The sequence below is a fragment of the Methylosinus sp. LW4 genome, assembly GCF_000379125.1.
In the GTDB taxonomy this organism is placed as follows: domain Bacteria; phylum Pseudomonadota; class Alphaproteobacteria; order Rhizobiales; family Beijerinckiaceae; genus Methylosinus.
This window is the reverse complement of the sequence record NZ_KB900626.1, coordinates 1,870,667-1,926,968: the sequence shown is the minus strand read 5'-3', so window position 1 is coordinate 1,926,968 and position 56,302 is coordinate 1,870,667. Positions and strand designations below refer to the sequence as shown.

General features: G+C 64.0%; 49 protein-coding genes and 1 tRNA gene (2 of these 50 cut by a window edge). 28 read left to right on the top strand and 22 right to left on the bottom strand.

Going from position 1 to position 56,302, the window contains the following annotated elements:
• Positions 1-1,282, bottom strand: partial view of an RsmB/NOP family class I SAM-dependent RNA methyltransferase gene (locus tag METLW4_RS0109795; protein WP_018266024.1) — the 5' portion only. Its footprint begins 11 nt before the window's first position; 1,282 of the gene's 1,293 nt are visible here — the first part of the coding sequence; the start codon lies at positions 1,280-1,282; its stop codon lies beyond the left edge, outside the window.
• Positions 1,283-1,486: 204 nt separating this feature from the next.
• Here METLW4_RS0109795 and METLW4_RS28285 point away from each other — a divergent pair, with 204 nt between their 5' ends.
• On the top strand, positions 1,487-1,630 hold the full coding sequence (locus METLW4_RS28285) for a hypothetical protein (RefSeq protein WP_018266023.1): 144 nt from the start codon (positions 1,487-1,489) through the stop codon (positions 1,628-1,630).
• A gap of 24 nt (positions 1,631-1,654) precedes the next feature.
• On the opposite strand, the gene METLW4_RS0109785 is transcribed toward METLW4_RS28285, so the two are convergent.
• The 4 genes from METLW4_RS0109785 to METLW4_RS0109770 form a co-directional block, all read right to left on the bottom strand.
• Entirely contained in the window at positions 1,655-2,071 is a 417-nt protein-coding gene (locus METLW4_RS0109785; RefSeq protein ID WP_018266022.1) for an MAPEG family protein, read from the bottom strand.
• 6 nt (positions 2,072-2,077) lie between these two features.
• Positions 2,078-3,073, bottom strand: coding sequence for a class II fructose-bisphosphatase (gene glpX, locus METLW4_RS0109780; protein WP_018266021.1), 996 nt, complete (start codon positions 3,071-3,073; stop codon positions 2,078-2,080).
• Positions 3,074-3,094: 21 nt separating this feature from the next.
• Positions 3,095-4,414, bottom strand: a complete 1,320-nt coding sequence (locus tag METLW4_RS0109775) for a homoserine dehydrogenase (RefSeq protein ID WP_018266020.1) — start codon at positions 4,412-4,414, stop codon at positions 3,095-3,097.
• A 122-nt stretch (positions 4,415-4,536) separates the two neighbouring features.
• On the bottom strand, positions 4,537-4,806 hold the full coding sequence (locus METLW4_RS0109770; protein WP_018266019.1) for a hypothetical protein: 270 nt from the start codon (positions 4,804-4,806) through the stop codon (positions 4,537-4,539).
• A gap of 540 nt (positions 4,807-5,346) precedes the next feature.
• Between METLW4_RS0109770 and cysS the strand changes: the two genes are divergently transcribed.
• From cysS to cimA, 4 genes are all read left to right on the top strand, one after another.
• Positions 5,347-6,711 carry a cysteine--tRNA ligase gene (cysS, locus tag METLW4_RS0109765; protein WP_026191398.1) on the top strand — a complete coding sequence of 455 codons (1,365 nt, stop codon included), beginning with the start codon at positions 5,347-5,349 and terminating at the stop codon, positions 6,709-6,711.
• Between the two features lie 516 nt (positions 6,712-7,227).
• Entirely contained in the window at positions 7,228-7,362 is a 135-nt protein-coding gene (locus tag METLW4_RS28760; protein WP_018266016.1) for a hypothetical protein, read from the top strand.
• Positions 7,363-7,364: 2 nt separating this feature from the next.
• A complete protein-coding gene (locus METLW4_RS0109750) occupies positions 7,365-7,868 on the top strand; it encodes a GNAT family N-acetyltransferase (protein WP_018266015.1) in 504 nt (167 codons plus the stop codon).
• The gene (gene cimA / locus METLW4_RS0109745) at positions 7,865-9,460 is read left to right on the top strand and encodes a citramalate synthase (protein WP_018266014.1); all 1,596 of its coding nucleotides are present in this window, start codon (positions 7,865-7,867) and stop codon (positions 9,458-9,460) included. The genes METLW4_RS0109750 and cimA overlap by 4 nt, the downstream gene beginning before the upstream one ends.
• A 10-nt stretch (positions 9,461-9,470) precedes the next feature.
• Here cimA and METLW4_RS0109740 read toward each other — a convergent pair whose 3' ends face one another.
• Positions 9,471-10,076, bottom strand: coding sequence for an LOG family protein (locus METLW4_RS0109740; RefSeq protein WP_018266013.1), 606 nt, complete (start codon positions 10,074-10,076; stop codon positions 9,471-9,473).
• A 149-nt stretch (positions 10,077-10,225) separates the two neighbouring features.
• Here METLW4_RS0109740 and METLW4_RS0109735 point away from each other — a divergent pair, with 149 nt between their 5' ends.
• The 7 genes from METLW4_RS0109735 to METLW4_RS0109705 all read left to right on the top strand — a co-directional run bounded on the left by METLW4_RS0109735 (position 10,226) and on the right by METLW4_RS0109705 (position 19,907).
• The gene (locus METLW4_RS0109735; protein ID WP_018266012.1) at positions 10,226-12,136 is read left to right on the top strand and encodes an ABCB family ABC transporter ATP-binding protein/permease; all 1,911 of its coding nucleotides are present in this window, start codon (positions 10,226-10,228) and stop codon (positions 12,134-12,136) included.
• Positions 12,137-12,198: 62 nt separating this feature from the next.
• The gene (uvrB, locus tag METLW4_RS0109730) at positions 12,199-14,718 is read left to right on the top strand and encodes an excinuclease ABC subunit UvrB (protein ID WP_026191396.1); all 2,520 of its coding nucleotides are present in this window, start codon (positions 12,199-12,201) and stop codon (positions 14,716-14,718) included.
• Between the two features lie 285 nt (positions 14,719-15,003).
• Entirely contained in the window at positions 15,004-16,095 is a 1,092-nt protein-coding gene (locus METLW4_RS0109725) for an ATP-dependent DNA helicase (RefSeq protein WP_018266010.1), read from the top strand.
• A gap of 149 nt (positions 16,096-16,244) precedes the next feature.
• A complete protein-coding gene (locus tag METLW4_RS0109720; protein WP_018266009.1) occupies positions 16,245-16,697 on the top strand; it encodes a MarR family winged helix-turn-helix transcriptional regulator in 453 nt (150 codons plus the stop codon).
• A 75-nt stretch (positions 16,698-16,772) separates the two neighbouring features.
• Positions 16,773-18,080 (top strand): SCP2 sterol-binding domain-containing protein, encoded by a 1,308-nt coding sequence (locus METLW4_RS0109715; RefSeq protein WP_018266008.1) that lies wholly within the window; start codon positions 16,773-16,775, stop codon positions 18,078-18,080.
• 136 nt (positions 18,081-18,216) lie between these two features.
• A complete protein-coding gene (locus tag METLW4_RS0109710) occupies positions 18,217-18,822 on the top strand; it encodes a TetR/AcrR family transcriptional regulator (protein ID WP_018266007.1) in 606 nt (201 codons plus the stop codon).
• Positions 18,823-19,046: 224 nt separating this feature from the next.
• Complete coding sequence (locus METLW4_RS0109705; protein ID WP_018266006.1) at positions 19,047-19,907, top strand: TauD/TfdA dioxygenase family protein; 861 nt, start codon at positions 19,047-19,049, stop codon at positions 19,905-19,907.
• Between the two features lie 132 nt (positions 19,908-20,039).
• Here the strand turns inward: METLW4_RS0109705 and METLW4_RS0109700 are convergent, their stop codons facing one another.
• The 4 genes from METLW4_RS0109700 to METLW4_RS0109685 form a co-directional block, all read right to left on the bottom strand.
• Positions 20,040-22,403, bottom strand: coding sequence for a TonB-dependent receptor (locus METLW4_RS0109700; RefSeq protein ID WP_018266005.1), 2,364 nt, complete (start codon positions 22,401-22,403; stop codon positions 20,040-20,042).
• A gap of 277 nt (positions 22,404-22,680) precedes the next feature.
• Entirely contained in the window at positions 22,681-23,619 is a 939-nt protein-coding gene (locus tag METLW4_RS0109695; protein ID WP_018266004.1) for an alpha/beta hydrolase, read from the bottom strand.
• Positions 23,616-24,503, bottom strand: coding sequence for an alpha/beta fold hydrolase (locus METLW4_RS0109690; RefSeq protein WP_018266003.1), 888 nt, complete (start codon positions 24,501-24,503; stop codon positions 23,616-23,618). The genes METLW4_RS0109695 and METLW4_RS0109690 overlap by 4 nt, the downstream gene beginning before the upstream one ends.
• Before the next feature lie 21 nt (positions 24,504-24,524).
• Entirely contained in the window at positions 24,525-25,580 is a 1,056-nt protein-coding gene (locus METLW4_RS0109685) for a sugar phosphate isomerase/epimerase family protein (protein WP_018266002.1), read from the bottom strand.
• Between the two features lie 95 nt (positions 25,581-25,675).
• Here METLW4_RS0109685 and METLW4_RS0109680 point away from each other — a divergent pair, with 95 nt between their 5' ends.
• Entirely contained in the window at positions 25,676-26,284 is a 609-nt protein-coding gene (locus METLW4_RS0109680) for a TetR/AcrR family transcriptional regulator (RefSeq protein ID WP_018266001.1), read from the top strand.
• Positions 26,285-26,509: 225 nt separating this feature from the next.
• Here METLW4_RS0109680 and METLW4_RS24535 read toward each other — a convergent pair whose 3' ends face one another.
• Both METLW4_RS24535 and METLW4_RS0109670 read right to left on the bottom strand, forming a co-directional pair.
• Positions 26,510-27,445: an ABC transporter substrate-binding protein gene (locus METLW4_RS24535; protein ID WP_018266000.1), complete on the bottom strand. Its 936-nt coding sequence runs from the start codon at positions 27,443-27,445 to the stop codon at positions 26,510-26,512.
• A gap of 122 nt (positions 27,446-27,567) precedes the next feature.
• A complete protein-coding gene (locus tag METLW4_RS0109670; RefSeq protein ID WP_083919253.1) occupies positions 27,568-29,721 on the bottom strand; it encodes a TonB-dependent receptor in 2,154 nt (717 codons plus the stop codon).
• A 235-nt stretch (positions 29,722-29,956) separates the two neighbouring features.
• Between METLW4_RS0109670 and METLW4_RS0109655 the strand changes: the two genes are divergently transcribed.
• Positions 29,957-30,937, top strand: a complete 981-nt coding sequence (locus METLW4_RS0109655) for an LLM class flavin-dependent oxidoreductase (RefSeq protein ID WP_018265996.1) — start codon at positions 29,957-29,959, stop codon at positions 30,935-30,937.
• Positions 30,938-31,724: 787 nt separating this feature from the next.
• Here the strand turns inward: METLW4_RS0109655 and METLW4_RS0109650 are convergent.
• A tRNA-Ile gene (locus METLW4_RS0109650) sits at positions 31,725-31,800 on the bottom strand.
• 183 nt (positions 31,801-31,983) lie between these two features.
• Here METLW4_RS0109650 and METLW4_RS0109645 point away from each other — a divergent pair.
• The gene (locus METLW4_RS0109645; protein ID WP_018265995.1) at positions 31,984-32,730 is read left to right on the top strand and encodes a peptidase; all 747 of its coding nucleotides are present in this window, start codon (positions 31,984-31,986) and stop codon (positions 32,728-32,730) included.
• On the top strand, positions 32,727-33,707 hold the full coding sequence (locus tag METLW4_RS0109640; protein ID WP_018265994.1) for an L-threonylcarbamoyladenylate synthase: 981 nt from the start codon (positions 32,727-32,729) through the stop codon (positions 33,705-33,707). Before METLW4_RS0109645 ends, METLW4_RS0109640 begins: the two co-directional genes overlap by 4 nt.
• A gap of 17 nt (positions 33,708-33,724) precedes the next feature.
• Here the strand turns inward: METLW4_RS0109640 and METLW4_RS0109635 are convergent, their stop codons facing one another.
• Complete coding sequence (locus METLW4_RS0109635) at positions 33,725-34,762, bottom strand: hypothetical protein (RefSeq protein ID WP_157235014.1); 1,038 nt, start codon at positions 34,760-34,762, stop codon at positions 33,725-33,727.
• 267 nt (positions 34,763-35,029) lie between these two features.
• Here METLW4_RS0109635 and pgi point away from each other — a divergent pair, with 267 nt between their 5' ends.
• The gene (gene pgi / locus METLW4_RS0109630; protein ID WP_026191394.1) at positions 35,030-36,670 is read left to right on the top strand and encodes a glucose-6-phosphate isomerase; all 1,641 of its coding nucleotides are present in this window, start codon (positions 35,030-35,032) and stop codon (positions 36,668-36,670) included.
• Between the two features lie 103 nt (positions 36,671-36,773).
• Positions 36,774-37,730: a hypothetical protein gene (locus METLW4_RS0109625; protein ID WP_018265991.1), complete on the top strand. Its 957-nt coding sequence runs from the start codon at positions 36,774-36,776 to the stop codon at positions 37,728-37,730.
• A 46-nt stretch (positions 37,731-37,776) separates the two neighbouring features.
• On the opposite strand, the gene METLW4_RS0109620 is transcribed toward METLW4_RS0109625, so the two are convergent.
• The 3 genes from METLW4_RS0109620 to METLW4_RS26435 form a co-directional block, all read right to left on the bottom strand.
• Positions 37,777-38,793 (bottom strand): Mu transposase C-terminal domain-containing protein, encoded by a 1,017-nt coding sequence (locus METLW4_RS0109620; RefSeq protein WP_026191393.1) that lies wholly within the window; start codon positions 38,791-38,793, stop codon positions 37,777-37,779.
• A 22-nt stretch (positions 38,794-38,815) separates the two neighbouring features.
• Positions 38,816-39,334: a hypothetical protein gene (locus METLW4_RS0109615; RefSeq protein WP_026191392.1), complete on the bottom strand. Its 519-nt coding sequence runs from the start codon at positions 39,332-39,334 to the stop codon at positions 38,816-38,818.
• A gap of 435 nt (positions 39,335-39,769) precedes the next feature.
• Positions 39,770-41,092, bottom strand: a complete 1,323-nt coding sequence (locus tag METLW4_RS26435; protein ID WP_157235012.1) for a hypothetical protein — start codon at positions 41,090-41,092, stop codon at positions 39,770-39,772.
• 819 nt (positions 41,093-41,911) lie between these two features.
• On the opposite strand from METLW4_RS26435, the gene amoC reads away from it, so the two are divergent.
• The 4 genes from amoC (at position 41,912) to METLW4_RS0109580 (ending at position 45,833) form a co-directional block, all read left to right on the top strand.
• Complete coding sequence (gene amoC / locus METLW4_RS0109595; RefSeq protein WP_018265988.1) at positions 41,912-42,688, top strand: bacterial ammonia monooxygenase, subunit AmoC; 777 nt, start codon at positions 41,912-41,914, stop codon at positions 42,686-42,688.
• A gap of 141 nt (positions 42,689-42,829) precedes the next feature.
• On the top strand, positions 42,830-43,600 hold the full coding sequence (gene amoA / locus METLW4_RS0109590; protein WP_018265987.1) for a bacterial ammonia monooxygenase, subunit AmoA: 771 nt from the start codon (positions 42,830-42,832) through the stop codon (positions 43,598-43,600).
• A gap of 131 nt (positions 43,601-43,731) precedes the next feature.
• Complete coding sequence (gene amoB / locus METLW4_RS0109585; protein WP_018265986.1) at positions 43,732-45,018, top strand: bacterial ammonia monooxygenase, subunit AmoB; 1,287 nt, start codon at positions 43,732-43,734, stop codon at positions 45,016-45,018.
• Between the two features lie 338 nt (positions 45,019-45,356).
• The gene (locus tag METLW4_RS0109580; protein ID WP_018265985.1) at positions 45,357-45,833 is read left to right on the top strand and encodes a hypothetical protein; all 477 of its coding nucleotides are present in this window, start codon (positions 45,357-45,359) and stop codon (positions 45,831-45,833) included.
• An 878-nt stretch (positions 45,834-46,711) separates the two neighbouring features.
• Here the strand turns inward: METLW4_RS0109580 and METLW4_RS0109575 are convergent.
• The 3 genes from METLW4_RS0109575 to METLW4_RS24525 all read right to left on the bottom strand — a co-directional run bounded on the left by METLW4_RS0109575 (position 46,712) and on the right by METLW4_RS24525 (position 48,959).
• Positions 46,712-47,311, bottom strand: a complete 600-nt coding sequence (locus METLW4_RS0109575; RefSeq protein WP_018265984.1) for a hypothetical protein — start codon at positions 47,309-47,311, stop codon at positions 46,712-46,714.
• A gap of 281 nt (positions 47,312-47,592) precedes the next feature.
• On the bottom strand, positions 47,593-48,057 hold the full coding sequence (locus METLW4_RS0109570; protein WP_371212323.1) for a toll/interleukin-1 receptor domain-containing protein: 465 nt from the start codon (positions 48,055-48,057) through the stop codon (positions 47,593-47,595).
• A gap of 389 nt (positions 48,058-48,446) precedes the next feature.
• Positions 48,447-48,959, bottom strand: a complete 513-nt coding sequence (locus METLW4_RS24525; RefSeq protein WP_157235008.1) for a hypothetical protein — start codon at positions 48,957-48,959, stop codon at positions 48,447-48,449.
• 324 nt (positions 48,960-49,283) lie between these two features.
• On the opposite strand from METLW4_RS24525, the gene aroA reads away from it, so the two are divergent.
• From aroA to METLW4_RS0109540, 4 genes are all read left to right on the top strand, one after another.
• Entirely contained in the window at positions 49,284-50,666 is a 1,383-nt protein-coding gene (gene aroA / locus METLW4_RS0109555; protein WP_051079627.1) for a 3-phosphoshikimate 1-carboxyvinyltransferase, read from the top strand.
• Positions 50,659-51,315 carry a (d)CMP kinase gene (gene cmk / locus METLW4_RS0109550; RefSeq protein WP_018265979.1) on the top strand — a complete coding sequence of 219 codons (657 nt, stop codon included), beginning with the start codon at positions 50,659-50,661 and terminating at the stop codon, positions 51,313-51,315. The genes aroA and cmk overlap by 8 nt, the downstream gene beginning before the upstream one ends.
• Positions 51,316-51,329: 14 nt before the next feature.
• Positions 51,330-52,145: a tRNA glutamyl-Q(34) synthetase GluQRS gene (gene gluQRS, locus METLW4_RS0109545; protein ID WP_018265978.1), complete on the top strand. Its 816-nt coding sequence runs from the start codon at positions 51,330-51,332 to the stop codon at positions 52,143-52,145.
• A gap of 110 nt (positions 52,146-52,255) precedes the next feature.
• Positions 52,256-52,588 carry a hypothetical protein gene (locus METLW4_RS0109540; RefSeq protein WP_018265977.1) on the top strand — a complete coding sequence of 111 codons (333 nt, stop codon included), beginning with the start codon at positions 52,256-52,258 and terminating at the stop codon, positions 52,586-52,588.
• 3 nt (positions 52,589-52,591) lie between these two features.
• Here METLW4_RS0109540 and METLW4_RS0109535 read toward each other — a convergent pair whose 3' ends face one another.
• On the bottom strand, positions 52,592-53,623 hold the full coding sequence (locus METLW4_RS0109535; protein WP_018265976.1) for an AI-2E family transporter: 1,032 nt from the start codon (positions 53,621-53,623) through the stop codon (positions 52,592-52,594).
• Between the two features lie 151 nt (positions 53,624-53,774).
• On the opposite strand from METLW4_RS0109535, the gene METLW4_RS24520 reads away from it, so the two are divergent.
• A complete protein-coding gene (locus tag METLW4_RS24520; RefSeq protein WP_043331798.1) occupies positions 53,775-54,020 on the top strand; it encodes a hypothetical protein in 246 nt (81 codons plus the stop codon).
• Positions 54,021-54,063: 43 nt separating this feature from the next.
• Positions 54,064-54,618 carry a hypothetical protein gene (locus METLW4_RS0109525; protein ID WP_018265974.1) on the top strand — a complete coding sequence of 185 codons (555 nt, stop codon included), beginning with the start codon at positions 54,064-54,066 and terminating at the stop codon, positions 54,616-54,618.
• A gap of 12 nt (positions 54,619-54,630) precedes the next feature.
• On the opposite strand, the gene METLW4_RS0109520 is transcribed toward METLW4_RS0109525, so the two are convergent.
• Positions 54,631-56,302, bottom strand: partial view of a M23 family metallopeptidase gene (locus METLW4_RS0109520; protein WP_018265973.1) — the 3' portion only. The gene runs 362 nt beyond the window's last position; only the last 1,672 of its 2,034 coding nucleotides appear in the window; the start codon falls outside the window, past its right edge — the gene reads right to left on this strand; it ends in the stop codon at positions 54,631-54,633.

The window sequence follows — 56,302 nt, the reverse complement described above, 5'->3', positions numbered from 1 at the left end:
TCAGCACGCACACATAAAACCCATCCGTCCCCGCCGTGCGCGGCGTCAGCCGGAATCCGGCCCCATGCGGCGAGGCGAAGCGCGCCAGTTCCGGCAGCCCGGCCTTGGCCGCCGTCTCCTCGGCCGGAACGGCGGAAAAATCCGCATGTCCCTCGAGAAAGCGCGCGATCTGCGCCTCATTTTCGTCGATCAGCAGCGAGCAGGTCACATAGGCCACGCGCCCGCCCGGCTTCACGAAGCGCGGGGCCTTGTCCAGCAGCTCCCGCTGCTCGGCGATGCGCTGTTCCAGCGCGCCGGGGGCGAGGCGCCATTTGGCGTCGGGGTGGCGGCGCCAGGTTCCGGTTCCGGTGCAGGGCGCGTCGATCAGCACGAGGCCGCAGCGCGCCTCGAGATCGGAGAGCACATCGGCTTTTCCGCGCGGGGCGCGCACCTGCACATTGCGCGCGCCGGCCCGCTCGAGCCGCGGATAAATGGGGGTGAGGCGGCGGCCGTCGTCGTCGAAAGCGTAGATCTGCCCTCGATTGTGCATCTGCCCGGCCAGCGCCAGCGTCTTGCCGCCGCCGCCGGCGCAGAGGTCCAGAATCTGCTCGCCGGGCTCGGCGGCGCAGAGCAGAGCGGCGAGCTGCGAGCCCTCGTCCTGCAGCTCGACCAGGCCTTTGACATAGGCGGGCTCGGCCGTCAGCGCCGGGCCGCGCCCTTTGGCCGGCGGCGCGATGCGCAGGCCGAGCGGCGACAGCGACGTCGGCTCCGGCGCAAGATGCGCGAGACGGCGCAGGCCGTCCTCGCGCGCGGCCTTCAAAATATTGACGCGCAGATCGACCGGCGCGCGTTCGGCAAGCGCGCGGCCCTCATCGGCGGCGGCTTCGCCGAAAGCGGCGTCGAAGCGCTCGGCGAGCCATTCGGGATAATCGCCGCGGACATGCGCCGGCGCGTCCTCGAGCGTCGCCGTGGCGAGGCGCTCGCGCTCCTCATCCGTGAGCGGGGCGGGGGCGTGGCCCTCGCCGGAGAACAGCGCCGCGATCTCCTCGACGGTCTGCCCGCCCGATTCGCGCAGCGCGCCGATGACGACGGAGCGGGGCGCGTCGGAGCCCATCAGGAAAGCGGCCGAGGCGCGTTTGCGCAGCGCGTCGAACACGAGGCTCGATATGGAGGCGCGGTCCTTGGAGCCGGCGAATCGATGCGAAAGCCCCCAATCCTTGATCGCATCGGCGGCCGGACGGCGGCGCTCGGCGAGCTCGGCGAGGATTTCAATGGCGGCGGAGACTTGTGCGGCGGGGGTCATGTCGGCTCTGCTTTACGGCCTCGCGGGCCGGCAGGCCAGCGCCGGCGCGCCTCGGGAGGCGAGATTGCCATGGAAAAGCGAAAAGTCTCAGAAAATCGCTATGGTAGCGCTCACGGCCACAATCTGGCCTCAATAGCCTAGCTGAAGTCATGTTGCGCCGCGAAAGCCACGGCGTTTTCCACACATACCGTCGGAAGCTAAAAGATGCGCTCTCTTCGTCCGTTCGCCGCCATTCTGCTCGCTCTCTCCCTCGCCGCCTGCGCGGCTCAGTCGCAGCCCGATCTGACCCCGCCGCCGAAGAAGCCGCTCGACGCCAAGACCCAGCTCGAGACCGGCCGCAAATACTGAGCTTCGCTTCGCCGTCGCGGATCGTCAGGAAAAGGCGATCCGCGCGGCGAAGATCGCCCACATCAGGGCGAGCAGCGCGAAGCCCGCCGCGAAGGCGAAGAAACGCCGCTGCACATGATTGCTGGCGACGTGAATAGAGGCGTGCGCGTAGCGCGTCGCGACAAAGGCCCATTCCAGCGCGACGAATAAAAAATCCGCCTTCTCCGTGACCAACGTCAGCGCGACCAGCGCATAGAACAGCACCGGCAGCTCGAACTGGTTGGCGTAGGAATTGGCGAGCTGGGCGATCGGGGCCGGCCAGCTCCGATTGAGCGCAATATCGGCCGGCTTCACCACTTTGCTCCGCAGCGCGCGAATGCGCGACCGCGCGAGAGCGACGAGCAGCCCCAGAGCGAGAGCGACGAGCGCGAAGACGGGAAGCAGAACGGCTTTCGTGGACAATATCGTTCAATCCAATTCGAATTTCCCGCTCACGCGATGCTGGGCGCTGATGCGGCGCACCGTGCCGGTGGAGGAGCGATAGACGAGAGTCTCCGTCTCGATGGCGTCCTTGCCGAAGACGACGCCGAACAGCAGCGGCCCGTCGGTGACGCCGGTCGCGCAGACCACCACATCGCCGGAGGCCAGCTCCTCGAGCTCATATTTCTTGCGCGGATCGCGCACGCCCATCTCGGCCGCGCGCGCCGCCTTGGCCGGGCTGTCGAGCACGAGGCGGCCCTGCATTTGGCCGCCGACGCAGCGCAGCACGCCGGCCGCCAGCACGCCCTCCGGCGCGCCGCCGGCGCCGAGATACATGTCGACGCCGGTCTCCGCCGGCTGCGCGGTGAAGATGATGCCCGCCACATCGCCGTCGCTGATGAGCCGCACCCGCGCGCCCGCCGCGCGGCAGCGCGCGATCAGCTCGGCGTGGCGGGGCCGGTCCAATATGCAGATGGTGACGTCCTGCGCCGCGACGCCCTTGGCCGCGGCCAGAGCGGCGATATTGGCGCCGGGCTCATTGTCGAGATCGACGACGCCCGGCGGATAGCCGGGGCCGATGGCGATCTTGTCCATATAGACATCCGGCGCATAGAGCAGCGAGCCGGCCGCGGCGATCGCGACGATTGAGATCGCGCCCGCCATATCCTTGGCGCAGAGCGTCGAGCCCTCGAGCGGCGCGACGGCGAGATCGACCCGAGGGCCGCCGCCGGCGCCGACGTCCTCGCCGATGAACAGCATGGGCGCGGAATCGCGCTCGCCCTCGCCGATGACGATGCGGCCGCGAATCGCCAGCCGATCCAGCTCGCTGCGCATGGCGTCGACGGCGGCCTGATCGGCCGCCATCTCATCGCCGCGCCCGCGCCAGCGGGCCGCCGCCACCGCCGCTCTTTCGGTGACGCGGACGAGCTCGAGGGTAAGATTGCGGTCGATCGGCTTTTCTGCCGCCGATGCGGGGCGCGCCATGCGTTTTTCTCCGGCGATGCGCTATTCGCGCTCGATGCGGATGACCTGCGCCGGCTCGGCGATGACGCCGTCGGCGTAGATGGCGTCGAGCGCCTCGCGCACCAGGCGCTCGGTCGTCGCATGGGTGATGAGAATCACCCCGACTTGGGCGCCGACCTGGGCCGCGCCGCTGCGCCGCGCCGCGCGCGCGCCATGCTGCATGATGCTCTCGAGCGAGATTTTGCGCTCCGCCATTGCGGTGGCGATGGCGGCGAAGGCGCCGGGCACGTCCGGCACGGCGAGACGGATGTAATAGCCGCCCTCATGCAGCGCCGCCGGAGCGCGCTCGAGCTTGCGCAGCGCCGCGCTCGGCAGGCCGAAGGGCGCGGAGCGCACGCCTTTTGCGATATCGGCGATATCGGCGACGACGGCGGAGGCGGTGGCGTCGCCGCCGGCGCCGGGGCCGACCAAGGTCAGCTCATGCACGGCGTCGGCGTCTATGGTGACGGCGTTGGTGACGCCCATCACCTGCGCGATGGCGGTGGTCTTGCGCACCATTGTGGGGTGCACGCGCTGCTCTATGCCCTGCGCCGTGCGCTGGGCGACGCCGAGCAGCTTGATGCGGAAGCCGAGCTCGCCGGCCGCGTCTATGTCGGCGAGGGTGACGCGCTCTATGCCCTCTATCTCCACCGCCTCGGGCGCGATCTTCGCGCCGAAGGCGAGCGAGGCGAGAATCGACAGCTTATGCGCCGTGTCGAAGCCGCCAATGTCGAAGGTCGGGTCCGCCTCGGCATAGCCCAAGCGCTGCGCCTCCTTCAGGCACTCCTCGAAGGAGAGGCGCTCCGCCTCCATGCGCGAGAGGATGTAATTGCAGGTGCCGTTGAGAATGCCATAGACGCGCTCGATCGAATTGCCTGCGAGACCTTCGCGCAGCGTCTTGACGATGGGAATGCCGCCGGCCACGGAGGCCTCGAAGGCGAGCGCGACATGGCGGCTTTCGGCCAGCTCCGCCAGCGCCGAGCCATGAGCGGAGAGCAGCGCCTTATTAGCGGTGACGACGGATTTGCCTTTGGCGAGCGCGGTCTCGACGCTGACGCGCGCCGGTCCTTCGGACCCGCCGATCAGCTCGACGAAGAGATCGACGTCATCCGCGGCGGCGAGGGCGATGGGATCGTCATAGAAGGTCGCGCCGGAGAGATCGACGCCGCGGTCCTTGCCCTTGTCGCGGGCGGAAACCGCCGTGACGACGATCTCGCGCCCCGTGCGCGCCGCCAGCGCTTGCGCCTGCCTTTGCAGCAGCCGCACGACCGATGCGCCCACCGTGCCCAAGCCCGCGACGCCGACGCGCAAGATTTCCGCCATTTGACCCTGTTCCGAGAAAAAAGCCCGCGCCGCGGCGTAGGGCCGCGGCGCGGGCTGTTGTGACTTATTCCGGCGAAGGGATCAAGGAAAGCCTTAGCCGCGAGGCGGCGTGGCTGCGCGGTTCAGCAGCCGCATTTGGCCTCGCAGGCCTTCTTGTCGACCTTGGCTTTGTCGATATTGCCATTATAGGCCTGCGTCGCCTTGATCCAGGCTTCGTCGCAGCTCTCCATGCAGCGCGCCTGCTTGTCGTCGCCGCGATTGTCGCAGCTCACCTTTTCGATCGGGCGCGGCGAGAAGCCGAGATCGCCGAGCTGGCGCGGCGTCGCCTGCGCGAGGCCGGCGCCGGCCGCGGCGGTGATGAGGGCGAGGGTGAAGACGAAGCGGATTTTCATTGTCGTTTCCTCCAATTGCGGGCCTCTCGATACGTCGCTCGCGCCGATCGCGAGGGCGTCCGGGCCTTCTTCGGTCGTTTCAGCGCGCCGCCTTCGACCTGCGGGGCAGTCGAAGGCGGCGCGCGCCACATCCCGCTTTTCTCCGTGGATCGGTCGCCTCGAGAGGGAATAACGGGCGGCCGCCGGCGTTGAGCCGTCGGGATGCGAACGGGCGCGATCGCCGACGCGGGGCGCGTCCGCAATTGCATCGTTCTACGATGTATTTCATATCGTGGAACGATGTATCTGGCAAGCCCGCGCTCGCGGCCGTGCGCAGAGCGGGCGAGGGGGCGGGCCGGGGGGAGCGGAGGCGAAGGACGGGCCGAGTCTGCGACTTGACGGACGGCCGCGGAGCGCGCATGTTAGAACCATGTCGAGCACGCTCCACTCCTGCATCCTTTGTCGGATCATTATCAGCTAGCCCAATCGCTGGCCGGAGCCGTCACGTCTCTCTTCATGACACGCAATGACGCCCCGGGCCGGCAGGCCGAGGGGAAATTCATGTCGTCCGACGCTCCCGTTCTGAAGCTCTACAATACGCTGACGCGCGCCAAGGAGGAGTTCCGTCCTCTCGATCCGGCGAATGTGCGCATGTATGTCTGCGGCCCCACCGTCTATGACTACGCCCATATCGGCAATGCGCGGCCGATCATCGTCTTCGACGTGCTGTTTCGCCTGCTGCGCCATCTCTATGGCGCCGATCATGTCACTTACGTCCGCAACATCACCGACGTCGACGACAAGATCAACGCGCGCGCCGCCGAACGCGGAATCACCATCCGCGAGCTGACCGAGGGCACCAATAAAATCTTCCAAGAGGATGTGAAGGCGCTCGGCTGCCTGGAGCCGAGCGTGCAGCCGCGCGCGACCGAGCATATCGCCGAGATGATCGCCCTCATAGAGAAGATGATCGCCGCCGGCCACGCCTATGCGGCGGACGGCCATGTGCTGTTCGACGTGCCGTCCATGCCGGAGTATGGCCGCTTGTCGCGCCGCCCGCTCGACGAGATGATCGCCGGGGCCCGCGTCGATGTCGCGCCCTATAAGCGCGGCGACATGGATTTCGTGCTGTGGAAGCCCTCCAAGGAGAGCGAGCCCGGCTGGGACTCGCCCTGGGGCCGCGGTCGGCCCGGCTGGCATCTCGAATGCTCGGCCATGTCGTGGAAGCATTTGGGCGAGGTTTTCGACATTCACGGCGGCGGCATCGATCTCGTCTTCCCGCATCACGAGAACGAGATCGCCCAGACGCGCTGCGCCTTCGGCCATGAGGCGATGGCGAATTACTGGATGCACAATGGATTCCTGCAGGTCGAGGGCGAGAAAATGTCCAAGAGCCTGGGGAATTTCGTGACGATAAACGAGCTTCTGCACACGGAGAATTTCGGCGGGCGGAAATGGCCGGGCGAGGTGCTGCGCCTCGCCATGCTGCGCACGCATTATCGCCAGCCGATCGATTTCACCGTGAAGGCGCTCGAGGAGGCTGAGGCGAGCCTGCGCAAATGGAGCGCGCAGATCGGCGAGGTCTCCGCTGGGCCCACGGCAGCAGGCGAGGTTTTGAATGCGCTCGCCGACGATCTCAACACGCCGCTGGCTCTGGCGTCTCTGCACGAGCTGGACGCCGCCGCGCTCGATGGGGCGTTGAAGCTCTTCGGCATAGATATTCGCGCCTATCGGCAATGGGTCGAAGGCGAGACGAAACAGGCGGTGGATGCGGAGCAGGTTTCCGCATTGATTTCGAGTCGTCTCGCCGCTCGCGCAGCGAAAAACTGGTCCGAGTCAGACCGCATACGCGACAAGCTCGCGGCCATGGGCGTTGCGCTGAAGGACAATAAGGACGGCACGACGACATGGGAGGTGAAGCGATGAGGCTTCACTGCGCCCGAACATTATCCAACGATCTCAGCGCGCGACTCCTTCTCCCGCTTTGGGGGAGAAGGTGGCCCGACGAAGTCGGGTCGGATGAGGGCTCGCTGCAGCGACTTGAATCGTTGGATATCGTCGCGGACCCTCATCCGACCTCGCTTTGCGAGGCCACCTTCTCCCATAAATGGGAGAAGGATGCGCGCGCGACGATTGCGCGTTTCGATCGGAGTGAGACCTCCATGACGACGGCTCACGAATCCCGATCGATTTCCAACAATCAAGACGCGCGACTCCTTCTCCCGCTCTGGGGGAGAAGGTGGCCCGGCCATAGGGCGTCCAAGAGGACGCCCGTCGCAAGCGACGGGCTTTTGGCCGGGTCGGATGAGGGCTCGCTGCGGCGGCGGGAATCGTTGGATATGTTCGCGGACTCTCATCCGACCTCGCTTTGCGAGGCCACCTTCTCTCACGAGTGGGAGAAGGAATCTCGCGCTGAGATTTCGCCTTTTGGAGACCACGCCCATGCTTAAGAACGACTGGCGCAGATTTCTGCCCTTTCCGGGGCATTGGGCGTCTTATCTCGTGTTCAAGCTCATCATCCTCGCGCTCGCAGCCGTCGCCGCATGGCATGTGCTCGTGGCTTTCGAGCTGATCTAGCCATGGCGCGCTCCGCTTCCGCTCCCGGGCTTCGTCCCTTTCTGCCGACCGATGCGCCGCGCCTCGCGCAATTGTTTCGCGCGAGCATAGAGACGCTCGCCGCCGAAGATTACGGCGAGGACCAGCTCGCCGCCTGGGCCGCCGCCGCCGATGACGAAGAGGCTTTCGCCAAGAAGCTCGCCGGCGCGCTGACCATTGTCGCCTCGCTCGACGGCGAGATCGCCGGCTTCGCCGCGCTGCGCGACAATAGTCTCTTCGACATGCTCTACGTGCATCCGCGCGCGGCGCGGCGCGGCGTCGGCTCGGCGCTCGCCGACGCCATGGAAAAGCTCGCCGCCGCGCGTGGAACGCGCGAGATCAGCGTCGACGCTTCCGATGCTGCGCGCGATTTCTTCGCCGCGCGCGGCTATGTCGCCTATCAGCGCAACATGCGCGAGCTGCGCGGCGAATGGCTCGGCAACACCACGATGAAGAAGCAACTCGAGAGCAAGGCTGCAACGCAATGACACGGGAGAGGCTGACGCTCTTCGACACGACGCTGCGCGATGGCGCGCAGACGACCGGCGTCGATTTCTCGCTCGCCGACAAGCGCCAGATCGCCGCAATGCTCGACGAGCTCGGCCTCGATTACATCGAGGGCGGCTATCCCGGCGCCAATCCGCTGGACACCGAGTTTTTCGCGAAACGCCCGCCCTTGAAGGCGCATTTCGCCGCTTTCGGCATGACGCGCCGGCAGGGTCGCTCGGCGTCCAACGATCCCGGCGTCGCCGCTCTGCTGGACGCCGATTGCGATTGCGTGACCTTCGTCGCCAAGGCCTGGGACTATCAGGTGCGCGTCGCGTTGCGCTCCACGCTCGAGGATAATCTCGACGGCATTCGTCAATCTGTCGCCGCCGCCGTCGCGCGCGGCAAGGAAGTGCTCGTCGATTGCGAGCATTTCTTCGACGGCTATAAGGACAATCGCGATTATGCGCTGGCCTGCGCCAATGCCGCGCATGAGGCCGGCGCGAGATGGATCGTGCTCTGCGACACGAATGGCGGCTCGCAGCCTAATGAGGTGGAGCGCATCGTGGCGGAGGTCGCGCGCGTCATTCCAGGCGCCAAGCTCGGCATACATGCGCATGATGATACGGGGCAGGCGGTCGCCGTCTCGCTGGCCGCGGTGCGCGGCGGCGCGCGGCAGATTCAAGGCGCGCTCAATGGGCTCGGCGAGCGCTGCGGCAACGCCAATCTGACGACGATCATCGGAAATCTTCTGCTGAAGAGTGAATTCTCGGATCGTTTCGAGATCGGCGTGACGCGCGAGAGCCTGACGCATTTGACGCGCACCAGCCATGCGCTCGACGAATTGCTCAATCGCGCGCCCAATCGCCACGCGCCTTACGTCGGCGCCAGCGCCTTCGCCACCAAGGCCGGCATTCACGCCTCCGCCGTGCTGACCGATCCGCGCACTTACGAGCATGTGCCGCCGGAGAGTGTCGGCAATCAGCGCCGCGTGCTAGTGTCGGATCAGGCCGGCAGATCCAATATCGTCGCCGAGCTGGAGCGATTGGGAATTTCGCTCGCGAAGGACGACCCGCGGCTCACGCGCCTGCTGGAGGAGGTGAAGGAGAAGGAGGCGCAAGGCTACGCGTATGAGGGCGCCGACGCATCCTTCTATCTGCTCGCCAAGCGCGTGCTCGGCGAGGTTCCGCATTATTTCGACATTGAGCGCTATAGCGTCGCCGTCGATCGCCGCTTCGGCGCCAATATCGGCGCGGAGGAGGCGGGCGCCGAGGCGATCGTCAAGCTGCGCATAGACGGGCGCTCGACCATTTCCGCGGCCGAGGGCAATGGTCCGATCAATGCGCTCGATGTGGCGTTGCGCAAGGATCTCGGCAAATATCAATCCTTCATCGAGGATGTGAAGCTCGTCGATTATCGCGTGCGCGTGTTTCAGGGCGGCACCGATGCGGTGACGCGCGTGCTGGTCGAATGCGCGGACGCCAAGGGGGAGATATGGTCCACCGTCGGCGTCTCGCCCAATGTCGTCGACGCGTCTTTCGAGGCGCTGGTCGACGCCATCGTCTATAAGCTGGTCAGATCGGGCGCGGTCTAGTCGCGCGCCTTCAAAAATGCTTCTCTATGGCCGCCTCGTCGCCTTCGCTCTTGGCGACGCGCGTCGCGCGCAGCATGGGGATCACATCCTCTATGCGCTCGGCGACGAGATAGCGCACCTCATATCCCGGGCGGATGAAGCCGGCGTTGTGCATATGCGCGAAGAGCGAGAGCAGCGGCTTCCAAAAGCCGCCGATGTCGGCGATGACGAGCGGCTTGCTGTGGCGGCCGAGCTGTATCCAGGTCAATTGCTCGGTCAGCTCCTCGAGCGTGCCTATGCCGCCCGGCAGCGCCACGAAAGCGTCGGACTTCTCGAACATCAGACGCTTGCGCGTATGCATGTCCGGCACGACCTCCAGCTCGGTGACGGAGGAGAGCGCGATCTCGCGCTCGTCGAGAAAGCTCGGAATAATTCCAGTGACCTTGCCGCCCTGCGCCAGAGTGGCGCGCGCGACGGCGCCCATCAGGCCGCAGGAGCCGCCGCCGAAGACGAGATCCATGCCTTCGCGCGCCAGCGCCGCGCCCAGCGCTTCCGCAGCATGGACGTAGATAGGATCATCGCCGGTGGAGGAGCCGCAATAGACGCAGACACGTTCGATTTTTCGAATGTCGTTCATTTTTGCTTGATGGCTCGCCGACGCCGCGGCGTCAAGGCCGGCACCGATCGGCAGCGTGACCGTTGCATTCGTGCGTTCGCGCTCCAAACCTCTTATATGAATGCCGGATGTCATAGCGGCGCCTCCACGGGAAGGACTGGAAAAGGGTGATGCGACAGGTCGATGGAGAAGAAGAGCAGGTTTCGGCGCAAGTTTCATTACATGGGGCGGCCGAGACGCTGGAACAACCGCTTCAGCGCGATTCCCTCGTCGCGACCATTCGCAACCTCTGGCCCTATATATGGCCGAAAGGCCGCCGCGACCTCGAGCGACGCGTGCTGATCGCGCTCGCTCTGCTGCTCGTCGGAAAATTGGTGAACATGGCGGTTCCTTTCGCCTTCAAATGGGCGGCGGACGGCCTCGCCGGCGATGCGGCGGTCCCGACGCTGCTCGGCGGCGCCGTCGGCTTCACCATTCTCTATGGCGTGCTGCGGGCGCTCTATGCGCTGCTGACGCAGGCGCGCGACGCGCTTTTCGCGGCCGTCGCCATGCATGCGGTGCGGCGCCTCGCAAATCACGTCTTCGTGCATATGCATCAATTGTCGTTGCGCTTTCACATCGGCCGCAAGACCGGCGGCTTGACGCGCGTGCTGGAGCGCGGTCGCGACGGCATAGAGACGCTGACGCGGCTCGTGATGTCGACGGCGGTTCCGACAATCGTCGAGTTCGCGCTCGTCGTCGGTGTGCTCAGCGTGCAATTCGATTGGGATTATGCGTTGGTCGCCATGGCGACGATCGCGGCTTTTCTCGGCTACACGCTCGTCGCCACCAATTGGCGCATCGCCATTCGCCGTTCGATGAACGAGAGCGACGTCGACGCCAATGTGAAGGCGATCGACAGCCTGCTGAACTATGAGACGGTGAAATATTTCGTCGCCGAACGGCGCGAGGCGGAGCGCTATGACAAATCCATGGCGATCTATGAGAACGCCAGCATACGCTCTTATATTTCGCTCGCTCTGCTCAACGCCGGACAGGCGGTGATCTACACGATCGGCCTCGCCGTCATGATGGTCCTCTGCGTGCAGGGCGTGCGCAGCGGGCGCAACAGCGTCGGCGATTTCGTGCTGGTCAACGCCATGATGATCCAGCTCTATCAGCCGCTCAATTTCATGGGCACGCTCTATCGCGAGACGCGGCAGGCGATCGTCGACATAGAAAAAATGTTCGCCATTCTGTCGCAGCAGCCGGAGATCGCCGATCGTCCCGGCGCGCAGGACCTCGAGGTGAGGGAAGGGCGCATCGTCTTCGACGATGTCGTCTTCGCCTATGACAGCAAGCGGCCGATCCTGCAGGGCGTGAGCTTCACTGCGGAGCCCGGCGCGACCATCGCCATCGTCGGCCCCTCGGGCGCGGGAAAATCGACGATCTCGCGGCTGATGTTCCGCTTCTACGAGCCGCAGGCGGGACGCATCACCATCGATGGGCAGGATATTTCCGCCGTCACCCAACGCTCGCTGCGCGAGGCCATCGGCATGGTGCCGCAGGATACGGTGCTGTTCAACGACAGCATCGCCTACAACATACGCTATGGCCGCTGGGACGCGAGCATGGAGGAGGTGCGCGAGGCGGCGCGTCTCGCGCAGATCGACAGCTTCATCCGCTCGCTTCCCGACGGCTATGAGGCGCAGGTCGGCGAGCGCGGGCTGAAGCTCTCGGGCGGCGAGAAGCAGCGCGTCGCCATTGCGCGCACGATTTTGAAAGGCCCGCCGCTGCTCATTCTCGACGAGGCGACCTCGGCGCTCGACAGCTTCACGGAGCATGAGATTCAAGAGGCGCTGGCGCGCGTCTCGCGCGGCCGCACGACGCTGGTCATTGCGCATCGCCTTTCCACCGTCGTTGATGCGGATGAAATTCTGTTCCTCGATCGCGGCCGCATCGTCGAGCGCGGCGCGCATCGGCAATTGCTGGAGAAGAACGGCGCCTATGCCGCTATGTGGCGTCGCCAGCGGCAGGCCGATGAGGAGGGCGCGCGGCGTGGCGGAGCGCAAGAAAGGGTGGGGGCCGAGGAGCCGGCGTGAGACCGGCGCGGCGGATCGCTTTTCGCTTCCAAAAGCGCGATTCCGGGGCCATATTCGCGGCCATGGCCTCTCCTCCGAAAAAGCCCAAAAACCCCGCGAAGCCGACGCGCGCCAAGGCCGCCAAGCCCGAGGTGTCGCCGATCGCGCCGCATTTGCAGGCGCTGCTCAATCCGGGCCTCGCCGAGCGGCAGGCTGGCTTCGAGGAGGCGCCGCAGGCGGCCTATGACGCCGGCGCGGTCGATGGCGAGCTTGTCGACAGGCTCGATCTCGGCGGGGCGGGCGGCGTTTCGGCGACGATGGAGAGCCTCGAGCAACTGCTGAAGCTCGGCGATCCCAATCTGCGCGAGAAGAAGCCTTGGACGCCGCATCGGCCGGAGCGGCCGCAGAAGAGCGAAGGCGGCGTCAAATTCGATCTCGTCTCCGATTACGAGCCGCGCGGCGATCAGCCCCAGGCGATCGAGGAGCTGGTCGCCGGCATAGAGGCGAATGAGCGCGATCAGGTGCTGCTCGGCGTCACCGGCTCCGGCAAGACCTACACGATGGCGCAGGTGATCGCGTGCACGCAGCGGCCGGCGCTGGTGCTGGCGCCCAATAAGACGCTCGCCGCTCAGCTCTATGGCGAGTTCAAGAGCTTTTTCCCCAATAACGCCGTCGAATATTTCGTGTCCTATTACGATTATTATCAGCCCGAAGCCTATGTGCCGCGCACCGACACCTACATCGAGAAAGAATCCTCGGTGAACGAGCAGATCGACCGCATGCGCCATGCCGCCACGCGCTCGCTGCTCGAACGCGACGACGTCATCATCGTCGCTTCGGTCTCCTGCATCTATGGCATAGGCTCTGTCGAGACCTATACGGCGATGACATTCGGCGTCAGCCTGGGCGAGAAATTGGAGCAGCGCCAGCTCGTCACTGATCTCGTCGCTCTGCAATATCGCCGCATCGGCTCCGATTTCACGCGCGGCACGTTTCGCGTGCGCGGCGATACGGTCGATATTTTCCCAGCCCACTATGAAGATCGCGGCTGGCGTATCTCCTTTTTCGGCGATGAGGTGGAGTCGATCTGCGAGTTCGATCCGCTGACGGGGAAGAAGACGCAAGACCTGGAATTCGTGAAGGTCTACGCCAATTCGCATTATGTGACGCCGCGCCCGACGCTGCTGCAATCGATCAAGGCGATCAAGGACGAATTGCGCGGACGGCTCGGCGAGCTGAACAATGCTGGTCGTCTCGTCGAGGCACAGCGATTGGAGCAGCGCACGCGCTTCGATCTCGAGATGATGGAGGCGACCGGCTCTTGCGCCGGCATCGAGAATTACTCGCGCTATCTCACCGGCCGCAAGCCCGGCGAGCCGCCGCCGACTCTGTTCGAATATCTGCCCGATAACGCCATCGTCTTCGCCGACGAGAGCCATGTGAGCATTCCGCAGATCGGCGCCATGTACAAGGGCGATTTTCGCCGCAAGGCGACGCTCGCCGAATATGGCTTTCGCCTGCCATCCTGCATGGACAATCGTCCTTTGCGTTTCGAGGAATGGGACGCGATGCGTCCGCAATCGGTCGCTGTCTCGGCGACGCCGGGCGATTGGGAGCTGGAGCGCACGGGCGGCGTCTTCGTCGAGCAGGTCATTCGCCCGACCGGCCTCATCGATCCGCCGGTGGAGATACGCCCGGCGCGTTCGCAGGTCGATGATCTTCTCGGCGAGGTGAAGGCGGTGAGCGACGCCGGCTATCGCTCGCTCGTCACCGTGCTGACCAAGCGCATGGCGGAGGACTTGACCGAATATCTGCACGAGAATGGCGTGCGCGTGCGCTACATGCATTCGGACATAGACACGATCGAGCGCATCGAGATCATTCGCGATCTGCGCCTCGGCGCCTTTGACGTGCTCGTCGGCATCAATCTGCTGCGCGAGGGATTGGACATTCCCGAATGCGGCTTCGTCGCCATTCTCGACGCCGATAAGGAAGGATTCCTGCGCTCGGAGACGTCGCTGGTGCAGACGATCGGCCGCGCCGCGCGCAATGTCGACGGACGCGTGATCCTCTATGCGGATACGATCACCGGCTCGATGAAGCGCGCCATGGACGAGACCGACCGCCGCCGCGCCAAGCAGCAGGCCTATAACGCCGAGCACGGCATCACGCCCGCGAGCATAAAGCGCGACATCGCCGATATTCTCGGCTCGCTCGCCGAGCAGGATCATGTGACCGTGGACGCCGGCCTCTCGGAACTGGCGCCGGGGCACAATATGCAGGCGACGCTCGCCGATCTCGAGAAGCGCATGAAGGCGGCCGCCGCCGATCTCGCCTTCGAGGAGGCCGCGCGGTTGCGCGACGAGATTTCGCGCCTGCAACGCGCCGAGCTTCTCGCCGAGGCCAATCCGCTGATGCGCCCGCGCGGGCGGGGAGGGGAGGCGCCCGCGATCTCCGGCACGCGCGCCCGCAAGCCGACCGACGCCGATATGGGGCCGCATAATTTCGGCGGCGGCGAAGCGCGGCCGCTGTCGCGCCCCGCGCCGCGATCGATGGCGGGCAAGGCGGGGACGAAAGTGGTGAAGGGGAAGCTGAACAAATAGCGCGCGGGCCTCGACGCGCGACTCCTTCTCCCACTTGTGGGAGAAGGTGGCCTCGCGAAGCGAGGTCGGATGAGGGGCCGTGAATATATTCCGTGATTCCGGCCGCCGCAGTGAGCCCTCATCCGACCTCGCTGACGCGAGGGCCACCTTCTCCCGCAGGCGGGAGAAGGAAGCGCCCATTCTGCATGAGGACGGCTTACGACAACGGCTGTTCACGACACTTGCGGCGGCTCGCGGCTTTCGTCATCCTGTCGGCCCGATCATCCACGAATCGTCAAGAACCCCATGCCCGTCTGGACCAATGAACAGGAGCGCGCGCTCTCGGCCGTCGCCGCATGGCTGAAGGACGGCCGCGCGCAGCTGTTTCGTCTGTTCGGCTATGCCGGCACGGGCAAATCGACGCTGGCGCAATATATCGCCGAGAGCGTCGACGGCGATGTCGTTTTCGGCGCCTTCACCGGCAAGGCGGCGTTGGTGATGCGCTCCAAGGGCTGCAAGGATGCGCGCACGATTCACAGCCTCATCTATCGCGCCACCGATACGGAGACGGAGGAGCCCGCCTTCGAGCTGAACGAGGACAGCGACGCGGCGAAAGCCAAGCTCATCATCATCGACGAATGCTCCATGGTCGATGAGGAACTCGGCCGCGATCTTCTCTCCTTCGGCAAGAAAGTGCTGGTGCTGGGCGATCCGGCGCAATTGCCGCCGGTGAAGGGCGGCGGCTATTTCACCGAGGCCGAGCCCGATGTGATGCTGACGGAAGTGCATCGCCAAGCGGCGGACAATCCGATCGTGCGTCTCTCCATGATTATTCGCGAGGGCGGACGGCTCGATTATGGCGTCTATGGCGAGACGCAAGTGGTGCGGCGCGACGCGCTCGACCCTGCGCTCGTCACCAACGCCGATCAGGTGCTCGTCGGGCTCAATCGCACGCGCCGCGCCTATAATAATCGCCTGCGGCAATTGCGCGGCTTCACTGGCTCGCTGCCGCAATCGGGCGAGAAGCTGGTCTGCCTGCGCAATAATCGCAAGAAGGGCCTGCTCAATGGCGCGCTGTTCAAGGTGAAGAGCGCCGGCGCTCTGCGGCGCGGCAAGGTGCGCCTGCTCGTCGAGCCCGAGGAGATGGCGGGAAAGTTCCAGCGCGTCGGCGTGCTGCCGCAATTCTTCGAAGGCGGCGACGCCGAGATTCCTTACGCGCAGCGCAAGGATACGGATGAGTTCGATTTCGGCTATTGCCTCACCGTGCACAAATCGCAGGGCTCGCAATGGGACGATGTCGCGCTCTTCGACGAATCCTTCGCCTTTCGTGAGCATCGCGCGCGCTGGCTCTACACGGGCGTGACGCGCGCCGCGCGGCGTCTCACCGTCATCGCCTGAGCTTCATGCTCCGCCTTCTGGAGCTCGCCCTCGTGCTTCGAGACGGTCGCTGCGCGACCTCCTCAGCATGAGGGCGAGGGTAATTGCCCTTCACCAGATTGCCTCGTCGTGCTTGACGTCGGCACGATAGGGGCATATGCACCTATCTTATGAACGAGCCCGATCCGGCCGAAGTCAGCGCTTGCGCGCAAAGCTGCGCCGTCGCCAATGTGCGGCGCGCGGCGCGCGCGGTCGGCAAGCTCTATGCGGAGAGTCTTTCCGGGCTCGATCTCGAGCCGACGCAATATTCTCTGCTCGTCGCCTGCTCGATGGCGGAAGGCTGGACGGTCAGCAAGCTCGCCGAGGCTTTCGTGCTGGATCGCAGTGCGCTCGCGCGCAATCTGGCGGTGATGGAAAAGCGTGGGCTGCTGCGCGTGAAGGCGGGCGAGGATCGCCGCACGCGCGAGGTGACGCTGACCAAGCAGGGCCGCGCCACTTTGGCCATAGCGCTGCCGCTGTGGCGCGCGGCGCAGACCAAGGCGGAAGCAAAATTCGGCGCCGAGAGATTGGCGCATCTCGTCGCGGAACTGCGCGCGCTCGCCGCCGCCGTTCAGGAAGAGTGATGTTCCGGGTGGAGCGAGAGCGAGCGTGAAGGCTCGCGGTCCAGTTTTCGCGCAAGCAAAAAGGGGCATATGCACATGTCTGTCGAAGCTCACGAAACGCAATCGTCGCCGGCGATCGCCCCGGCTTTCGAGGCGCGACGCTTGCGCGAGATGGCGCTCTCCGCCGGCGCCGACGATGTCGGCTTCGTCTCCATCGACGATCCGGCGATCGCTTTCGAGCGCGCTGGAATTCTCGCCGCTTTTCCCTTTGCGCGCACGCTCGTCTCTTTCGTGATGAGGATGAATCGCGAAAATGTCCGCAGCCCCGCGCGCTCGTCCGCCAATGTCGAGTTTCACCGCGTCGGCGACGAGACCGATGCGGTGTCGCATCGGCTGACGCGAATGCTCGAGGATTTGGGACATCGAGCCGCCTATCCCGCCATGGCCTTTCCGATGGAGGCGGCGCGCTGGCCCAATAAAATGTGGGTGATCTCGCATAAGCCCGTCGCGGTCGCCGCCGGCCTCGGCAAGATGGGCGTGCATCGCAATGTCATTCATCCGAAATTCGGCAATTTTATTCTGCTCGGGACGATGGTCGTCGATGTCGCGCTCGATTCCTATTCGCGCCCGCTCGATTACAATCCCTGCCTCTCCTGCAAGCTCTGCGTCGCCGCCTGTCCGACGGGCGCGATAGCGCCGGACGGAGGCTTCGATTTCGCCGCCTGCTACACGCATAATTATCGCGAGTTCATGGGCGGATTCATGGATTGGGCGGAGACGATCGCCGATGCGAAAAGCGCCGCCTCCTATCGCGGCAAGGTCTCGGATGCGGAAACCGTCTCCATGTGGCAGAGCCTCGCCTATGGGCCGAATTACAAAGCCGCCTATTGTCTCGCCGTCTGTCCGGCGGGCGAGGATGTGATCGGCGCCTATCGCGACGATCGTAAGGGCTTTGTGGAAGCCATCGTCGATCCGCTGAAGAAGAAGGAGGAGACGATCTATGTGACGCCGCATTCGGACGCCGAGGACTATGTGAAGCGCCGCTTTCCGCACAAGAGCGTGAAGCGCGTCGCCAATGGCTTGCGCGCCGCCTCCATTGCGAGCTTCGCGCGCGGCCTGTCGCTGCGGTTTCAGAGGAAGCGGGCGGCCGGCCTCTCGGCGGTCTATCACTTCGCCTTCAGCGGAGCCGAGCGCAAGGATCTCACCGTGCGCATCGCCAATGGCCGGCTCGAGGTGGAGGAGGGGCTGGTCGGAAAGGCGGATCTGTCGATCCGCGCCGATGCGCAGAGCTGGCTGCGCTTTCTGCGTAAGGAGCGGAGCCTGCTATGGGCGCTGGTCACGCTCCAGATCAGGCTGCGCGGCGATCCGCGGCTGCTCGCGGCCTTCGGCAAATGCTTTCCCTGACGTCGCGCTCTGTAGTCGAATGGAGTCCCTCCAATGTGGGCGCCAATGTCGGCGCTACGCTCCAATCCGATCGCGGAGCGCGCTATATGTGAGAGAGCGCCGGCTCTGTGGCGCGGCGCAGATCACGCGAGGGGACATGGACAACGCGTCGAGGTCGCAACGAACCCGCAAGGCGGTCATCCAGGCCGCGCTGGCGATCATCGCGCGCGAGGGGCCGGGGCGCTTGACGCTGGACGCGATCGCCCGCGAGAGCGGCGTCAGCAAAGGCGGGCTGATGCATCAGTTCCGCACCAAGGAGGCCGTGCTCAAGGCCCTGCTCGAGCATCAGATCGACTATTTCGCGGATTTTTCGCGCGCCTATATGGCCGAGCACGGCGCCGGTCAGGCTTCGCCGCATCTCGCCGCGCAAATCGCGACGCTGCGTCAAACGCTGGTCGAGCCGCAACCGGTCGCTTTCGCGATTTTCGGCGCCCTAGGGCAGGATCCGAGCCTGCTCTCGATCGCGCGCGAGAGCGATGCAGAATCGCTGGAGGCGATCAAGGCGGAGGCGAAAGATCAGGATTTGGCGCTGCTGCGCTGGGCGGCGGCGCGCGGCCTGGCGATGAGCGCGCTGCTGGGCCTTTGCCCGCTCGGCGAGGAGGAGCGCGACCGCCTGTTCGATCGTCTGCTCGATGAGGCCTCCTGGGCCGAGCGGACCGAGACGGCCGACGGCTCCCCGGCGCCATCCGCGTCGAGCGAATAGCAGATCGCTGATTCGACGCGGGAAAGCGCGCAGCATTGGGGTCTGCATATAAACAAACCATCTGGACGGTTTTTAAAATAGGCGCTAATTCTGACGCGGTGAGCCGGGGGCGAAACTCCCGGCGAGGTTCCGCCCATTCCAGCATCGCTTCCGCGCCCTATCTCGAGCCGGGCGAACTCGTCGATCCCGGTCAATTCGGCTGCTGTCGCTCGGAGAACATCCCCATGAGGTCGTCCTCGGCCGAAACGAAATTGCAGGCTCTCGACCTCACGCCGAATATTGGCGCACAGGTCGAGATCGACGCCGCGTCCTTGCTGAGCGGCCGTCACGCGACGGAAATTCGCGATCTTTTGGAGCGGCGCGGCGTTCTCGTCTTTCGCGGCCTCCATCTCGACGATGCGCAGCAGCGCGCCTTCACTCGAACCCTCGGCGAACTGTCGCCGCAGGGCGATGACGGCCTGTTTCGGATCACGCTCGACGAAGCGGCGAGCCCCGCCGCTGCGGAATATGTGAGAGGCTCGTTCCATTGGCGCATCGACGGCGCCACCGACGATGCGCCGCCCGCAGCCTCCATTCTCAATGCGAGACGGCTGTCGGCGAGGGGAGGGCAGACCGAATTCTGCAACATCTGCGTCGCTTGGGAAGAAATGCCGCACACGGTGAAGACATCGATCGGCGATCTCCATGTCGTCCACACTGTCGAGACGGCGCAATGGCTGATCGATCCCACGCCCTCCTATGAGGAATTGCGTCGATGGCGCAGCCATGCGCCCAAGGTCCATCCGCTGGTGTGGACCAAAAAATCGGGCCGCAAGTCGCTCATGCTCGGCAGCGCGGTCTCGCATGTGGACGGCGCCGACACGGATGAAGGCCGCATGCTGCTGCGCGACCTCATGGAATGGGCGACGCAGCCTCGCTACGTCTATCGCCACCAATGGGAGGTCGGCGATCTGCTGATCTTCGACAATACCGGCGTGATGCGCCGCGTGACCCCCTATGCGCCAGAGAGCGGACGATTGATTACACGCACGACGATCGCAGGAGACGAGCCGCAGCCGCGAAGACGCGAGAGCCGGCTTTTCTGACCCGGCCTCCGCGCTCGAGCCTTCGGCGCCCGACGGGCCTCCCGTCATTTTTTGTCCGTCGTCACGAGACGAGTCGGCTCGTTCATTAATCGAACAAAGGACGGGAGCGTCGCGCGACTCGTCTCGAAATTGTCAGTACAGCTTGACGCGCAACGTGCCCCCATATGTGCGTGGCCTGATGGGCAGTCCGACCGATGCGGGATTGCTGGCGTCGCCGGGCGACCAGGAATAGATCGGCCGCTCGTCGAAGACATTCTTCGCCCAGACCGAAAGGCTGTAGCGCTCGTCGTCGGTTCTGAGGCCGAGGCCCGCGTTCACAATGGCGAACGGAGGCTGCCAAAATTGAAACACCGAGTGCGGATCGGTGAGTTGCGTCTTGTCTTGCCAGGCGACATTGACGTAGCCGAAGCCGGTGACCGGGCGGTCCCACTCCGTCCCGAAATCACGGAATAGCGCTCCGAGCGGCTGGTCGTAATTCGCGCCGACGTTGAACGACCAGATCGGCAGGTTCTCCCAGCGCGTGTTGGAGCGCGACAGAGTGAGAGGCGCGGCGAGCGAGCCCGCGGTCGCCGGCCAGATCCAGTCGGCCGGCGGCGTGGCGTTGGCGTAGTCGATCCAGCGCGCTTCCGTATAGGCGCCGTTGAAGGAGAGCCACAGGCGCTCCAACGGGCTCCATCGGCCGACGAATTCGAAGCCGCGCAGCCGGAGATGACCGACATTGCCGAGATAGGATGTGCGGATCGGCTGCCCCGTGCTGTCCGCGTAAGAGGCGTCGGTGAGGCTCGTCTGGAAATTATAGATGTCGTTCCAGTAGAAATTGAAATTGGCGACGAGGCGATTGTCCAGCCAATTCGTGTTGAGGCCGATTTCATAATCCCAAGAGGTCTCGGGCTTGGTGATGAGCGGCTGCCAGCCTTTGAAATTCAGCGAGCCGTCGAGGATCGGCTGGGCGGCGTTGTTGATCGCGCCGGATTTCTCGCCGCGCGCGACGAGGGCATGGAAGAGAAGATTGTCGTTCAGCCTGTATTGCGGATTGAGGATCCCGGTGACCGAGTTGAATGTCTTCGTCTGGCCGCCGGTGTCGAAGAAGGGCTGGCCGCCGCCGGCGCGAATGGCGGCCTCCTGCTGGGCGAATGTAAATTGATTGGCGTAGAGCTGATCCCAGCTGAAGACGGAGCCTTCTTTGACTTCGTAGCTGTCGCGCAGGCCGAAGGCGAGCGCCCAGGCGTCGTCTATGTGATAGGTTGCTTGGCCATAGCCCGCCAGGCTGAAGGTGCGCGATTTGCTGTCGCGATTGTTCTGGAGGCCGCGTTGCAGAGCCGGCCGGCTATACCAAGCCGCCGCATCGGCGCCGAAGACGCTGGTGCTCCGGCTCCAAGCGTTCTCATAGAGCGAATAGAGACCCGTGACCCATTCGAGCGTCTTCTCGCGTGGCGAGGAGAGGCGAAGCTCCTGCGAGAACTGATCGACGTAAGGACTGAGGCCGCCGCCCGAAATTTCGAGTTCTTGATTGCCGATCGGATTGTGCGCGAGAATCCGTGAACGGCCGTAAGCCGTGATCGATGTCAGTGTGTTTTCGTCGATCGCCCAGTTCAGCTCGTTCGAAACCGTGTAATTGCGTCCGGTGAATGTGCCTGCGCTGGTGGCGTAGGGGCGGTAGGGATCATAGGTGAGGATCGGCTTTCCCAGCCTCGAGGCGACATTCTGAGCGAAAGTGCGGGCCGGCAACGTTCCGTTGGCGTAGACCAGAAAGGAATCGGCGAAGGGCCCTGTGGCGAAGGTGTTGGTGGTGCTGTATTCGTATTGAGCGTTATAATTGAAGATCAGACGATCCGTGACATTGTCGCCGACATAGAGCAGCTGTCCACGCGCTCCCCAGCGATTGTCGTTGAGATAGTCGGCGCCGGTCAGCTGATCTCTGATCCAACCATTGCCTTTGTCGACGAAGAGCGCCAGCCGATAGGCGAGCTTGTCGTCGACAATCGGGCCGGTGACGTTCAGCTTTTCGATGAAATGCGCGTAGTTGGCGAAAGAGCTTTCGAATGTCGCAGCGCGTTCGAAGGAGGGCAGCTGCGTCTGGATGACGACATTGCCTACGGTCGTATTTTTTCCGCCGGCGGTTCCCTGCGGGCCGAGCGCGAGCTCGAACGAGCGGAGATCGATGAAGTCGGTGCCCTGGAAGCCGACATATTTCCAGAAGACATTGTCGAGAATAAATCCCGTGTCGAATTCCGCGCCGACCGAATTGCCCGAGCTGCGGCTCAGGAGACCGATGGCGCTGCTGACTCCACGGATCGCCGGTCTTGTCGTGACCGGATTTCCTTCCTGGGGCCGATAGTTCGGAACGAACTGTGAAAAATCCGACAATCGCTCGAGATGCTCTTCTTCCGCCTTGGCGCCATTGACGACAGCGACGGAACGCGGAGCATTCGTCAGCTGTCTGGCCTCTTCTCGCGTCGGCTGATCGACGCGAGCGCCGACATGAACGTCTTCCACCTGAGCATCTTGGGCGAGCGTCGAAACAGGGGAAAGGACTGCGGCGGCGAGGGCGCAGAAAGCAACCGTCGAATAAATCTGTCGCGCTGAGGCGGACCATGAAACAGGCATTGTCGGCGCTCCCTTGCCTATATATATCGATGTAATCGATGGTATTAGTATATTGATAAAATGGACCTCCGCAAGGCTGCGCTCCTCGTCCGCACGACGCGAGACATTCATTTTAGAAACGACTGGGCGACGCTTGTCGAACGGTGGGCCGAGCGTTTGGGCTTTGTCACCTCGGCTCAAGTCCGAACGTGTTGCGGATTTCCCGACCGGCATGAACGAAAAGAGTGGAGGCGGCCGGCGCCACGCCGAGCATATGGATGCAGGCGTGGATCATTCCGTCGAGGCGAATGAGCGTAGCCGAAACGTCACTGTCTTCGAGCTTGCGCGCATAGGCTTCCCCCTCGCTGCGCAGCGGATCATATTCGCTGACCAGAATCGTCGCCGACGGCAAGCCGCGCAGCTCCGCCCGCAGCGGCGCGGCGTAGACGGGCGGCGCCGATAAGAGCTCGCCCAGATAATCGCTCCAGCACTGCTTCATGACGTCGCGAGTGAGATAATATCCCTCTGCGAATTTCCGATAAGACGGCGTGTCGTGATCGGTGTCGAGCGCCGGATAGACGAGAAGCTGATGCGCAATCGTCGGACCGCGTCGATCACGCGCGAGCAGAGCCGCTCCAGCGGCGAGATTTCCCCCGGCGCTGTCGCCTCCGATGGCAACTCGATTCTTGTCGATCCGCAATTCACCCGCATGAGCGACGACCCAGCAAAGGGCGCGATACACGTCTTCGAGCGGAGCAGGGTAGGGATGTTCCGGCGCGAGCCGATAGCCGACCGAGAAAACGACGCAGCCCGTGGCGTTGGCGAGGGCGCGGCAAGGGTTATCATAAGAGTCGAGGGAACAGAGGCGCCAGCCGCCGGCATGGGCGAAAACAATGGCTGGCGGCGTGTCGCACGTCGTCCCGAGCGGTCGATAGGCGCGAACGGGAATGGCGGCGTCGTATTCGCCTTCTTCTACCGCGAAATCGTCGATCCGCTCGATCTCTTCCAATGCGCCTTGCATAGATCGCAGCGCAAGATCGGTTTCCGCGCGAAGGCTTTCGAGAGAGGCGGGCGGCGTGACCGGCGCGCGCGCCAGAAGCGCAGCGATGTCGGCGTCGATCGTCATGGGACGCTCTCCTCGAGGAAGAAGGGAATGAGCTGAGCGTTGAATTCTCGTGGCGCCTCCTCCATGACGAAATGCCCGCAATCGCGGATGATCTCGCCACGTAAATCCGTCGCATGTGGACGAAGCGTCTCGATCGGCGCGTCCGCTGTCGCATGTTCGCAGCCGATCGCGAGAACCGGCGCCGTCAATGGTCGGCTCGCGCGCTCGCGATTTTGCCGAATTGTCTCGGGAATGGCGCGGTAATAGGCGAAGCCTGCGCGAAGGCCCCCCGGCGTCCCATAGGCCGCGGCATAGACATCCGCGGCGACGCGGTCGCGCCGATGAGACCATTTGTCGAAGATGAAGCCGAGATACTCTTTCTCGCGGCCCGAGGTGAGGAACTCGGGCAGGTCCAGAATCTGGTTGAACAGGAAATGCCAGAGGAAAATATTGTCGGACGGCGGGACGAAGATCGGCGGCGAAGGGGCGAGGCCCGGGATCACCGCCTCCGTCAACGCCATCCTCTCCACCGCCTCGGGATGGTCGGTCGCGAGCGCGTAGCCGATCCACATTCCGACGTCATGACCGGCGACGCGATAGCGATCGTGGCCGAGCTGGATCATGAGACGGTGCAGCAGGCGGGCGGCCGAGCCGGTGTCATAGCCGCGCTCTGGCCGGGACGAATAGCCCGAGCCGATCGGATCGACGGCGATGGCGCGAAAGCCGTTGCGAGCCAGCGCGGGCATGACATGGCGCCAAGCGTACCAGGTCTGCGGCCAGCCTGGAATGAGAAGCGCGGGCTTGCCCTCGCCCAGAACGACGCAATGGAGCCTCTCGCCGTCCAAGCGAATGTAATGATGCGCGAAGCCTTCGTCCCGCGTGTCGGGCGCCGACAAATTCGTCATGAAGAAAATCTCCGCCAGAGATCACGAAATGCCGAGCATCGCATTGGCCTGCGCCGAACTGAGCGGCGCGCCCGCGAAGTCGTCGAAGATTTTTTCTGTCACGCGTATCGTATGGTTGCGAATGAAGGCCGCGCCTTCGCGCGCGCCGTCCTGCTGGTCCTTCAGGCAACATTCCCATTCGAGCGTGGCCCAACCGGAAAAATCATATTGCGCGAGCTTTGCGAAGATCGAGCGGAAATCGACCTGCCCGTCGCCGAGGGACCGAAAACGTCCCGCTCGGTCGATCCAGGGGCGATAGCCGCCATAAGCGCCTTGGCGTCCGGTGGGCGCGAATTCGGCGTCCTTGACGTGGAACATGCCGATCCGCTCGTGATAGATGTCGATGAAGTCGAGATATTTGAGCTGCTGAAGGATGAAATGACTGGGGTCATAGAGAAGGCGGCAGCGGTGATGGAAGCCGACGCGCTCCAGCAGCATTTCGAATGTCACGCCATCGTGCAGATCCTCGGCGGGATGGAGCTCGAAGCAGAGATCGACGCCTTGCTCGTCGCATAGATCGAGGATGGGCCGCCAGCGGCGCGCCAGCTCGTCGAATGCGGTTTCGACCAATCCTTCCGGCCGTTGGGGGAAGGGAAAAAAATACGGCCAGAGGAACGAGCCGGAAAATGTGCCCATCGCACCGAGGCCGAGCCGGCGCGAGGCCTCTGCGGCGAGCTCGATCTGCTCGCGCGCCCATTGGCTGCGCGCGGCGGCGTTCCCATGAAGCTCCGGCGGCGCGAAAGCGTCGCACATCGCATCATAGGCCGGATGCACGGCGACGAGCTGCCCGAAAAGATGCGTCGTCAACTCGCTGACGACGAGCCCACGCGCGGCGAGAATTCCTGCGATCTCGTCGCAATAGGCTTGGCTCTCGGCGGCTTTCCGCACGTCGAACAGCCGCTGGTCCCAGGCCGGAATCTGGATCGCGGCGAAGCCCTGCGCACGCGCCCAATTGGCGAGCGAAGCCAAATTGTCGAACGGTTCGCGAGCGTCGCTGAACTGTGCGAGATGGATGCTCGGACCTTTGATCGTCTTCATCGCGCCACCATTCTTTGTCAACCAACAAAGAATGCTCCCTTGCGGATGGATGTCAAGCACATTATTGATCGATCGATCAATAATGGTGGGACCGCATGGCTGGCAGACCCCGCGAATTCGACAGGAAGGCGGCGCTCGAGACCGCGCGCGCTCTTTTTTGGGCGCGTGGCTATGAGGGCGTGTCTATGGCCGATCTCGTGTCCGCTCTCGGCATTGCGTCGGCGCGGATTTATGCTGCTTTCGGCTCGAAGGAGGCGTTGTTCCGCGAGGCGATCGAGCTCTACGAGGCGCAAGAAGGCGGTTTCGCCGACCGCGCCTTGCGCGGCGAGAAGGATATTCGCGCCATGCTGGAAGAAATGTTCCGGGCGGCTATCGCGCTCTACACTGTGGATCGGAGAGGCTGCATGGTCGTCTCAGCCGCGACGAATTGCGCGCCGGAGAATGCCGCCCTCGGCGCCTGGCTGTCGGAGCATCGCAGGGCCCGAACCCAGTCGATCATCGAGCGGCTGCGGCAGGCGAAGCGCGCCGGCGAACTCGCGGGCCATGTCGACGAGGTCGCGCTCGGCGACTGCTGCGCCGCCCTGCTGCACGGACTGTCGGTGCAAGCCCGGGACGGCGTAAGCGCACATCGGCTCTCCGCTATGGTGGACGCGTTTCTCGAGGCGTTCGATTTGAAGACCGCTAGACCCCGCTGGAGCAAGTGAATGTGAGCCGTGACGCGGCGTCGATCCTCCGAGGGCGCTTTGGCGACCGTGTGACGATCGAGGATGTCGCACCGTTGGAGGATACGAGAGTTTCGTCGCCGCTCGTCGACGTGGCTCCTTCTGATATCTCGGCGACGGCGGCTCTCCATGCATGGCGTAATGGATCATCGTTCTCGAGGACAATCCTCGCCTCCACGGAACCGGCGCATTTCTGCTCGCGCCGACTTAGGGGACGGGAGGGGCCGCGCGTAGCATGCGTTCAGCGTCGTCGCGGCCGAGATCGTAATGATAGAACTTCGCATGAAAGATCTGGGTTTCCTGCACGAGATCTATGTCGTCGAACAGCTCCGGGTGAAGAGTCTTGGCCGCCCATAGCGTCTGCAATGCTTCCTCGGCGCTGCGCGTGCACCAAGGATATACGCCGCGAGGATTGACGACGACCCGTCCGTTCTTGACCGCGTCGATCGAGCGCCAACGCGGATCGGCCAGAATTTGGTCGCGGACGGCGGGGAGAAAAGCGATGATCACCTCGGGATTCCATTGGAGGATATCCTCCAGCTGAACGGTCTTTCCGATCCCGGAGACGCCGGCCTGTCCCGCCACATTTATCCCGCCTGCGGTCTCGATCCAGGATGAGACGATGGAGCGGCTGCCTTCTGTGACCAGTGGAGCCGTCGCGGCATAGTAGACGCGACGAATGCGCTGAGGAGGCAGCGCTCCTGTTCGTTCACGCACGCGTACGACATTGGATTCATAGTAGCTCCGAAATTCTCGGGCTATTCGCAGCTCTCGCTCGCCGAGGACGCGGCCGACCAGCTCGAGCGCTTCCTCGAGCTGCGCTGGATCGTCTCGCTCGAGCATCACGATCGGAACGCCCGACTGTTCGACCTCTCGCCTGGCGCTCACTCCGTTCAACAGAAGAGCGACCTGCAGCGCCGCGGCGACAAGGGCTTCCTTGTCGACCTGATTGCCCGAATAGATGACCGGCAGCTCGCGAACAGCTGGATAGATTTTTGCGAACCAAGCATTGTCGATGAGCTGAGCCGAGCTGCCAACGAGCTTGTCCATGCTTCCGAGCATGAGAAACCACGCATCCAGCGCCCCTCCCGTGCCGAGGGCTCGTGAAATCACGCGCGGCAGCGCGACCTCGCGCCTCTCCATATCGGTGATGATCCGAGTCGAAGACGATGGCGTTTCGGCGACCGTCTCGACATTCGAGAACAGGGCGAGGACACAGCATGCGATAATTCCTCGGCGGATCACATGACGCTCCGTTGGTCGATTCAGAATGTCAGCTGCGCGGAACCAAAAATCGTGCGCGGGGAACCCAGCGTGAGCGTGCTCGGAGTGATGGACCAATAATGCTCGTCCGAGATATTGGCGACATTGACGCGGAGCGCGAGAGCGTGATCGAAAACCCGCGTCTCGTAACGGAGGCCGAGGTCGCCTGTCACCACGGAAGGAAGCACGAGCGTATTCGCAGCGTCCGCGAAGATTTTTCCGTTATAGGAGAATCCTCCCGTGAGAAATAGCCCGGAAGCGAAAGGCAAGGCGTATTCTGCATAGAGGCGAGCCAGCTTCTGCGGCGTCGCCGCTGGAACTTTTCCCACGACGCTCGCCGTGTCGGCGTTCGTTACCTTTGCGTGCATCAAAGTAAAACCGCCGGTCACGGTCAGCTCCGGCAGAACTTTCCCCATGGCGACGAACTCGACGCCATCATGGGTCTCGCGTCCATCCTCGCTGTAGACGTTCGTGGTCGTATTGGTGAAAGCGTTGGCTTTGTCGATGCGGAACAGCGCCACATTGACGTCGAACATTCCCCAGCTCGTCTTTGCTCCGATCTCGATCTGTTGCGCGAGATACGGCGCCAATGTCTGATTGGCGTTTGCGGTCGTGCTCGGCGCCGTCGGTCCTTTCTGCAGGGCTTCGATGTAGGAGACATAGGTCGTGACGTTCGACCACGGCTTATAGGTCAGAGCCGCGCTGGGAGTGGCGGCGCTTTTCTGATAGGCGGGCGCCTCGGTGACCTTGCCGTTGGTCGGATAGGTCGAATAGCTCCAGTTGCGGTCGTCGATCGACGCGAAAGTCACGCCGGCGAGGAGGGACCATTGATCCGTGAGGCTCACCGTATCGACGAATGACGCCGTCAGCAGATTTGTGCGCTCGAAAGTCTTGTCGGCTGGTCCGATCGGAGCGCCGGGCTTATCCACCGGATAGGCAGTCGGCAGATAAATATTGCCGACGCCGGAGTAGCTGACCGTTTGTGTCGAATAAGGATAGGCGTATCGGTACCTGACATCCTCGTCGGTCATGCCGAGCGTCGCATTGTGCTTCCATCCGAAGGTTTCGATCTCCGCGTCGAGATAGAGATAGCCCTCGATCGCCTCTTTATTCATCCGGTAGTAATTCCGGGACATCGTGTAATTTCCGAGGTTGGTGGTGATCTGATCCCGCGGGCGATTGCGGAACATGTCCACGTCCGAGTAAGCGAACGCTCCTCTAACGTTGAACGTCTCATCGATCTTGCTCGTGAGCCGGAGCGCCGCCCGATCGACCATGTCGTAGCTGCGGGCATAGGCGGGCATGAAATTTTTCGACGGATCCGGCGCCTTCGGAAGCGTCTTGAGCGCGGATCCGATCGTGAACAGATTGTCGCCGCCGCGAATGTCGAAATAGTAATGACTGTAATCGAACATCAGCTTTGTCGATTCGGCGGCGCGCCAGTCGAGCGCGGCGCTGGCGAGCGATCGCTCGTGAGACTGAGACGAGATCGTCGTCTCGCCGGAGCCGACATGCGCGAGATTGACGCGGTAGGCGAACGCCCCATCCGTGTCGAGCGGGCCGCTCAGATCGACATGAGCATAGCCCTGCGCGGCGCCGAAATCGCCCGCGACGACGCTGTAATACGGCGTTGTCGTCGGCCTTTTCATAATGTAGTTCACGACGCCGGCAGGGTTGGCGAAGCCGAAGAGAAAGCTCGCCGGGCCGTTCAAGACCTCGATCCTCTCCTTGTCCTCGATCGGCGACGACGCATAGAGATGCAGCCCGTCGACATACGACTCGTTCGTGTCGGTCGTGAAGCCGCGAATCGTGAAGGACGAGCCGCCGCCGACCATATTGGTCGCGGCCCCTTCATAGACAGTGGGATTGTATTTGAGCGCGTCTTGGGCGGAAGCTGCTTGCAGATTGCTCATCAAAGCGCGCGACGCGACATTGACGGAATAGGGCGTATCCTGAAGCGAACGATCTCCCAAGAGCAGAGTAGATGCGGCGCCGGATCGGTATCCGGCGGCTTCACTGCCGTCGCGCTGGGGCTTTTGGACGACGATGTCGATTTCCGGCAGCACGGTCTGCGCACGAGCGCTCCCTTGCAGGACAAGGAAAACGGCGACAGATGTTTCTCCGAGACGCGCACGTTTCAGGGCTGCTTTCAGCATCAGATTCTCTCCGACTGATTTTTGATATGTATTTCACATATATAATCAATTTCGCCTATCAAACTTTCGGCGCCGCGCCTGTTTTTTCATCAAATGCGGCATATCATCAGAGTTTTCTGCAATTCGCGCAGCGCGCCCGTGATCGCGCCGGAACGCGTGTGATCTTGTGCTATGTGGTGGAAATATATAATAGCAAGAGCGTCCCACGGCCCCGATCGTCAGAGATACGCGTCGCATGAAATTCGGAGTCTTTTGCCCGTTCCACACCCATCTTCGCGGCTACAAGGAATGCTTCGATCGCCAAGCCGCATTGGTGCGACGAGCGGAAGACCTCGGGTTCGACGAGGCTTGGGTCGCCGAGCACCATTTCAATCCGAACGGAGCCAGCTCATCCATCCTGGTTCTGCTCGGCCATCTCGCGACGATCACATCGCGCATACGTCTCGGATCCGCGGCTCTCTTGCTTGCCTACCGCAATCCGATCCAAGCGGCCGAAGACATCGCTACGGTCGACATCATCTCCAATGGGCGATTGAATCTCGGTGTCGCGCGCGGCGGATCGGCGACCTTGCCGAACAAACATTTCCATGTGCCTCGCGAGCAGAGTCGCGACATGCTGATCGAGGGGCTGACTCTCGTCGAGCGGCTTCTTTACGAAGACCACGTGACATTCGCTGGCGATCATTTTGCGGTTGACGATGTCTCTCTCGTTCCCAAGCCGCTCCAGCGCCGTATCCCGACCTTCCTCGCGACGACCGCGCCTGACGCTATCCGCTATGCGGCGAGCAGAGGATTGGGAACAATGGCGGCTCCGCCTTACTCGATGGAGCGGGTTCGCCAGACGATCGACCACTATCGAGCTGCGGCGCCCGGCGCTGATCCTGGGATGACTTTATCCCGATTTTTTTTCGCCGCGCCATCGAGAGAAGAAGCGTTGAACGAGACGCTGCCGCAAATAAGAAGTTTCGTCGATCGTAAAAGAGCCTTGGCTCTCGCCGATGTCCCGGTCTCTCCGTCGGAATTGAATATCGAATCCGTGATAGAGCGTTCTCTCATCGGAAGTTATGAAGACGTTATCGAAAAGCTGAACTACCTCGAAGAAAATATGCAGATACGCGCCGTTCTGCTGCGACCGATGACGATCGAGCACGATCGATCAATCCGGGCGCTCGATCGTTTTGTTAGATATATTCAGCCGAAGTTGCAATTCGCGTAATGTCGGCCGTCGGAGCACCCGGAGGCGCTGGCGAGCGCGAAGAGGCTGAAAGAAAACTCGCGGAATACATCGCAAGCAAATAGGCGCCGGAACGTCGCGAGCGTGCGCTATCACAAGCGACGTAATCAAAATCTATCTCGACGACGTCGCGCCCGGTCACGCTCGCCCGGAGAACGGCCGAACGCCTGTTGGAGCATTTCGGCGACAAGCACTTGGACGAGATCACTGGCGCTCTTTGTCGCGCCTATGCGGACTCACGGCGGTAGAACGTCCGACAAACACAGGGCGGAAATGCGGGCGGCGATGACGGCGTGAAGCGCGATCTCGAAGACCTACGCGCGGCAATCACGCATCACCAGAAGGAAGGCTATCACCGCGCGGTCGTCAGAGTCGTGCCGCCGGAGTGCGGGCGGCTCGCCAACGCTGGCTCACGCGAGACGAAGCGGCGAAGCTTCTTTGGACGTGCTGGCGCACTCGCGAGGTTCAGGAAGGGGCGACGACCGACAAGCGCCCCTTGCGCCATTTGTACCGCTTCCTAATCCTCGGGCTCTATACCGTCTCACGTCCTGGCGCGATCTTGAATGCAACGTGGGACAGAGGCCAGGGCCGCCCGCACGTCGATATCGAATACGGCGTTTTTCATCGGCAAGCCGAGGGCAAGGCTGAGACAAACAAGCGCCAGCCGACCGTGAAGCCGTCGCCGCGTCTCAAAGCGCGCAAATACGCATTGGTAATGTCGTCAGCTTCGACGGCTCGCCCGTTCAAAGCGTCAAGTTATTGATTTCATTGGTGGGCCGGGCAGGACTCGAACCTGCAACCAGACCGTTATGAGCGGCCGGCTCTAACCATTGAGCTACCGGCCCAGCCGCCGTTTCGGCCGGGAATAATGTTCCTATAGCGGATTCGCGCCGCGCCGCAACGCCCGATCGAAAATTGGGCGCCGGCTGATTTTCGCGCGGCCAATTCCCTTGCGATGCGCTAAGTTGCGCCGCCCGCCCGCCGGACGCGCCCGGCGTCGGAGCCGGGCCAGAGCTATCGGAGCGGCGATGACCTATTGTTGTGGCATTCTCGTGCGCGGCGGCCTCGTCATGATCGCCGACACCCGCACCAATGCGGGGCTCGACAATATCTCCACATTTCGCAAGCTCCATGTCTTCGAGCAGCCGGGCGAGCGCGTCATGATGCTCGCCACCGCCGGAAACCTCTCCGTCACCCAGGGCGCCGTCACCCTGCTCGCGGAAGGGCTGGAAAATCCCGAGACTCATGAGATCGAGCGTCTCGTCGATGCGCGCGGCATGCTGCAGGCCGCGCAGCTCGTCGGCCGCGCCGTTCGGCGCTCGCACGCCATGGCGGGGGAGGGGGCGGAGGATTCTGGCGTCAGCTTCGACGTCTCGCTGCTGTTCGGCGGGCAGATCGGCAACGGCCAGCTGCGGCTGTTCATGATCTATACGGCGGGCAATTTCATCGAATGCACGCAGGACACGCCCTATCTGCAGATCGGCGAGCACAAATATGGCAAGCCCATCCTCGACCGCGCTGTCTCCTTCGACACGGATGTGCTCGACGCGCTCAAGATCGGGCTCATCTCCATGGATTCGACGATTCGCTCCAATCTCTCCGTCGGCCTGCCGGTCGATATCGCTCTGCTACGCCGTGACGCGCTGCATACCGACGTCTCGACGCGCATAGACGGCTCCGATCCTTATTTCCGCGATTTGCGCGAGAGCTGGTCGCGGGCGCTGCGGGCCGCGCATATCGCCATTCCCGCGCCGCCCTATGGCGGGGCGCGATGACGCGGAGCGAGGACGGCGCGGCGCGGCGCGCGCCGGCCGGGGAGGAGGCGATCGAACGCGGCGCGCGCATTTTGCGCGAGGGCGGGCTCGTCGCATTTCCCACTGAGACGGTCTATGGGCTCGGGGCGGATGCGACCTCCGCCGCGGCGGTGGCGAAAATCTACGCCGCCAAGGGACGGCCGAGCTTCAATCCGCTCATCGCCCATGTCGCCGATATCGACTCGGCGCGGCGGGAGGCGGAGCTGCCGCCGGAGGCGCTACGGCTCGCCGAGGCTTTTTGGCCCGGGCCGCTGACCTTGGTGGCGCCGCGGGCGGCGGGCGGCTCGGTCTGCGAGCTGGCGCGCGCCGGCCTCGCGAGCGTGGCGCTCAGGGCGCCCTCGGCGCCGGTCGCGCGGGCGCTGATTTTGGCGGCGGGGCGGCCGATCGCGGCGCCTTCCGCCAATCGCTCCGGCCATGTCAGCCCGGTGACGGCTGCGCATGTGCTGGAGGATCTCGGGCCGAGGGTCGATCTCGTCATCGATGGCGGGCGGGCGGACAAGGGCGTCGAATCGACGATCGTCGCTTTTCTCGGCGGGCGGCCGCGGCTGCTGCGGCCGGGCGCCTTGGCGCGGGAGGCGCTGGAGCAGGCCTTGGGCGCGCCGCTGGAGGGCGAGGGCGGCGCGGCGGCGATCGTCGCGCCTGGGATGACCGCCTCCCATTATGCGCCATCAGCGCGGCTGCGGCTCGAGGCGAAAGAGCTGCGCGATGGCGAGGCCGGGCTCGATTTCGGCGGCCGTCTCGCCGAGCGCGGAGGGGCGGGGCTCCTGCTGGATTTATCGCCCTCCGCCAATCTCGAGGAGGCGGCGGCCAATCTCTTCCTTTATTTGCGCGAGCTGGACGCCCGCGGCGCAACGGCCGTGGCCGTGGCGCCGATCCCGGCGCATGGGCTCGGCGAGGCGATCAATGATCGGCTGCGGCGCGCGGCGGCGCCGAAGTAATCAGGCGGCCCGAATAATCAGGCGGCGAGAGCGGCTGTGTCGTCGCCGAGGCGGAAATCCATCGTCGCCGGCTCTGGCAGGCTGCGCCAGGGCGCGCATTCATAGCCGCGCGCGGCGAGACCATCCGCATGGGTCGATGTCATCTCGACCACGAGGCGCGTCGTGTGATTGAGCACGGGCGGCACGGCCCAGGCGAAGGGCGCGGCGTCGGCGGATGTCTCGCGCATCAGCGCGCGGCGGGCTTCGTTATTCTCCGGCCCCATGCGGCCGCGCCAGCCGGCGCGCGGCTGCTGCCAATCATTGGCGACGATGACCGGGCCGCGCAGCACATTGGCCTCGCGCTCGGTGCGCTCGATCAGCGCGATCTCATGCGGCGCGGTTCCCGTCAGCGTGAACAGCACCGGCCGCGCCAGCGGCTCGCGCGCGAGCAGAGCGACCGCATCCTCGAATGTGGCGCAAGTCTCGAAAGCGTAGCGCAGGAGATGGTCCGGCGGCCAGCCGGTCTCATATTTCAGCGCATTGGCGAGATTGAGCGCGAAATCATAAGGGAAGGCGGCGACGCCATCGATGCGACGGCGCATCGGCGCCTGATTGATCACCGCCGAGAAGCGCCCGGGCGCCATGGCCGTCAGCACGCCGATGGCGCCGGGCCAGGTCACATTGTAGAAGCCGCCCGCCGGGCCGGCGGCCCAGGCGATCTCGACACCGCGCCCGAGGCCGCGAAAGGGCCAGTCGAGCGAACGCCGAATCGTCGGCGCGCCGTCGGGCGCGACGAAGGCCTGGGTGGTGCAGGCGAAGAGATAGGACATGTTGAGGGTGGCCGCGCCGTGAAATCCCAATATTTCTGCGATGCGCTCCAAATCCTCGAAATAGCGGGAGGCGGATTTCTGCAGCCAGGATCGCGCCAGCCGATCGAGCGGCGCGAGGCAGACATGGCCCCAGCGCGGCATGGGCGCGAGACAGGCGTCACGCAGCGCCTCGGCCGCCGCGATGCGCGCCGCGGCATGGGCGATGGGGCCGCCATCTCTCACATCCAAAAAGGGAATCTGCCGCACCAAGGCTCCTCCGCCATGTCATCCGAACGATATAAATCACACATGTAACTGTCATAATACAGTCGGAAAGCAACCCGTCGTATATCTCCGCCGAGATGGGACAGTGGCGATTCGCCTCGGAACCTTCTCGGATCGATCGGAAAGCGCTCCGATCCCGCGCCGGCGAAAATCTCTGCGCTGCGAGGCGCGCGCATTCGGCGCGGATCGGCTAAAGAAAACAGCGAGGCGGGGACCATGAGCGTCGCCGTCGTCTCGGGAGGAGCTCGAATGTCCCGTCCGCGCGTTCTCGAAGCAATGGCGGCGCTGCAGGATCATGCGCGGGCGCTGCGCGGGTCGCGCACGCTCGATCTATTCGCCGCCGACCCTGATCGTTTCGCGAAATTCTCGGTGGCGCTCGACGATTTCCTGCTGGATTTCTCCAAGCATCGGATCGACGGCGAGACCTTGCGTCTGCTCGTCGCGCTCGCCCGCGCCGCCGATCTCGAAGGCGTGCGCGCGGCGTTGTTCGCCGGCGAGCCGGTCAATCTCACCGAGGGCCGCGCGGCCGCCCATTGGGCGTTGCGCGATCTCTCGGATCGCCCGCTCATCGTCGGCGGCGAGAACGTGCGCGGCGCGGTCGAGGCGGAGCGCGAGAAAGTCTACGCCTTTGCGCACGCGCTGCGTTCGGGCGAGTTGCGCGGCGCCGGCGGCGCGCCGTTCAGCGATATCGTCAATATCGGCATAGGCGGCTCTGATCTCGGCCCGGCCATGGCGGCGCGCGCGCTCGCGCCTTTCGGCAAAGGCGGCCCGCGCGCGCATTTTGTCTCCAATGTCGACGGCGCCGATATGGCGGACACGGTCGCCGGGCTCGATCCAGCGCGCACGCTGTTCATCGTCTCCTCCAAGACATTCACGACGCAGGAGACCATGGCCAACGCCGCTCTGGCGCGCGCTTTCATCGTGGAGCGTCTCGGCGAGGCGGCGGTGGCCGCGCATTTCGCCGCCGTGTCGACGCGGCTCGACAAGGTGGCGGAATTCGGCGTCGATTCGTCGCGCGTCTTCGGCTTTTGGGATTGGGTCGGCGGCCGCTATTCCATCTGGTCGGCCATCGGCCTCTCGCTCGTCATCGCCATAGGCCCGGAGAATTTCACGGAATTTCTGCGCGGCGGCTTCGACATGGACGAGCATTTCCGCAGCGCGCCGCTCGAGCGCAATATTCCGGCGCTGATGGGGCTGATCGGCGCGTTCCATCGCGATGTCGAGGGCAGGGCGGCGCAGGCGATCATTCCTTACGATCAGCGTCTCGCGCGTTTTCCCGCCTATTTGCAGCAGCTCGACATGGAGTCGAACGGCAAATCGGTGACGCGCGACGGCGGCGTTGCGGAATTCGCGACCGGGCCGATCGTGTTCGGCGAGCCGGGGACCAATGGCCAGCACGCTTTTTTCCAGCTGCTGCATCAGGGAACCGACGTCACGCCGATCGACTTTCTCATCGCCGCCGAGCCGATCGACGCCGACGCGCATCATCACGCGCTGCTCTTTTCCAATTGCCTCGCGCAGAGCGAGGCCTTCATGCGCGGGCGCACGCTCGCGGAGGCGAAAGCGCAGCTCGCCGCCGCAGGGCTAGACGCCGCGCGCGTCGAGGCGCTGGCGCCGCACAAGGTCTTCACCGGCGATCGGCCGAGCAGCGTGCTGCTTTATCGCCGGCTCGATCCGCGCACGCTCGGTCGCCTCGTCGCGCTCTATGAGCACAAGGTCTTCGTGCAATCGGCGATCTGGGACATCAACCCCTTCGATCAATGGGGCGTGGAGCTCGGCAAGGAGCTGGCCAATCGTCTGGCGCCGATCGTGGAGGACGAGAATGCGCCGCTCGCCGGGCTCGACGGCTCGACGGCGGGACTTATCCGTTGGCGGCGGCGGGAAGCCTGACTTTCCGCTCGCCGATGCGCGATTGACGCGCGGTCCTGCGCGACGATAGAGTTTTTATCAATTCGACCTTAGTCGTTTCAATATTTCAAAGCCGGCCCGCTGCATGTCGATCCTGTCCGAAGATCAGATCGCGGAATACCGCGCCAAGGGATTTGTCGCCGTCCCCGGATTTCTCTCCCGAGAGGAGATCGAGCGGCTGCGTCGCGATTTCGAAGAGGCCTCTCGCGTCAGCTTTCGTTTCTACGGCGTGAAGGACGTCACGCCCGCTTGCGCGCAAGAGATGAAGCCGCGCCTGCTCGACGTCTGCCGCGCCTTGGCGGCGGGCAGCGAGACGCGCGCCGATATGCTGAGCGGCGCGGTCTATTGGTCGTCGCGCAAGGCCGAGGCGGGCGTGACCGACGCATGGCATCAGGATCATGACAGCTGGTGGCTGTGGGGCGAGAACCATGTGGACTATCTTCACATGTTCATTCCCATCGCCAAGCCCGACCCGGAGAAGACCGGGCTGACATTGGCGGCGCTCGACCGTCTCGAGGCGGCGGCGCCCGGGGCGCATCGGCTGACGGTCGGACAAGGCGCCATGTCGCTGAAGCGCGAAGCGGGCGGCACGACCGTTCTCGTTCGCGACACGGGGAAAAAGCACGCTTTCGATTTCGACGTCGAGGCGCTCGCCGAGACGCCGCGGCTCGCCGAGGGCGATCTGCTGCTGTTTCGCGGCGATGTCTTTCACCGCACGCAGGATCGCCAATGCGATCGTCTGGCCGTGTCCTTCCGCATGGCGCGCGGCGGAACGCCGGTTCGGCGCGAGCATCTGCTGAGCTGGGGCAGTCTCGAGAAATTCGTGCTGTCCATGACCAATCACGAAAAATACCGCTATGTGCTCGAGGCGCTGGATCGTCATGGCGACGGCTCGCCGCTGGGCGAGGTGGCGTCCTATCTCGAGGCCGCCTATGAGCGGCCGCCGCGCGTGAGCTTCGCCGGGCTGCTCGGCCAAAAGCTGCGGGCCGCAGCTTCGGGGCTGCTCGGCAGGCGTGGGACGGGCTCGGCGCGCGCGAGCTAGAGTCTTTCCGCTTCGCTCGAAAACACGCTCGTTTTCGTTTCGATGCTCAGCGATCTGCGGGCTGGAACGGGCAGGCGTTCGCGCATTTGCGCGCGCAGGAGATGGCGGTCGCGCTGGTCACGACGGATGCGTTGATCGAATCCTCGGACAATTCGACGTCTGGCGGCGGCGCCTCGATCGTCGGCGTGATCGCCAGCGCGCGCGCCTTCACGAATCGGCCAGAGGGACGACGCACGAAAATGCGCGAAGGATCATTCGGATCATAGCGCGCCTCGAGGCGCTTGCGCCCGGCGGCGAAATCATCGGCGATGGCGCGCGACCAATAGAGGCGGCCGTGCAGGCGCAGTCCTTCCTGGTCCAGCACGCCTTCGTCGTCCGGCAGCAGCGACAGGCGGAAGCTCACGCAATCGAGCGGCAGGCGCAGCAGATCGTCGCGCATATGCTTGCGCCACAGCGTCAGCGGCGCGCGGCCGAGATCGCGATGCTTGCGGCAATGATAGACGCCGGCGATCTCCGCGCCGATCCAGCTGTCGAGCTCGCGCAGCGTCAGACGTTGCGCATGCGGCCCGACATAGAGATCGCGCTCGCCGCGCTCCATCGGGCCGATATCGGTTATGAGCGGAACGCAGCCCAAGCGGCTGCCGATCAGTTCCTGTATATGCGCGCCATAGCGCGCGCTCGCCGGCTCGCTCCACACCGTCTCTATGCCGATCTCTCGACAGGCGCGCACGAAGGCGCGGCGACCGAAGAAGCTGTTGGCGTCGACATGGATCGCCTCTGGCAGTCCGGCGACGGGCCAATCGAAATCGACGCCGCGCTCCTCCAGCCAGCGCGTCTTGTCGCAGACGGAGTGGAGAATGGCGAGGCTCGCCGACAGCCGCGTCGGCGGCGTCAGCGCGAGGTGAAAGCCGGTCGCCATGCGGGTGAGCGCGTCGACGCCGAGCGTGATCCAGGGCCGGCCGAGCTCGCGGCCGGAGTCCTCGTCGACGATCATCACGTCGACTTTCGCGTGATCGATCTGAACGGCCTCGAGCGGCCGCGTGGCCTCTGATCTCTTCCGCACCTTGCTCGCCGCCGCTCTCGTTCTACTCGCTCTCGCTACGCCGCCGCGCCCGCGTCTGAATGTCGATATCGTGCACGCGCGCCTTGATGGTGCGCCAATTGGGCGCCGGCAGCCGCTCCTTCAAGCAGCGCTTGGCGATCTCGCGCACCAGCTGGCTGAACTTGGGCCGCGAAGGCTGCAGGTAGAAGGTCTCGATCGTGTCGCGAATGAGCGTCTCGCGCGCCGAGTCGAGCACGCGCGCGCCTTTGGGGCGGCCGACCGGACGCGTCATCGGCGCGGTGACGGCGCCGCAGCTGCGGAAGGTCTTGATCATGCGATAGGCGGTGGCGCGCGAAACGCCGAGATCGCTCGTCAGCTTGCGAATGACCTCCTGCGACAGGCGCTCGCCCTCACGCGTGAGAACCTCGCGAATGACCTCCTCGCGATGGCGATTCTCATCCGGGCGCCGGCTGCGTCTCTCGCGTCCAATCGACGTCTCGAGCTTGCGTTCGGGCGCCGGGGCCAGGCGGGGATGGTCGGGGTCGAGAACGTTTCCGCTCATTTCCAGGCGTTCCTCGTGCAGACTGAACCTCTCGCAGCGCGCGCGCCGATCATATCGCCGCACGGCGCTGCGAGGCGACTTTTTTCTCATGATTTCAAAACCGAAGACAATGTTCGATTTTGAACGGTCCGCGCGCGCCCGCTGAGCCTCTCGGCGGGGCTCGTGCGGGCGCGCCCGTCTCCGCGCGGGGGCGCGGGCGAGAAAGCCCTAGTAAACCATGTGTTTCGACGATGTTTCACGGAATTGGAATAGTTCAAAATAGCAAGAATGGCGGCCGAAAATCGAATAGAGCCAGTCTTGCTACATAATGTCGCAGCGTAGACTCTCGCCGATTCAGTGGAATGCGTATCCGTACGTAGTCGATTTTATGAGGAGCGCCGCGAAGGCCATGGCGGGCGCTTTCGACCGCGCGCCGCGCTTTCGATCGAATCGCCTTTACGGAGCGCTCGCTCCTCCGAAGGGCCGGAAGCGGAACATCTCCCATCGATAGGGTCCGTCGCGATCACAGGCGACGCCGTCCCCCCGCATCGCGGAGAGATATTTGGCGTTGTGGCGAATGGCGAATTCGTCGTCCGTGTTCTGAATGAGCTCGAAGCTCATGCTCTCTCGCCGCCCTTTGCTCTCGAAGGCGAGCGATCCATTCTCCGTCACGGAAAGCGGGAATCTCGTTCCGCCGACGGTCGCGAGCAACGTGACGTCCGCGCCGTGATATTCGGCCTCGACCAGAAACTCCCATGGTGCGAGCGGCCCGGCCTTGTGGATCGCCCGGTTCTCGGAGACGTCAAAGACCAGCGCCGAGCCGTGGGTCGTCGCAAGGGCGATGCGCGCGCCGGTCACGCTGGCGAGAAAAGCGCCGATCAGCAGCTGTTCCGCGGGGCCGGGGATCAGCGACGCATAGTCCTCATAAAAGGCGACCGCGCGCGGCGCTCCGGCCGTCTCGGCGATATGGGCGAGGAGCTGCGGGAAATAGCGCCAATTTTCGCGCAGCAGATCGCGATTGTCGGAGCCGGCGAGATAGGAGGCGGCGAGGCGCGGGAAGCGGCGCATCGCATATTGCAGAATGCGGCTCTGCCAGCGCCAATGGCTCTTGCGAATCTGACGCGCGATTCGGCGCAGTTCCGCCATGTCGCGCGTCAGCGCGCCGTCGATGAGCGCGCGCAGATTGGCGGCGCCGGCGAAAACCGTGGTCACATGATGATCCACCCTCGGCACCTTGATGAAATGCGCGTCGGGATAGGTCTCCACGATCTTGCGGCAGTGAAAATCGTCGATGGCGTTATAGGAATCGGCGAATATGAACACGTCGCCGGCGACGTCCGCCGAGCGGATGGCCATGCCGCGCATCGAGGGAATGAAATCCTGCTGCCAGCCCGGGTCTCTTCCATCGCATTCCTCGCGATCGATCGACCATTGCGGGCACATTGCGATGACATGCGTGGCGGCGAGAAGACGCGAGAATTTCACCGCGCCATAGCCGCCCATGGAGCCGCCATAGGCGACGCGCGTCTCATAATCGGCGATCGTCTCCAGAATGATCTGCGACGCTCTGCGGAGATTTTCGGACGGATACCAATTGGCGCGCTTGGCCATCACGCCGATCGCGGCGATTTGCGATTTCCGCAACGGCGTGTCGGCGAAAAAACGATGGTCCTTGGCCGGCGTGATCGCATCGCCGAAGGTGATCAGAACGATTTTCGAATCTGCCGGAGCCCAGATGACGCGTATCTCGTCGTCGTCATAGAGAATCGTTGTTGTCAAAGTTTGATCCATGCCGCCGCCCGTGGTTTCGAGCCGCGGCGGATATAGACCAATTCGCGCGGCGCGAAAACCTCCCGCCGTTTCGGCGCAGGCGGATTTTCCCTGCCTGCGCCGACCTTTGCGTGCGGCGAGCGCGCAGCGCTCGCGCGTCGCGCAGGATCAGAGATTGAGCGCTCTGTTCACCGTGGGAATGAAGATCGCGAATACGAAGACCGTGACGAGGATCCACAGCACGACCCATTTGAGTTCTTCGACCTTGTGCAGCATTCGAGCTTTCTCCTCCCGTTTTTTAAAATTGGTCCACGCCGCGTCTCGAAGGCGGCGCACGCTCTGTTTTTGAGCCAAGACGCCACGAGTCACAACAAGCATATGTGGGCGGCACAATGTCGCAGTACTTAATAATACGGGACAATCTCATATTTTGTAATTCGTATCATTCAAAAGTGCAGCGTAAAATGTGGAGTTATCCGCGTAAGTCTCAATTTTTATAATATGAAAATATCAAAATATCGCGCTATATAAGTATTAACTGCAGTATATGCAGCATAATGTCGCATATGTATTCTTTATGATCAATTGACAGGCGCCGAGAGCGACATGGTAGGTTCCGACATGCAAAGAGCTTTCGGGCTCTACTGCAAAGAGGCGCGGCGCCGAAATAGTTCCGGCGTCCGCGTCACGCGCCGAACGTCGCGCGCGGGGCCGCGACGCCGCTGGGAAGGCGGTCGCGGCCCGCCCGCACGGGGAGACGAAACGTCATTCGGAACGGCGGGAGACCGATTTCGAGCCGATGACTTTATAAAGAGGAGGAACCCGACAATGAGTCTGACAACGGAGAAAGCGGCCGGATCCGTCCGAGCCGCGGAGAGCGACACCATCGTCAATTATTGGCCCGCCTATTGGACGATGATCTGCCTCTTCGTGTTCTATGTGACGATCCGCATTTATGAGCAGTATTTCGGCTGGAAGGCGGGCCTCGATTCTTTCGCGCCCGAATTTCAGACCTATTGGCTGAACCTGATGTGGACCGAGCTGCCGCTCGAATTCATCGCCTTCTGCGGCATCGGCGGCTATCTCTGGAAAACGCGCGACCGCAACATAGACGCCGTCACGCCGCGCGAGGAGATGCGCCGTCTGCTGACGCTGATCGGCTGGCTCGCGATCTATGCTTTCACCGTCTATTGGGGCGCTTCCTACTTCACCGAGCAGGACGGCACCTGGCATCAGACGGTCATTCGCGACACCGACTTCACGCCCAGCCATATTCTGGAGTTCTACCTCAGCTATCCGATCTACATCATCGCCGGCTGGGGCGCCTTCATGTATGCGCGCACGCGCATTCCGCAATTCGCGAAGAAAATCTCGCTGCCCTTCCTGCTGTTCTTCGCGGGCCCCTTCATGATCTTCCCGAACATCGGCCTGAACGAGTGGGGCCACACCTTCTGGTTCATGGAAGAGCTGTTCACGGCGCCGCTGCATTGGGGCTTCGTGTTCTTCGGCTGGTTCGCGCTCGCCGTCTTCGGCACAGCCTGCCAGGTGCTCGATCGCGTGATCGAGCTCTCCAAGGAATATGAGAAGGACGCGCTCTCTCTCTGATCCTTCGCGCTCTCGCACATTCTCCTCCTCGGCAGAGCGATCGCGCCTCGCGCGCGGTCGCGGCGGGGGCGGAGCAAGCAAAAAAGAAATATCCGGCGCAGCTGCGCCGGGGAGGCGACAATCTCAAGGAGCAAGAACGAAATGTCCATTTCCACAGAGGCCGGCGCTCCAGCCGGCAAGGCATGGAAATCGAAGGAGGAGTTTCTCGGCTGCGTGATGCTGACCGATTGGATTCTCCTCGTCGTGCTATTCGCCGTGGTGCTCGGATCCTTCCACATCCACTATATGCTGCTCGCCGGCGACTGGGACTTCTGGATCGACTTCAAAGACCGCCGCATGTGGCCGACGGTGGCGCCCATCGTCGCAATGTGCTTCGCCGCCGCGGTGCAATCCTTCCTGTGGCAGAAGTTCCGTCTGCCGATCGGCGCGACGGTCGCATGCCTCGCGCTGCTCACCGGCGAATGGATCAACCGCTACGACAATTTCTGGGGCTGGACCTTTTTTCCGATCAATCTGGTCTTCCCCTCGGCGCTCATCCCCATGGGCTTCTGGCTCGATGTGGTGCTGATGCTGTCGGGCAGCTGGCTGGTGACGGCGCTGGTCGGCTCCATGGGCTGGGGCCTCCTGTTCTATCCGATCAACTGGCCGGTGCTGGCGCAATATCACCAGTCCGCCGAGATCGACGGCGTGCTGCTGACGCTCGCCGATCTCATCGGCTTCAACTACGTCCGCACGGGCACGCCGGAATATATCCGCATGGTCGAGCGCGGCACGCTGCGCACCTTCGGCAAGGACGTCGTTCCGGTCGCGGCCTTCTTCTCCTCCTTCATTTCCATGCTGATCTACTTCCTGTGGTGGAAGATCGGCACCTGGTTCACCAACACCAAATACATCGAGGTCGACGACATTTGATCCCGCGAATATTCGCGAGCGCGAGGCGGACCTGCGGCCCGCTTCGCCCAGAAATAGCAAGAAATCCAAGAGGCCCGTCGCGAATGACGGCGCGGCCGAGAAAACAAGGACAAGGGAGACAGATCGAAATGATGAACAAGCTCCTCGCGACACTGGCGGGATGCGTGAGGCCGCGGGCGCTGCGCGCTCTGGCCTTCGGCCTCGCCGCGGCGATCGCCGCCACCACTCTGCCGGCGGCGACGCCCGCATCGGCGCATGGCGAACGCTCGCAGCAGGCCTTTCTGCGCATGCGCACGCTCAATTGGTATGATGTGAAATGGTCGAAGACCGAGGTCAACGTCAATGAGGAGATGGTGCTCTCCGGCAAGGTGCATGTCTTCTCGGGCTGGCCGCAGGCCGTCGCCAAGCCGGATGTCGCCTTTCTGAACGTCGGCGAGCCCGGCCCGGTGCTCATTCGCAAGGGCGCCTATGTCGGCGACGTGCCGGCGCCGCGCTCCTTCTCTCTGCAGGTCGGCAAGGACTATGAGTACAAGCTCGTGCTCAAGGCCCGTCGGCAGGGGCGCTTCCACGTCCATGTGCAGATGAACGTCGAAGGCGGCGGCCCCATCGTCGGCCCCGGCGAGTGGATCACCATCAAGGGCGACATGGCGAATTTCACCAATCCGGTGACTTTGCTCGACGGCTCGACCATCGATCTCGAGACCTATGGCATCACCTGGACCTACATTTATCACTTCGCCTGGATGGCGGCCGCGGCGGTCTGGATCCTCTACTGGTTCATGACAAAGGGCCTCATTGTGCGCTATTGGTGGGTGAAGGCCGGCAAGGCCAATGATCTCATCACCCTGCGCGAGAAGCGCATCGGCGGCCTGTGGCTGGCGGCCTCCCTGCTGGCGGTTCTGTTCGGCTACGCCTGGGCCAATAGCGCCTTCCCGCGCACGCTGCCGATGCAGGCGGGCTTGCTCAAGGGCATAGATCCGATCGCGCTTCCGCCGGCCACTGTCACGGCGCAGTTCAAGGGCGGCTCCTACACAGTGCCGGGCCGCGAGCTGTCGGTGAAGCTGCGCGTCACCAATAGCGGAACCGAGCCGGTGAAGATCGGCGAGTTCACCACCGCGGGCCTGCGCTTCCTCAACCCCTCGGTGTTCACCACGCGGCCGCAGTTCCCCGAATATCTGCTCGCCGACCGCGGCCTCGCCGTCAGCGACGAGACGCCCATCGCGCCCGGCGAGACGCGCGACGTGACGATCATCGTTCAGGACGCCCGCTTCGACATCGAGCGCCTGTCCGACCTCGCCTATGACACCGACAGCCAGTTCGGCGGCCTGCTGTTCTTCTTCAGCCCGTCGGGCAATCGCGTCGGCGTCGAGATCGGCGGCCCGGTGATCCCGCGCTTTGCGGCCGGAGCTACGCTCTGACCGAACCACGAGCTTCACGCGGTTCTCTTCACTCTTCTCCGCGTGTTGGTGTGAAACTTCCTCCCCCGCCCGGTTCGTCCGGGCGGCTTTTTTTGCCCGTCGAGGGGGACGGGGCAGGGCGCTCCGGCGAAGGTTTCCTCATCCTGAGGAGCAGCGAAGCGGCGTCTCGAAGGACGAGGAAACCGTCAGCGCCGCCTTCTGGAACTCCCCCTCGTGCTTCGAGACGCCCGCTTCGCGGGCTCCTCAGCATGAGGGGGAGGCGCGCCTCGTATCGGGGCATGGCGCTTGCGTGCGGAGAGCGCATCCCGGCCTCCGCCGGGCGAGCGAGCAGGGGCGCGATGCACGAGCACGAGCAGGCCGGGGACGTCCGCGCCGTTCCGGCGCAAATATTGGAGCGCGGCTTTCGGCTTCTCGTGCTGCGGGAATTTCGCGCGACCGATCAGCCGCCGGCTCTGGCTTTGATTCGGCAGAGTATCTTGCGCGATGTGCATCGAATTCATCGCCATGGCGTCTCCTTCGGTTGCACCTTTCTGCCCGAGATCATGCAATGGCTGATCGATCTGCTCGGCCGTCCCTCGCTGCATCCGCCGGATTATCCGGCGAGCCCCGCCTATCGCAACCCGGCCTGGCCGTCCTTTTATTGGCGCCAGGAGAGCCGGCTGTGGGAGGAGGGCGTTCAGACCATCGAATGGCATGTCGATGTGATCTTCGCCGATCAGGCGTCTTTCGAGGCCTTCGTAGCGTGCTGGCGCGACCGTCTGACGGAAGCCGACGCGCCGGGTGAAGCCGGGGACCGATCACCGACCGCGCTCTGATGCTTTCAGCTCTTCGGGGCGCGTTCCCCCTCTCCCCGCCTGCGGGGAGAGGGCCGGGGTGAGGGGCTCGGGGCGTGAGCCACGGACGGAATGCGCCCCGAGCCCCTCATCCTCACCTTCTCCCCGCGAGCGGGGAGAAGGAAGGCGGCGAATGCCGCGCGAAGCGATCCGCGGAAATGGCATGACGCGCGGCTAGGAAATAATTCAGCCAGCGCGGGCGCGCCCCGTCGCCTCGCGGCGGCGGGGAGGGAAGGGCGGTTCGGGACGCTCCGCCCCCTTCGGCCGGTGCGCGAGGAAATCATCCGGGGCCGGAGCGTCCCGAAACGCGGTTGTCGTTCTCGTCGACATCCCGAGGCGTCGTCTGGCCCGCGAATCCTGGGGTTTCCCATTCAAGACGCGATCGAGCCCGACGGCCTGGGATCACGAACGGTTCTTGTTTATCCCTATGGATGGGAGAAGAACGCCGTCCGGCGACGCGCTGCCTGTCCATGGACGGGGTCGCCATCCCGGATGGAGCCGCCCCCCGCCCGCGTTCCCTGACCCGAGAAACGCGCCCTTCTTGGGCGGCGGTGGGAGGGATATAGGAATATTTTCAGGATGTGTCAAGGGGCGGTGTTCAGTGGGCGGGGTTTGGGGTTGTGGCCCACAGTGGACGTTCGCGGAAGCTGGACGACTTTGGACCGAAGCGACGCTCGAATTTCGCGCGTATCTTTTGCACGAGTACCGCGCAGCCAGAAGCGCTACTTCGTCCATGAGCCTTGGAAACGCTACAGGGGACGCGTCCGCCCGCGTCCATTGCTCAAAAACGACCGTTTATGAGGGAGAGAGCGGCACGACCCGCCCTTCAGAGAGAGGTGCTATCGCCTGAGATTTCGGGGCTAAATCTCACCATCCCTCTTTAATCGGAAAATAATGTCTTTCGAGTGTTTTCCGGTCCCTATTCGTACGTCACTCATGCTCTGGGCTACGCGCAACACGTCCTCGCGGCTCAAACCAGTACGCTTCACTGCGGTCCCAATTGTTGTCCAGTCGAAGCGGCTGTTTCGCAGGGTTTCGCGGATCAACTCCGGCGCATTCCGCGTATCGCTCTCAGTTTTTAGTGCAGGCGGAGATTGATCAGCGGCCTCCTCAATGCTTGCGCCTATTTGCTCAAGATCGCTCTGGGTTTCCTCCTGACGCTTACTCGTCTTCTCAAGCTCCTCTTTCAGAGCTTTGGCCTCAGCAATTGCCTTCCGAAGCTCACCCATCTCCTTGTCGATTGATAACCGAGCACTCCGTATATCGAAGCCAAAGAACCCAACCCCTAGTGCAGCGATCACCGTGAGGAACACCGCTAAAAAACTGAATGCCCACTTCAGAACGGTGATGAAGTCACTTGCATCCAGCGTGACGGTAACCGGGGGATGCTGTCCTGTTTCTGCAACGGCCGCCGATCCAAATGACAGGAACAAAGCGCAGGCGGCCACAAAAACTCTCATTGAGATTCTCCCCGCAATCACGCAGCATGGAGGCTTATCTAAACCTAAAAAGCCGATTGGGTGGAAGCTGGGCCGCGGAATTTTGGGCTGCGACGATTGGGCTCTCCTCGCCTATCTCCCTCAAAAGCAGCCTCTTTTTCAGCCGGTTAGCTCGTTGTAAAAGTTTTGACTTTTGCATACATGGCGGCCGCCCGCTTCCGGCTCGGGAGGCAACTGGCGCTAACGACCAGTCGTAACCGGTCGTTAGCGGGGTATGGGTGACAGCTTCCTTCCGACCGGAGCTAGATGGAAACCAGTTCGGCTATTTTGGTCGCGACTTCCGCCATCGACTCTTCGGCAGTGCTCAGCCCGGCTCGGGAGGCGAGCAGGAGGCTGACCTTTTCAAGCTCTTCATAGGTCGTTCCGTGAACCACCGGGACGAGCCGCTCACGCCGGAGGAGCGCCGAAAGTTCTTTGTCTGCGATGCCTTCTGCCGGGAGGCGTCGCAACATAGCCGGGGTCACCAAAACGATACCGACGCGCGAATTCACCAAGCCCTTGTCGATCGCCCGCATCATCGGCACACCGAGGCCGAGGTCCTTCTCGCTGAACCACACGCGGACACCGCGCGCTTCGAGCAGATCATGCAGTTCTTTGGCGGAGCCCTGCCTGTCATCCCACGCGTGACAAAGAAACACGTCTCGAAGAGCAGGCTGCGAGCCCGCTAGGCTCTCCACATTTTCTCGAACCGGCGTGAGTGCCTGCACTTGTGCAGGCGTGTACCACACAGACGAACCGGCTCGCGACCAGCGCGGCTTTGCGCTGCGGCCGGACCCGCCGCCGCTAATTCGGCCACCCCCACTACTGCCCGACGGAGCGTATGGCGAGGAGTAAGACGGGCGGTAGGACAAGGTCGACCCGTAGCCGCTATACCGGCCACGGCCACGGCATGCAGGGCAGGCCGCTTCAGCGGCAGCCGAGTGATGGCCTCTTACCGGTGCCGTGCATCTTGTCATTGTATCCCCCAGTGACTGTTCCCGTTTGATTGATTGCAACACTTATACTGCCGCTTCGGTGCTACGCGTTAGTAATAATAGTAATTTAAACTATTAATATGAAATAATAATTTCCTGCATCGCTTGCTTTAAATGGTATATTAAATATTTGCTTCCCAACCAAAGTGCCTATGCATTCGCTGAAATAGGCACAGCGCTTCGTGCGATAGAGCTACTAAGCTATTTTCTTCAGCTGCCAAATCTGGTAGACGAAAACATCTTATCAGCCGAGCGTCGTCCCGGTCCTCTTGTCGATGCCATTTCTGGAATTGAAGCCCAGCGTCACCACTGGGAGTGCAAAGGTATTCGCAAAATCCATGCGCCAACAAGTTCCTTGTCTCATGCCTTTCCTCGAACCGATCGATGATCGAGGTCAAATCAACGGCAAAGGCGTCGAGGGCACCGGCCTTTTCCAACATGCGCCGTACCTGACGGACTCGCTTCGGCGCTGAATGGCTAAAAGTGGCAGTTTCAGCTTCATATTCAGGGAAAGCTCGACATCGCAGAATCAAATCGCCCAACAAGAACTCAATTTGGGCATAAGCGTTGGCGATCCAACCCCGAAGGCGCTGCCCTTCTTCGATGTCGGCCTCAAAGGAATCCTTGATTGACATGCTGCACTCCCAGCGCAGCAATAGGTATCGCATAACTCGCCACTATGGAACCGCGCGCGTATGTCCCTCCTGGCGCTTTTCTGTTCGGGGAAGGTCGACGAGGAACATGATCCCTATGCTCGAATCCAGTTCGACAATTCTTATACGGCCGCGTCATGCCCGCACTCGTCGTCGACGAGCGCGGGCATGACGCTGGAACAACGTTTGCCCACAGCCTGAATTTCGGAACCCCAAGGCGCTCGCTCGCGGCCCCCCGCGCTCGCGCCTTCTCGCGGCATTTGTGACGCGGCGGCGCGCGTTGTATATGCCGATGCCGCGCGGGCCATGGGAAACGGCGCCGCGGCGGGAGATCGAGCCAGATTGCACACCGACGCCGAACATTCCCCCTCGCCGCTCAGCGCGCTCCGCGCCAGCGGCCTCACTGGACGCTGCCGGCCGCCCGGCGACAAATCCGTCTCGCATCGCTCGCTGATCCTGGGGACGCTGGCGGTGGGCGAGACGCGCGTCGAGGGGCTGCTGGAGGGCGATGACGTGCTGCGCACCGGCGAGGCCTGCCGCAAGCTCGGCGCGCGCGTCGAGCGGCTCGGGCCGGGGAGCTGGAGCGTGCGCGGCCCCGGCCTCGGCTCGCTGCTGGAGCCGCGCGAGACGCTCGATTTCGGCAATGCAGGCACGGGCTCGCGGCTGATGATGGGCGTCGTCGGCGGCCATCCGATCACGGCGCGCTTCGACGGCGACGCCTCGCTGCGCAAGCGGCCGATGCGCCGCATTCTCGATCCGCTGGTCCTGCAGGGCGCGCGCGTGCTGGAGCAGGCGGAGGGCGGGCGCTGCCCGATTCTGCTGCAGGGAACCGCCGAGCCTCTGCCGATCGAATACAAGACCCCGGTCGCCTCGGCGCAGATCAAATCCGCCGTGCTGCTGGCCGGGCTCAACTCGCCCGGCCGCACTGTGGTCATCGAGAGCGAGGCCTCGCGCGACCATACGGAAAAAATGCTCATCCATTTCGGCGCCCGCGTCGCCTCCGAGCCTTATGGCGAGCATGGGCGCAAGGTGACGCTGGAGGGAAGGCCCGAGCTGCGCCCGAGCCTGGTGCGCGTGCCGGCGGACCCGTCCTCCGCCGCCTTTCCCATTGTGGCGGCGCTGATCGCCGAGGGCTCGGAGATCGTGGTGGAAGGGGTGATGACCAATCCGCTGCGCTGCGGGCTCCTCGCCACGCTCGTCGAAATGGGCGCGAAAATCGCGCTCGAGAACGTCCGAGAGGAGGGCGGCGAGGAGGTCGCCGATATTCGCGTCGCCGCTTCGCGGCTCACGGGCGTGGATGTGCCGGCGGCGCGCGCGCCGTCGATGATCGACGAATATCCGATCCTCGCCGTGGCCGCCGCTTTCGCCGAGGGCGAGACGCGCATGCGCGGGCTCTCCGAGCTGCGGGTGAAGGAGTCCGATCGTCTCGAGGCGATCGCCGCGGGGCTGAAGGCCAATGGCGTCGATTGCGAGATCGTCGGCGACGATCTCATCGTGCGCGGCGGGGCCGGACGCGTGAAAGGCGGGGGAAATGTCGAGACGCATCTCGACCATCGCATCGCCATGAGCTTTCTCGTCATGGGGCTCGGCGCCGACGCGCCCGCGGTGGTGGACGACGATCGCATGATCGCGACGAGCTTTCCGAATTTTCGCGCCCTGATGGAAGGGCTGGGGGCTCGCTTTGCCTGAACAGGGACTTGTCATCGCCATAGACGGGCCGGCGGCCTCGGGGAAGGGCACGCTGGCGCGCCGGCTCGCGGCGCAATTCGGCCTGCCGCATCTCGACACCGGCCTGCTCTATCGCGCCACCGCCTGCGCGCTGCTCGATGATGGGCGAGCGCTCGACGATATTCGCGCCGCGGTGGAGGCGGCGCGCGGCCTCGCGCTCTGCGATTTCGACGAGGCGCGGCTGCGCTCACGCGAATTGGGCGAGGCCTCCTCCGTCGTCGCCGCCATTCCGCAGGTGCGCGCGGCGCTCATCGAGGCGCAGCGCAGCTTCGCCGCGCGCTCGGAAGGCGCGGTGCTGGACGGGCGCGACATAGGCACGGTGATCTGCCCCGACGCCGCGGTGAAAATCTTCGTCACCGCCAGCGCCGAGAAGCGCGCGCAGCGCCGCGCGCTGGAGCTGGCCTCGCGCGGCGAGCGCGTCGATTACGCGCATATTCTCGAGGATATACGCCGCCGCGACGAGCGCGACAGCGGCCGCAGCTCGGCGCCGCTGAAAATCGCCGATGACGCCGTGCGGCTCGACACCACCGATCTCGACATAGAGGCCGCCTTCGCCGCCGCGCGGGACATTGTGCGGGAGAAGGCCGAGCTCGCCGGAAAGGTCGGCTGAGCGAGGCGGCGCGAATGAGCGAGGACGCGAGAAAAGTCTTCCGCTTCGCGCCGTCGCCCAATGGCTATCTCCATCTCGGCCACGCCTATTCGGCGCTGCTCGATTTCGATCTCGCGCGGCGCGAGGGCGGCCGCTTCCTGCTGCGGATAGAGGATATCGACCAGGGGCGGGCGCGGCCGGAATTCGAGGCCGCGATCTATGAGGATTTGGCCTGGCTCGGCCTCGTCTGGGAGGAGCCGGTCCGCCGCCAGTCCGAGCATTTGGACGATTACGCCGCGGCGCTCGCGAAGCTCGACGCGCTGGGGCTGCTCTATCCTTGCGTCTGCTCGCGCGCCGATATCGCCGGCGCGAGCCGGGAGCGCGATCTCGACGGCGCGCCGCTCTATCCCGGAACCTGCCGCGGCAAGAAGCTCGCGCGCGCCGGCGCCAATCTGCGGCTCGATATGGCGAAGGCGGCGGCGCTCGTCGGCGGCGAGGTCTCGTGGCGCGAGCATGGGAAGGAGATCGTCGCCGCGCCGCAGGAGTGGGGCGACGTCGTGCTGGCGCGCAAGGATATAGGGACGAGCTATCACATCGCCGTCGCCGTCGACGATGCGCTGCAGGGCGTGACCGATGTGGTGCGGGGCAGGGACCTCTATGAGGCGACCCGGATTCATCGGCTGCTGCAGGAATTGCTCGGCCTGCCGGCGCCGGCCTATCGCCATCACGCGCTGGTGCTGGACGAGGACGGCCGCAAGCTCGCCAAGAGCCGGCTCTCCAAGCCGCTGCGGGATTTGCGGGCCGACGGCGCGACGCCGGCCGATGTGCGGGCCATGCTCGATCTGCCGTAAGCCGGTCGGGGCGGGACGCGGCGCTCGGGACGCGGCGCTTGTCGTCCCGGATCAAATCATGCATTCTTACTCGAGTTTAAATCTCCCGCCTTTCCGCGAAGGATCACCCAATGAGGATATTGCTCGCCGCGCTGGCCGCTCTGGCGGCGACGACTTCCGCCGCCGAGGCCAATTATGGCTATTGCTTCACCCATGGCCTGCTGGGCGGGACCAAGGTCGTCGTTCACGATCAGGTGCGCGAGGCCGATTTTTGGGACGGCGCCACGGTGAACGCCTATCGCCAGAGTCTCGAGGCCTCGCATCGCTTCCGCTTCGGGTCGCTGACCTGCCCGGGCTTCGACACGGAGAAGGAGGCGCAGGACAGTCTCGCGAAGCTCCGGCGCGCCTCGGTCGAGCAGGGCTTCGCCGATTTCCCCTTTCCGCCGCAGCCCGCGGTCGATTGAGCCTCAGCCCTCGTCGCGCGGCCCTTTGTCGGAGAGCAGCGCCGCGACCCAGCGGCTCGAGGGGAATTGATCGCACAGCGTCAGAAAGGCGATGGCGATCGGCACGCCGATGAAGGCGCCCGGCAGGCCCCAGAGAAACGTCCACAGCAGGACGGAGAAGACGACGACCGTCGGCGACATTGCGAGCGCCGAGCCGGAGAAGGCCGGCTCCAGCCCGCTGCCGATGACGAGCTGAATTATGCTCAGCACGCCGAGCACGAGAAGCGCCATCTGGCCGGAATCGAATTGCGCATAGGCGAAGAGCGCGGGCAGCAGCGTCGCCGCCGCCGGGCCTATGTAGGGCAGGTAATTCAAGGCGAAGGTCAGCACGCCCCAGGCCGCGGCGAGATCGAGGCCGATCGCCAGCGCGAAGAGGAAGACGACCGCGCCGGTGACGAGGCTCGCTACTGTGCGCACCAGCATGTAGCGGCGCAGCTTTTCGGCGATGCGCGCGCCGGCCTGCAGCAGCGAGCGCGCCGTCGCCTCGCTGCGTGAGGCGGCGAGCTTCTTCTCGAATCCGCCGGCTTCGGCGAGGCCCATGATCACATAGATCAGCACCACCAGCGCGAAGCCGACGAATATGTTGACGCGCGTCGCCGCCGCACGCAGCAGCGCCAGCACCCAGGCGGCGTTGAAATGCTCGGTGATCAGCGAGGCGACGAAAATATCATGCGCCTCCAGCCATTTCGTCGCGTTCTCGAAGGAGGCCTTCACGCGCTCGATATTGCGGATGAACCAATCGACTATCTCGCCGCCGCTCCACACGATCAGCGAGGACAGAGCGATCATGACGCCAAGCGCGACGACGATGCTGAGGACGAGCGCCACCGGCCGCGGCGTCAGCGTCTGCAGCCATTGCTGCAACGGCCAGATGAGCGCGATGATGAAGAGCGCGAAGACGACCGGCTCCAGCACCGACTGGCCGATCGAGAAGGCCGCCAGCATCACGAATGCGATGACGATGACCGCCGCCGTATCGGCCGCTCGCTCTCCCATGCTCGCCCCGCTTTTTCGTCAATTTTCTCGAGCGATGCGCTCGCGAGAAAAAAGTAGAGCGCCGCCGTCTTTGGAAAACGTCTCGCAATTGTCGAAAGCGCGCCGAGCGCTAATTCCGTGCGAGCGTTTTCGGACGAATTGGAGAGACGAGATGACGACCACAGTGGAAAACAAGGACGAAAATTTCTCCCGCCGCGCTTTCGCCGCCGGTCTTCTGGCGGCGCTGGTCGCCGCGCCGCTCGCCGCCGTCGTCGCTCCGTCCGAGGCGGAAGCGCAGGAGCGGCAATTCGTGCGCCCGTCCCATACGCCGCGCGTGCAGCGCCCGCGCAGCCATGTGCGCGGTCCGGTGACGCATCGCAGCCTGTTCCGCCGGCGCGTCCGCGTTCCCGTGCGTTGATGCGCAGAACCCATTCGCATGCCTTCGAGGGCAGGGGATAAAAATGAACGACTATAGCGTCGCGCCGGAATTCGGAGAGCAGGCCGTCGCGGCGCGGGCGGGCGCCTGGCTGAAGCGCAAGGCTCCCTATCTCATCGTGCTCGGCCTCGCCATTTTCGGCGTCGCCTATACGAGCCTCGTCCAGCAGCCGCTCTATGGCTATTGGGAGTTTCTGGGCGTCGCGATCGGCGTCGCCTGCGTCGCCATAGGCTGGCGCCAGGCGCCGGATCGCCAGGCGCGCTTCATTCTCGCGCGCACGCAGGCGCTGCATTGGGCGGCGTTTCTCGTCGCCATGAACATCGTGCTCTGGCCGAGCGTGAACAGCTTCCTCAATGCGCCGGCGACCGGGCTCGCTCTGCTGCTGCTGCTGGCGCTCGGCACATTCGTCGCCGGAATTCAGGTGTCCTTCGACATCGCCGTGCTCGGCCTCGCCATGGCGGTCGCCGTGCCGGCCATCGCCTGGTTCAAGCAATCGGCGCTGTTCCTGATCCTGGCGGTCATCGTGCTCGGCGCGCTCGCCGCGGCCTTTTGGCGACGCGGCGGCGAGACCTCGACATGAGACCTCGGAGCCTCAGCGCCCCTGTTGCGTGGCGACATGGGGGTTGTTCGGCGCCTTCGCCATCAGCTGATCGATGCGGTCGCGCTCGCGCTTGAAGTCGGCGAGCAGCTTGCCGTCGAACTCGCGGGTGCGCGCCAGCTTGACGCGCATCGGATCGACGAAATGGCCGTTGACCATGACCTCGTAATGGAGGTGCGGGCCGGTCGAGAGGCCGGACGAGCCCAAAAATCCGACGATCTGGCCCTGCTTTATGCGCATTCCCTCGCGAATGCCGCGCGCGAAGCCGGACATATGATTATAGGCGGTCGAATAGCCATTGGCGTGCTGGATCTCCACGCGGCGGCCATAGCCGCTGTGCCAGCCGGCCTCCACCACCACGCCATTGCCCGCGGCCAGAATGGGCGTGCCGATGGGCGCCGCCCAATCGACGCCCGTGTGCATCTTGTAATAGCCGAGGATCGGATGGCGGCGCATGCCGAAGCCGGAGCGCGTCTCGCCTGCGGCGATCGGCTTGCGCACGAGAAATTTGCGGCTCGAGCGGCCGCTCTCGTCATAATAGTCGACGAGCCCGTCGTCGGCCGTCTGATAGCGGTAATAGCGCAAGGTCTCGTTGCGCGTGGTGATGGAGGCGTAGAGCAGCGCCTCGCGTCCCGAGCCCTCCTCGTTCTCGTCATAGAGAACGTCGAGCGAATCGCCGCCGTTCACGCCGCGCTGCAGATCGAGATCATTGGCGAATATGCGCACGAGATCATTGATGATCGGCCGAGGAATATCCTGCTTCAGCGCGGTCTCGTAGAGCGAATCATAGAGCCGCATTCCGCCCGGATCGTCGTCTGCGTCGCCGCCATCCTCTTCCACATTGGCGGAGCCGCGACGGCCGACCTTGGCCAGATTGGCGGGGGCGGTCACCTGCAGGAAGGTTCCGCGATCGGTCGCCGCCACCATCGTGTCCAGCCGATCATCCGTATAGATCGAGATGCGGGCGAGCTGGAGATTGGCGCCGGAGCCGTCGAAATCCGCAAAGAGCAGCTTGACCTTCTGGCCCTCGCGCGCCGCCGTCTCGACCCGCTTGGCGCCGAAAGCCGCCGCCACCGCTCCTATGCTCGCCTTGGGCACGCCATTGGCGAGAAGCGCGTCGACCAGAGTCTCGCCGCGGCGCAGCACGATGAGCTTTTCGTCCATCTGCGTCGGCTGGGGTCCCGCCGAGCGCGGCGCTATCGTGACATTCTCCGGCACCATGCGCACCTCGATGGCCGAGAAGGGCGCCGTGACGGAGGGCGTTCCCGCCGCCGCATAGGCGAGCGCCTGCGGATCGAGCGAGGCGCGGCTGGTGCGCGACAGCAGCAATTGGCCGGGCAAGGGCAGGGCGGGCTTGGCGCCGGAGGCGATCTGCGATTTGGCCTGCTCTGCCACCTGCGCCTGACATTCCTCGAGCGACAGAGCGGCGCTCTGCCGCTCCGGCTCGCCGGCCGCGAAGTCCCTGGTGACGAAGGAGACCTCGGCGTCGTCCGGCGCAATGTCCGGCTCCGCCGCATTATCGGCGGCGTTGCGGGAGTCCGCCAGCAGCTTCAGCGGATTGAAAGCCGGGACCTCTTCCGCGAAACTGGTCGGCGCGAGCGTCAGCGTCGTCGCCACATGGGTGTAGGCGCGCGTGCGCATCACTTCTTTCTCGCCGGCGCGCGAG

What these genes read in the sequence shown, in the direction of transcription:
- gluQRS (WP_018265978.1), top strand. Translation starts at nt 51,330, where the DNA reads ATGAGCGAGGACGCGAGAAAAGTCTTCCGCTTCGCGCCGTCGCCCAAT.
- METLW4_RS24535 (WP_018266000.1), bottom strand. Translation starts at nt 27,445, where the DNA reads ATGGAGAGGCGCGAGGTCGCGCTGCCGCGCGTGATTTCACGAGCCCTC.
- METLW4_RS0109575 (WP_018265984.1), bottom strand. Translation starts at nt 47,311, where the DNA reads ATGAGAGTTTTTGTGGCCGCCTGCGCTTTGTTCCTGTCATTTGGATCG.
- METLW4_RS0109710 (WP_018266007.1), top strand. Translation starts at nt 18,217, where the DNA reads ATGGACAACGCGTCGAGGTCGCAACGAACCCGCAAGGCGGTCATCCAG.
- METLW4_RS0109740 (WP_018266013.1), bottom strand. Translation starts at nt 10,076, where the DNA reads ATGAACGACATTCGAAAAATCGAACGTGTCTGCGTCTATTGCGGCTCC.
- aroA (WP_051079627.1), top strand. Translation starts at nt 49,284, where the DNA reads ATGGGAAACGGCGCCGCGGCGGGAGATCGAGCCAGATTGCACACCGAC.
- METLW4_RS0109695 (WP_018266004.1), bottom strand. Translation starts at nt 23,619, where the DNA reads ATGACGATCGACGCCGACATCGCTGCGCTTCTGGCGCGCGCGCCGGTC.
- METLW4_RS0109690 (WP_018266003.1), bottom strand. Translation starts at nt 24,503, where the DNA reads ATGACGAATTTGTCGGCGCCCGACACGCGGGACGAAGGCTTCGCGCAT.
- METLW4_RS0109525 (WP_018265974.1), top strand. Translation starts at nt 54,064, where the DNA reads ATGAACGACTATAGCGTCGCGCCGGAATTCGGAGAGCAGGCCGTCGCG.
- METLW4_RS28285 (WP_018266023.1), top strand. Translation starts at nt 1,487, where the DNA reads ATGCGCTCTCTTCGTCCGTTCGCCGCCATTCTGCTCGCTCTCTCCCTC.
- cimA (WP_018266014.1), top strand. Translation starts at nt 7,865, where the DNA reads ATGACACGGGAGAGGCTGACGCTCTTCGACACGACGCTGCGCGATGGC.
- METLW4_RS0109720 (WP_018266009.1), top strand. Translation starts at nt 16,245, where the DNA reads ATGAACGAGCCCGATCCGGCCGAAGTCAGCGCTTGCGCGCAAAGCTGC.
- METLW4_RS0109640 (WP_018265994.1), top strand. Translation starts at nt 32,727, where the DNA reads ATGACGCGGAGCGAGGACGGCGCGGCGCGGCGCGCGCCGGCCGGGGAG.
- METLW4_RS0109580 (WP_018265985.1), top strand. Translation starts at nt 45,357, where the DNA reads ATGCACGAGCACGAGCAGGCCGGGGACGTCCGCGCCGTTCCGGCGCAA.
- METLW4_RS0109670 (WP_083919253.1), bottom strand. Translation starts at nt 29,721, where the DNA reads ATGCTGAAAGCAGCCCTGAAACGTGCGCGTCTCGGAGAAACATCTGTC.
- METLW4_RS0109625 (WP_018265991.1), top strand. Translation starts at nt 36,774, where the DNA reads ATGTCGATCCTGTCCGAAGATCAGATCGCGGAATACCGCGCCAAGGGA.
- METLW4_RS0109655 (WP_018265996.1), top strand. Translation starts at nt 29,957, where the DNA reads ATGAAATTCGGAGTCTTTTGCCCGTTCCACACCCATCTTCGCGGCTAC.
- METLW4_RS0109645 (WP_018265995.1), top strand. Translation starts at nt 31,984, where the DNA reads ATGACCTATTGTTGTGGCATTCTCGTGCGCGGCGGCCTCGTCATGATC.
- METLW4_RS24520 (WP_043331798.1), top strand. Translation starts at nt 53,775, where the DNA reads ATGACGACCACAGTGGAAAACAAGGACGAAAATTTCTCCCGCCGCGCT.
- amoA (WP_018265987.1), top strand. Translation starts at nt 42,830, where the DNA reads ATGTCCATTTCCACAGAGGCCGGCGCTCCAGCCGGCAAGGCATGGAAA.
- glpX (WP_018266021.1), bottom strand. Translation starts at nt 3,073, where the DNA reads ATGGCGCGCCCCGCATCGGCGGCAGAAAAGCCGATCGACCGCAATCTT.
- METLW4_RS0109615 (WP_026191392.1), bottom strand. Translation starts at nt 39,334, where the DNA reads ATGAGCGGAAACGTTCTCGACCCCGACCATCCCCGCCTGGCCCCGGCG.
- pgi (WP_026191394.1), top strand. Translation starts at nt 35,030, where the DNA reads ATGTCCCGTCCGCGCGTTCTCGAAGCAATGGCGGCGCTGCAGGATCAT.
- METLW4_RS24525 (WP_157235008.1), bottom strand. Translation starts at nt 48,959, where the DNA reads ATGTCAATCAAGGATTCCTTTGAGGCCGACATCGAAGAAGGGCAGCGC.
- METLW4_RS0109735 (WP_018266012.1), top strand. Translation starts at nt 10,226, where the DNA reads ATGCGACAGGTCGATGGAGAAGAAGAGCAGGTTTCGGCGCAAGTTTCA.
- METLW4_RS0109680 (WP_018266001.1), top strand. Translation starts at nt 25,676, where the DNA reads ATGGCTGGCAGACCCCGCGAATTCGACAGGAAGGCGGCGCTCGAGACC.
- METLW4_RS0109685 (WP_018266002.1), bottom strand. Translation starts at nt 25,580, where the DNA reads ATGAAGACGATCAAAGGTCCGAGCATCCATCTCGCACAGTTCAGCGAC.
- METLW4_RS0109775 (WP_018266020.1), bottom strand. Translation starts at nt 4,414, where the DNA reads ATGGCGGAAATCTTGCGCGTCGGCGTCGCGGGCTTGGGCACGGTGGGC.
- METLW4_RS0109540 (WP_018265977.1), top strand. Translation starts at nt 52,256, where the DNA reads ATGAGGATATTGCTCGCCGCGCTGGCCGCTCTGGCGGCGACGACTTCC.
- METLW4_RS0109750 (WP_018266015.1), top strand. Translation starts at nt 7,365, where the DNA reads ATGGCGCGCTCCGCTTCCGCTCCCGGGCTTCGTCCCTTTCTGCCGACC.
- amoB (WP_018265986.1), top strand. Translation starts at nt 43,732, where the DNA reads ATGAACAAGCTCCTCGCGACACTGGCGGGATGCGTGAGGCCGCGGGCG.
- cysS (WP_026191398.1), top strand. Translation starts at nt 5,347, where the DNA reads ATGTCGTCCGACGCTCCCGTTCTGAAGCTCTACAATACGCTGACGCGC.
- METLW4_RS0109725 (WP_018266010.1), top strand. Translation starts at nt 15,004, where the DNA reads ATGCCCGTCTGGACCAATGAACAGGAGCGCGCGCTCTCGGCCGTCGCC.
- METLW4_RS28760 (WP_018266016.1), top strand. Translation starts at nt 7,228, where the DNA reads ATGCTTAAGAACGACTGGCGCAGATTTCTGCCCTTTCCGGGGCATTGG.
- uvrB (WP_026191396.1), top strand. Translation starts at nt 12,199, where the DNA reads ATGGCCTCTCCTCCGAAAAAGCCCAAAAACCCCGCGAAGCCGACGCGC.
- METLW4_RS0109535 (WP_018265976.1), bottom strand. Translation starts at nt 53,623, where the DNA reads ATGGGAGAGCGAGCGGCCGATACGGCGGCGGTCATCGTCATCGCATTC.
- METLW4_RS0109705 (WP_018266006.1), top strand. Translation starts at nt 19,047, where the DNA reads ATGAGGTCGTCCTCGGCCGAAACGAAATTGCAGGCTCTCGACCTCACG.
- amoC (WP_018265988.1), top strand. Translation starts at nt 41,912, where the DNA reads ATGAGTCTGACAACGGAGAAAGCGGCCGGATCCGTCCGAGCCGCGGAG.
- METLW4_RS0109770 (WP_018266019.1), bottom strand. Translation starts at nt 4,806, where the DNA reads ATGAAAATCCGCTTCGTCTTCACCCTCGCCCTCATCACCGCCGCGGCC.
- METLW4_RS0109715 (WP_018266008.1), top strand. Translation starts at nt 16,773, where the DNA reads ATGTCTGTCGAAGCTCACGAAACGCAATCGTCGCCGGCGATCGCCCCG.